The sequence below is a fragment of the Lamprobacter modestohalophilus genome (genome assembly GCF_016583905.1).
In the GTDB taxonomy this organism is placed as follows: Bacteria; Pseudomonadota; Gammaproteobacteria; order Chromatiales; family Chromatiaceae; genus Lamprobacter; species Lamprobacter modestohalophilus.
This window is the reverse complement of sequence record NZ_NRRY01000016.1, coordinates 1-56770: the sequence shown is the minus strand read 5'-3', so window position 1 is coordinate 56770 and position 56770 is coordinate 1. Positions and strand designations below refer to the sequence as shown.

The window sequence follows — 56770 nt, the reverse complement described above, 5'->3', positions numbered from 1 at the left end:
TCGGTCTTGGTGATGCCCTCGATCTCGAGCGCCTTTGCCAAGCCCACTGCACCGGTCGGATTCGGCGCCGCGCTCTGCACGCCACCCCAGGAGGCACAGGAGCCAATCGCGATGGCGGCCACGGCGTGCGGTGCGATCTTATGCAGCATCTGCTGCGGGGTCTGACCGGCAACCTTGCAGAAATTGCCGTTGTCTGCGGTTGGCACCGAGCCCTCGACAACCAGAATGAACCGCCCGTCATTGCGCTCCATCGACTCATGCAAGGCCGCTTCTGCCTGATGACCCGCGCCCGCAAGCAGCGTCTCCGAATAATCCAGTGAGACCATGTCGAGAATCAGGGTCTCAAGCGTCGGATGCGTTGAGCGCAGCAATGACTCTGTGCAACCCGTGCATTCCTGAAAATGCAGCCAGATCACCGCCGGCCGCGCCGATTCTTCTTCAATCGCCGCCATGACCCGGCCGGACATGCCCACCGGCAATCCCATTGCCACCGTCATACTGGCCGCAAACTTGATGAAGCTGCGCCGGTCGATGCCTCCAATGTCTAACTGATCCGAGATCCTCGGACCGATTTCTTTCTCTAGCCACTCACCTGTCGTTTTCATGAGCCGATACCACCTCTCATGGCTCGAGCATTAAGGAAACGCGGAGCCGTTGGCATGGCTCTATCAAAGCCAGTCGCCCTACTCCGTCGTTCTCCGAGCATCCAACACCGGATTGGCTTGCATGCAGCGCGCCCTGGGTCCGCTGCGACCGATCGGCATTGCGAAAAGTCAATTAGTCAATAATATTAGAATTTACTAACTTACAGTTGCAGGTATAGCCCATCCGATTCGGAGCGTCTAGCGACAGGCCGGCAGATTGACGCGATTCCTCGATCAACCCCACATAGATCAAGAAATCAGCGCTTTTAGCTTGCCAGCGGCGCCTGGTAGTGCCCAACAAGACTGCGCCGCTGCTGAGCAAGAAGGGGGTCGATCAGGTAGGGAGGGGAATGAAGAGGAACGGCAGGAGTGGTGGGAGAGACCGTGAGTCAGACAATCTCGTCCTCGAGCGTCACCTCGTAGCGACGCTCTGGACCATCCAGGCGGCGAATGCTGCCTGTCCGCAACGGAAAGTGACCAGCGGCGCGGTCGCGGAAGTACAGCTGCAGCGATTCCTGAATCACCGGGAAGGCGATCTCATCCCAAGGGATCTCCGACTCTGTCATCAGTTGTGTCTCGAGACTCTCGCTACCCGGCCCGAACTCTGGCTCGAGCATGCGCGCGCGAAACAGCATATAGACCTGGTTGATGTGCGGCAGATTAAACAGCGCATAGAGGCGTCCGACCTCCACTCGGGCTTCAGCCTCCTCCCAGGTTTCCCGCGCCGCGCCCTGCTGCACCGTCTCGCCGTTTTCCATGAAGCCAGCCGGTAATGTCCAGAGTCCGTAGCGGGGCTCGATGGCACGTTTGCACAGCAATAGCTGATCTCCCCACTCAGGGATGCAGCCGACGACGATCTTCGGGTTTTGGTAGTGGATGGTGCCGCACTGTGCACAGACATGCCGCGGCATGTTATCGCCTTCAGGCACAGTGAAGGTGACGCCCGACCCACATTGACTGCAATATCGCATTCTTTAAGCTCTCAGATTTGCCTTCCAGCATTCTACGCGCTCGTAGTCTGGTACTCGGAGGCGACTTTACGACTCGGTCATATCTTCGTCCGCGTCGACGCATTACCATTGGGGCTACAGAAGCTCAGCGCCAGGCCATCGGACTCTGGCACCAGGCTCGAGCAGCCCCCGACCCAGAAGGAAAATCTTGTCCATGGCAGCCACGCACTATCGCACCCAAGCCGGAGACTGGGGACTCTCCGGCGCGACCTTCGCCGACAACGGCGTCAATTTCTGCTGTTTCTCACGGCATGCCACCCAGGTAGAGTTGCTGCTGTTCGAGCATGAACGCAGCCGCGAGCCGTTCCAGATCATCCAGCTCGACCCCAACACCCACCGCACCTTCTTCTTCTGGCATGTGCTGGTCGAAGGACTGTCAGACGGCATCTGTTACGGCTGGCGCATCGACGGCCCCAGCGACACCCGCGAGAGCGGCTGTCGCCACGATCCCGACAAGCTCTTACTCGACCCCTGGTGCACCGCGGTCAGTGATCGGCTGTGGGATCGCGCCGCCGCCTGCCGCCCAGGCAGCAATCTCGCCAGCGCGATGCGCTCGCTGCTGATCCGCGACGAGTACGACTGGGAAGGCGATCAACATCTGCATGTGCCGCTCACCGAGGCCGTCATCTACGAGCTGCACGTTGGCGGCTTCAGCCGTCATCCTTCGGCAGACACCCAGCATCCTGGCACCTTCCGCGCCATCATCGAGAAGATCCCTTACCTGACCGAGCTCGGCATCACCCATGTCGAGCTGCTACCGATCATGGCCTTCGATCTCCAGGACGTGCCGCCGAAGACCGCGCAGATGGGGCTAAAGAATTTTTGGGGCTACAGCACCCATAGCTTCTTCGCGCCGCACCCGCACTATGCCTGCGACCCACGCCAGGCGCGCGACGAGTTCCGCGACATGGTCAAGGCACTGCACCGCGCCGGCATCGGCGTGATCCTCGATGTGGTCTACAACCATACCGCCGAGGGCGGCGCCGAGGGGCCGATCATCAACTTCAAGGGCATGGGCAACGAGGTCTTCTACCACCTCGACTTCAATGACCGCAGCCAGTACCGCGACTACACCGGCTGCGGCAACACCGTGAACTGCAACCATCCATTGGTGACCCGCTTCCTCATCGATTCGCTGCACTACTGGGCGCGCGATATGCACGTCGACGGCTTCCGCTTCGACCTTGCCAGCGCCATGGCGCGCGGCGAAGACGGCGAGCCGCAGTATCACGCACCAGTGCTCTGGTCGGTCGAACTCTCGCCTGAGCTGGGCCGCGCACACATCATCGCTGAGGCCTGGGATGCCGCCGGACTCTATCAGGTGGGCGACTTTCCCGGCTTTCGCTGGGCCGAATGGAATGGCAACTATCGCGACGTGATGCGCGCCTTCGTGCGCGGCGATGGCGGCCTGATCGGCGACGTCGCCACCCGCATCGCCGGCTCGAGCGACCTCTATCAGAGCCGCGGCCGCCGCCCGGCCAACTCGATCAACCTGATCACCTGCCATGACGGCTTCACGCTGCATGACCTGGTCAGCTACGACGAAAAGCACAACCAGGCTAATGGCGAGGACAACCGCGACGGGCACAATCACAACCTGAGCTGGAACGGCGGCGTTGAAGGCCCGACCGACGACCAGGCGATCCTCGCCCTACGCCAGCAGCAGGCGCGCAACTTCGTCGCCCTGCTGCTGCTCAGCCAGGGCGTGCCCATGCTGCTCGCCGGCGACGAGCTGCTGCGCACCAAGCAGGGCAACAACAACACCTACTGCCAAGACAACGAGCTGTCTTGGATCGACTGGCGGTTGGCCGATGAGAATCGCACCATGCTCGCGTTTACCCGCGCAATGATCGCCTTTCGGCATCGCCATGCCACGCTGCGCCGCGATCGTTTCCTCACCGGCCAGCCCACCCGCGAGGATGCTATCCCCGACATCCGCTGGCACGGGACCAAGCTCGACACACCACTCTGGGATGATCCGGGGACCCGCGTGCTCGCCTTCACGCTGGCCGGACTTGAGCCGCACGAACCGCATCTGCATGTGATCATGAACATGTGGAAAGAGCCGAAGGAATTCGAGCTGCCACCGATGCCTGGCCGGCGCTGGTACAGCGCCATAGATACCGCCCAAGCACCCTACATCTGGTCAGTTCACGATCAGCAGCGGATCGACCGCGACAGCATCCGCGCGCAGGCCCGCAGCGTCCTGGTGCTGGAGGCTCGCTGAAGCAACCCGCGCCTCGACACCGGTCTCCATCTGTTGAACGCCCGCGCGGTCGAGGTCAGCTGGCCGCGCCAACCCTTGCCAAATCTCGGTAGAAACCAAGACAGAGAGGATATGCCAGCATGCAACTCGGAATGATCGGCCTCGGGCGCATGGGCGCCAACATGGTGCAACGACTGATGCGCGCAGGCCATGACTGCGTCGTCTACGACACCGACCCAGCCACTGTCGCGGAGCTCGAAAAAGAAGGCGCCATCGGCAGCACCGACATCGCCGACTTCTGCGCCAAGCTCAGCAAGCCGCGCGCGGCCTGGGTGATGGTGCCGGCGGCCGTGGTGGATAAGGTCATCGACCAGCTCGAGCCACATCTGGAACCGGGCGACATGATCATCGACGGCGGCAACTCCTACTATAAGGAGGACATCCGCCACGCTAAGCGCCTGCATGCGAAGGGCATCCAGTTCGTCGACTGCGGCACCAGTGGCGGCGTGTTCGGCCTCGAGCGCGGCTACTGCCTGATGATTGGTGGTGACAACGACGCCGTCAAACACCTGGACCCCGTCTTTGCAGCACTCGCACCCGGTGCTGGCGACATCGAGCGCACCATCGGCCGCAGCGGCGAACACGACCAGGCCGAGCTGGGCTACCTGCACTGCGGCCCGAACGGCGCTGGCCACTTCGTCAAGATGGTCCATAACGGCATCGAATACGCGCTCATGGCTGCCTATGCCGAAGGCCTCAACATCCTCAAGCACGCCGGCGTTGGACGCGCCGATCATGCTGTCGATGCTGAGACCGCCCCGCTCTCTGACCCCGAGTTCTACCAATACGAGATGGACCTACCGCGCATCGCCGAGGTCTGGCGGCGCGGCTCGGTGGTCTCCTCCTGGCTGCTCGACCTCACCGCCAATGCGCTGGCCGAAGACCCCGAGCTGAAGGCCTTCGGCGGGCGCGTCTCCGACTCGGGTGAGGGCCGCTGGACCAGCATCGCCGCGATCGAGAGCGGCACCCCGGCCCCCTTGCTCACCACTGCCCTCTACGAGCGCTTCAACTCGCAGGGCGAGGCCGGATTCGCCAATCAATTGCTCTCGGCGATGCGCTATCAGTTCGGCGGCCACCACGAGAAATCGGAGGGCTGATGGAACCGCAAACCATGTCGTTGAACCATACCGGCTTCAACACGGCGCCACCGGCGCCACCCAACGTGATGATCATCTTCGGCGCCGGTGGCGATCTGACCAAGCGCAAGCTGATCCCCTCGCTCTATCACCTCTGGTCCGCCGGGCTGCTGCCCGAGAGTTTTGTGATGCTCGGCCTCGATCGGCTGGATCTCGATGACGAGGGATTCCGCAGCATGATGTCGGAGCACCTACACGAGACCTCGGGCGAGGCCTTCAAGCCGGAGATCTGGGCTCAGCTCGAAGCGCGCATCCACTACATGAAGATCGACATGCTCGCCGGCGCTGAGTACGAGCATCTGTGCGAGAACCTGAGCCGCATCGATGCCGAGCGTAGCACCGAAGGCAACTATCTGTTCTACCTCGCCATCCCGCCGAGCATGTTCGGCACCGTCACCGATCATCTCGGTGAGGTCGGGCTGCTGCATGAGACCGAGGACGACTGGCGGCGGCTGATCATCGAGAAGCCGTTCGGGCGCGACCTGGATTCCGCGATCGCCCTCAACGACGACCTGCACCGCAACATGGACGAGGAGCAGATCTACCGGATCGATCACTATCTGGGCAAGGAGACGGTCCAGAACATCATGGTGTTTCGCTTCGCCAACAGCTTCATCGAGCCGCTCTGGAACCGCAACCACATCGACCACGTACAGATCACGGTGGCCGAATCGGTCGGCGTCGAGCATCGCGGCGCCTACTACGAAGAAGCCGGCGCGCTGCGCGACATGATGCCGAACCATCTCTTGGTGCTGCTCGGCTTCCTGGCGATGGAACCGCCGAACTCGTTCGATGCCAAGGCGATCCGCGACGAGGTCAACAAGGTCTTGGATGCGATCGAGCCGCTGACGCCGGAACAGGTGCTGACCCATGCGGTCCGCGGCCAGTACGACGCCGGCACCATGCCCAATGGCGAGCAGGTCAAGGCCTACCGGACCTCGCCGGGCGTCAAGCCCAATTCCCACACCGAGACCTTCGCCGCGCTCAAGCTGACCATGGACAACTGGCGCTGGGCTGGAGTGCCCTTCTATCTGCGCACCGGCAAGCGGCTCACCGCGCAGTACACCGAGGTGTCGATCCACTTCAAGAAGGCGCCCACCATCATGTTCCAAGACACCGACGTCGATGAGCTCGAGGCCGACATGCTGGTGTTGCGCATCCAGCCCAATGAAGGCATCCAGATGAGCTTCGGCGCTAAGGTGCCCGGCCCGACGATGAAGATCGGCACCGTCAATATGGACTTCTGTTACGAGGACTACTTCGGCAACAAACCCGCTACCGGCTACGAGACCCTGATCTACGACTGCATGAAGGGCGACGCAACCCTGTTCAAGCACGCCGACACGGTCGAGAAGGGTTGGGAGATCGTGCAGTCAGTGATCGACGTCTGGGCCGCGCTGCCACCACGCGAGTTCCCCAACTACGCGGCTGGCACCTGGGGGCCGCCCGCTGCTGGCGACATGATCAAGCGCGACAATCGGCAATGGCGGCGCATCGAGACGCCGAAGGCGCATTCGCGTAGCTGAGTGAGCGCCGGGAGATCACTCTGGCTGGACACCGCCCCCACATCGAGCCTAAGGGCCGATGGGGCGCTTCTTCTCAGGTTTCGCACCGGCTGCTCTCCGTACACACGTTTACACCAAGTCCCGTGATCGCTGACGTACAGAGTGCGTCGCCGCCCTGAGAGATGAGCCAGCCGTTGAGGGTAACAGGGCGTTCATGCCGAACCCACTTGGGGTCTCAACCCTGGCCACTAACCCACATCAATGCCGGCGGCTCATCGGCAACCAGTGTCTCAGGAACCAGCAGCATGCCAGCGTCGAAGCGCCAAGCAAGCACCACGCCAGAGCCGATGCTGTCGCGCCGCGGCGGGCCGTGGCGGGTATTCAATTCCTCGATCAGCACCTGATGCCAGCGCCCGCGGTAGTCGATGCGCACCGCCTTGAGCTGGCCATCGTCCCAGAAAAGCTCGGCGCTCCGAGCCGGCACACCATTGAACGAGCCAATCTCAGCCGCGCAACGGCGGCTGCCGATCGCACGCGGTTGGTCATCGCAAGCAAATTCGATGCGCGAGAATTGCGACAGCAGCGCCGCTTCCTCGATCTCTGGGCGCAGGTTCGCAACCGCCAAATTGAATGGCTGATGGCCAAACAGATGCAGCAGAAAGAGATCACTGCGGCGCTTACCATCCTCGCTCAGCACCAGCCAGATGAAAGGCCCCGCGACCATGCAGAGGGCCAGGATCAGCGTATAGGTCTTTGGCAGCTTCAGGTTCATGTGTGTTGCGCGCGAAATCCGTCCTTCAGTGATGCGTCCAGTGATGCGTCCAGTGATGCGTCCAGTGATGCGTCCAGTGACGAGTCGTTGAGTTCAATGCTGCGCCGTCGAAATCAATGATGCGCCGTTGAACGCTCGTAGGTGCCAATCAAGGTCGCCTGCTCGAGCACATGCCCTCGCATCGCGCGCTCCAGATCGGCCTTGGTTGGACGCAACAGACCCTGTAGCGTCGTATCCAGCGCATAGAGCTTATGGAAGTAGCGATGGCAGCCGATCGGCGGACAAGGACCACCGTAAGCCGTGCGGCGCCAGTCGTTGATGCCCTCCCCGATCACCGTCGCCAGCGTCGCCGGCTCGAACGCCTCCGGCAGGCTAGCGAGGGTCGTCGGCAGATTGTAGAGCACCCAATGCACATAGGTGCGCTGTGGTGCAGCCGGGTCTGGCGCATCCGGATCATCAACAATGAGGGCCAGACTCTGGGTGCCCTCGGGCACGCCATCCCACTCCAGCGGCGGCGAGCGGTCCTCACCGTCGCAGCTGTACTTGACCGGGATGGCCCCGCCCTCCGCGAACGCGCTGGATCGAATCATCAATGGCATGATCACCTCGGTGCGGCTAAAGGAAACGACAAGGATTCAGTATTTGAGGGGCTGATTGTACAGACTCCTGGCAGGCTGACCTGATGGCAACGCGCCTTTGGCCCGATCTGCCGAGCACGTCGTCGGCTCAATTTGCTCAGCGCACATCACCGGGCGAATCTCAGCGCGGTGAGATGCTGCGCTCCCTCCCGCCGCCAATATGCGAGAATCCGAACGCCGCGCGGGCAGATGCCCCGTTGAGCAGGCAGGGCATCGCCGTGACGCGCCATTGTCGACACCGCAAGGCCCTTCGAGACCATTGCTGAGCCCAGTAAGCGCAATGTTTAGCAACGAACGCCTTGTGATCCTCGACGCCGATGGCACCACCATCGACGCCTTTCGCGCCATCGAAAAGACCTTTGCCCACCTCGGGATGGACATCGGCCCACTCGCCCGCTTTCAGAAGCGCCGCAACCTGTTCAAATACATTGGTGGCTTCAAGGAGATGCCGCAAAACCTCAGACGCCAAATCGGCCCCGGACGGCGCACCAAGCTGATCGACACACTGACCGAGGTCTATCGCGAAGAGGCCTGCATGTTCGACGGCATCGAGGCCTTGATTCGTCGCCTTGCTGCTGCAGACGGTGTCCGCGTCGGCATTGTCACGCGCAACATCACCGTCGACCCGCTCGTCACCCTCACCCAACTCTTCACCCGCCACGGTATCGAGCCAGAACTGCTCGATTTCCTCGTCCACCTGCCACTCAGCGAGGATAAGCTCAGCTACTTCCGGCAGACCCGCGAGCGCTTCGGGATCAACCCCGCCTGCGCTTATGCCTGCGGCGACGAGGCCAAGGATTTCCGTGCCGCCATCAACTCCGGCATGCACCCCTTCATGGTCTCCTACGGCTTCGAGGACTTCGACCGACTGCACGGAAAGCATGAGATCCCGGCCGAGGTCATCAGCCGCTCGCCAGATGAGCTGGCTTGGCGCGTTCTCCACGCGCTGCAGCTCGACCCCGAGCCGGCGATGCGTCCTGTTGATGAAACGAAACTGCTGCAAACTGAGGCGACTGAGATGACCTGATTAGCCAATCACCGCGATTCCAGCCAGCTAACCTGTTGTTTGCTTGCGGCGATAGGCCAGGGCAAGGAGTAGAGCACCACCGAGCAGCATAGGAAGGGTCAGCAGCTGGCCCATGGTGAGCCAATCGAAGGCAAGGTAGCCGATGTGTGCATCGGGCAGCCGAACGAACTCGACGCTGAAGCGGAACAGGCCATAGAGCAGCAGGAACAGGCCGGAGACGGCCATCATTGGCCGCGGCCGGCTCGAGAACCACCAGAGCAGGATGAACAACACCAGACCCTCAAGGCCGGCTTCGTACAGCTGCGAGGCGTGCACTGGAAGGCTCCACTGGGCATCCAACGGCAGACCGACGCAGTAGCCCGGAAAGCCTTCACAGGGTAGGCGCATGCCCCAAGGCAAGTTGGTGGTGTGTCCCCAAAGCTCGCCGTTGATGAAGTTGCCGATGCGCCCGGTCAGCAGGCCGATCGGCACCAGCGGCGCGATGAAGTCACCGACCTCGAAAAAATTCAGACCGCGTTTGCGTGCAAACAGCCAGATCGCGACGAGGACGCCAATCAAACCACCGTGGAAGGACATACCGCCCTCCCAGACCTTGAGCAGGTTGAGCGGATTAGACAAAATCTGGTCGAAGCCGTAGAACAGCATGTAACCGAGGCGTCCACCCGCGATAACCCCAATCACGCTGTAGAAGATGACGTCATCGACCATCTCGGCGCTCCAGGCTGAGCCAGGTCGAGACGCCCGCCAGCGCCCGAGCAGCCAGGCCGCAGCGAAGCCGATCAGATACATGAGGCCATACCAATGGACCTTGATCGGTCCAAGGGCGAAGGCGACGGGGTCGATATTGGGATAGGTCAACATGGGCGTGGATATTATCACGAGCTTGCTGCAAGACGGTGACGCCAACGACAACGCAACAGGAGCCTAACGGGAGCCGAACGCTTATGGCGCGGCGGCGCCACGGACAATGAATTGCGTGAGATTCAGGTTGAACGAGACCTGAGCTGGCCGAACAGTCATGGCTTGCTGCTACCCTCAGACGATGCATTGCGCGAGACTTAGACTCATCTTTACCAAGGCTTGACCTGGCCCAAGCGTCGCCACAGCGTCTCGATCATCACCAAGGCGATCCTCAACAGAGCACCTCTCCGATGTTGGAATCCGATCTTAAAGCCATCGCCGCCCGCTTCACCGCCTCAGCGCCGGCAGCCGATTATTGGACGCTGCGCCTGGTCGATGAGACCGGCGAGGGGCTCGCGGTGCGCGATGATGTCGCCGAGCCGAGCCGGCTGTGGCGCTCGCGCGGCGCGATGATCACGGTGGTCGCCGGCGCCGGCCTAGGCTATGCCGCGACCTCGGACCTCAGTCCATCTGGGCTCGCGCAGGCGACTCAGCGTGCACTGGATCTCGCCGCGCTGCATGCGCGCCTTGGGCTGTTCGCGGCGGAACTCTATCCGCGCAGCAGCCTGCAAGCCCAATACACGGCTGACGTGCGCGAGCCCTGGGCGTCGCGCTCGCTGGAGGACAAGCTTGGTCTCTTGTTCGACGCCTGTCAGCAACTCGATCGCGACCCGCGCCTAGTCGAGCGTGCCGCCTGGCTCGGCCATCGCCGCATAGAACAACTGCTGATCAGCGCCGACGGCGCCGAGATCAGCCAGCGTTGGGAGACGGTGCACAGTGGACTCTCCGCCACCGCTCATGTCGATGGCCAGACCCAGACGCGGCATGGCGGTGGGGCTGGAATGCCGCGCCAAGGCGGCCTCGAACGGCTGGCCGAGGCCAAGTTCAGCAGCGCCGCCGAGCAGGTAGCCGAGGAGGCAATCGCGCTGGTCCTCGCGCCCGAGTGCCCAAGCGGCAAGCGCGATCTGCTGTTGATGCCGAGCCAGATGGTGCTGCAGATCCATGAATCGATCGGCCATCCGTTGGAGCTTGACCGCATCCTCGGCGACGAGCGCAACTATGCCGGCCTGAGCTTTGTCACGCCCGAGATGTTCGGCCAGTATCGCTATGGCTCGCCGCTGCTCAATGTGACCTTCGACCCCAGCCTGAGCAACGAGCTGGCCAGTTGCGTGGCCGATGACGAGGGCACGGCGGCCGAACGCCAGTACCTGATCCGCGACGGCATCCTCGAGCGCCCGCTCGGCGGCGCCCTCTCGCAGGCACGCTCGGGGCTGCCGGGCACCGCCAATGCGCGCGCCTGCAGCTGGGAGCGCCCGCCGATCGACCGCATGACCAACATCAACCTTGAGCCCGGCGCTGAAACGGAAAGCCTGGAGGCGCTGATCAGCCGCATCGAGCGCGGCATCCTGATGGAAACGAACCGCTCTTGGTCAATCGACGACAGCCGCAACAAGTTCCAGTTCGGCTGCGAACTGGGCCGGCTGATCGAGAATGGCGAACTCAAAGGGCTGGTGCGAAACCCCGGTTATCGGGGCGTCTCGGCCCACTTCTGGCGCAGTCTCGACGGTGTCGGCGGACCTGAGACCTTCGAGGTCGGCGGCGTGCGCAACTGCGGCAAGGGCGAGCCGAACCAATCGGTCTATGTCGGCCATGCCTCACCGCCCTGCCTGTTCCGTGACGTTGAGGTGTTTGGAGGTGGGCTATGACGCTGGCGATGAGCTTGGCGACAAACGCGGCGACAGATGAGGCGATAGATCCGACGACAGATCCAGCGAAGAAGCCAGGCATGCCTCTACAAGCAGAGCCATTCTTCGCGTTCGCCGAGCAGATCTTCAGCCAGCTCCAAGGCGACGAGCAGCTGTTCCTCAGCCTCGACGGCGAACGGTCGGACTTCGTGCGGCTCAATCGCAATCGGGTGCGGCAAGCCGGCGCGGTGCAGACCCAGCAGCTCGGGCTGACGCTGGTCGATAGCGAGCGCCAGATCGAGGGCAGCTGCGACCTCAGTGGCGATGTCGATGCGGATCGGTCACTCGCCCTCGCGCTGGTGCAACAGCTACGCGAACGCATCCCCCATCTGCCCGCCGATCCTTACCTGAATCTGGATCAGACACCAAGCCACTCCCATCGCGCGCTCGAGGCCGAGTTACCCCCAGCCGCCGAAGCGATCGCCAACCTCAGCGACCAGGCCGACGGCCTGGATCTGGTCGGCATTTATGCCGCCGGTGAGATCGCCAGCGGACTCGCCAGCTCGATCGGGCATCGCCACTGGCATCAAAGCCACAGCTTCAATCTCGATTGGAGCTGCTATCTGGACGGCGACAAGGCAGTCAAAGACAGCTACAGCGGCTTCGACTGGCAAGTAAGTGCGGTGCGCGAGCGGATCGAGCGCCAGCGCGAGCGGCTCGCGGTGATGGCACGACCAACCAAGCAGATCGAGCCGGGTCAGTATCGGGCCTTCTTGGCCCCGGCAGCGATGGAAGAACTGCTCGACATGCTCGCCTGGGGTGGCTTCGGCCTGCGCGATCATCGCACCCAGCAAACGCCACTGTTGCGCCTCGCCAAGGGCGAGCTGAGCCTGAGCCCGATGCTCAGCCTGATCGAAGATCACAGCCGCGGCCTGGCGCCCGGCTTCACCGCCGAGGGCTTTCTCAAGCCAGAGCAGGTGGCGCTGATCGAGCAGGGGCGCTTTGGCCAGTGTCTCGCCGACGCCCGCTCAGCCAAGGAATATGGCGAAGCGGTCAACGCCGCCGACGAATTCCCAGAATCACTCGCGCTCGCGGCCGGCAGGTTGCCCACCGATCAGGCACTCAGCGCGCTCGACACCGGCCTCTACATCGGCAATCTCTGGTACAGCAACTGGTCCGACCGCAACGCCTGCCGCATCACCGGCATGACCCGCTTCGGCACCTTTTGGGTCGAGCGCGGCGAACTGATCGCCCCGCTCGCCGTCATGCGCTTCGACGACAGCCTCTATCGGCTGTTAGGCGATCAGCTCGAGGCGCTCACGCAAGAGCGCGAGCTACGGCTCTCCGCCGAGACCTATGATGGCCGCTCCACCGCCAGTGCGCTGCTGCCTGGCGCCTTGGTCAGCAGCCTGAATCTGACGCTATGAGGGAGCGTTTGATCGCGGGGGCTCAGGCTCGAATCACTTGACGAAACTAAGATCGGATTTTAGTTTCGTCAGCATGTTGCCGACTTGCGCGCGGTTGAGCGCTTTCTCGGACTCAGCGCCGCGCAGCGCCGCCGTTACCACAGGAGCATCGCGCCATGCCCTGGTCGGCCTTTCCCGCCTGGCTCGGGCAGGCCTTTGAGGCCACCTACACATGAAAGCCAAATTTCAGGATCGGCTGCGCCGCCTTGACCGACTGGTCAACGTCCTACCCTCGCCCGCAACCGCCCCTTCGCGCTGCCTTGATGGCAGCGCCCTGCTCAGCATCCTCGCCGATGCCTATGGCAACGGCAGCCTGGATGCCAAGCGTCGGGCGCTGCAGCGCGATCTTGCCGACTTGGTCGAAGACGATCGCGTGGACATCCTCAACCCCGGCGGCAAGCCGCTGCGCTACCGCCGCAGTGACAAGGTACTGCGCGATGACCCTCTGGTGAACGGGTACCTGTTGCGTCAGATCCAAGACCTAGTCGCCGGGGCGCTGCCGACTCAGCGCCTCGATCAACTCTGGCAGCGCCTGCTCACCGAGACCGACGGCCCCCGCCTGGATGAACAGCGCCTGCGGATCGTGCCCGACACCATTCGGCTGCGTCCGGTGGCCCTGTACGAGCAGGTGCTGCATGCCGTCATCGTTGCGCTCTCGGAGCGCTGCGTGCTCAAGGTCCACTACGAGGACGCAGAAGGCCTGCGCACGCAGGCCATGCTGCAGCCGCATGCCTTGGTCCAACGCGGACCGATTCCCTATCTGTTCGCGCTCAAGAACGACGAAACCGAGCCGATGCGCCTGTATGCGCTGAACCGGCTCCCAGGCGCCCTCCAATCCGGTCAAACGCGCGGCGGCCCGCATGCCCTACAGCGCAGCGGTCGCAGAGCACTGCCTGCTCATGGCAAACTGCAAGAATGCACAGGCTCTGCGCACGCAAGCTGAGCCCCAGCCACACTACCTTGTAGCACTATGGCGTAAGTTGAGCCACGCCTTGAATGGTTTGCTGGTTCTGGTAAGAAGGCGGCTAGACAATGCATGGAGAAAAGCCTTGCGATCACCCGAGCGCTGCCCTCAAGCCCGGGCAATGACTGGATTCTTCATGTAACTGAGGTTCACCTCGCCGCGCTTTCTGATGACACATCGGTAGAGAGCATGCACTTGGTGGCTGCGGAACCTCTGCTGCAAGAGGTGCGGGCACTAACAAGTGAGATCGGCACCTTGCGAGCCTATCGAGCGATTAGCCCCTACTGATTTGGTCGGCGCTCAGGGCCGCAGACCAAACCAAAGGCGGGTAGCCCGAGGATCACCATCAAGCCCAACTCCAGTTATCCGGTAGCTCGATCTGGCCGACTTGGGCTATGAACTCAGAACACAATTGCCCCTATATCTGCCCGTGCCTGCTCAAGGCTACCCTTGGCGCAAACGCTCAAGATCCTCGACGCTATTGATGTTAGCGAAGCAGTTCGGCCGGTCGGCAAATGCTGCGATCGCGGTTCGGTGCTGCGCATACCAGCGCTCGACCTTGCGCTCGCCGCTGGCCAGAAAGGCTTCCAGGCTCGGCGCTAGGGCCTGAGGGATCAGCGCATAGACCGGCTGCAGACGTGCTCCGTCCGAGGCAACCGCTAGCTCCGCCTCTTGCTCAACCAGTGCCGCGCAGAGACGCTGGACCAGGTCCGGAGCGAGGTAAGGGCCGTCGCAGGGGACGGTGATGATCCACGGCGTCCGCACCACTGCGAGCGCAGCGGCGACACCGGCCAGCGGTCCTTGGAAGTCAGCCATGGCATCGGTAATCACCTGGTAACCATAGCTGGCGTAGCGTTCATGGCTGCGGTTGGCATTGATCATGAGATCCTGCACTTGCGGACGCAGGCCTTCGATGATCCAGGCCACCAGCGGCTGACCGGCGAGCTCCACCAGCCCCTTGTCTTCGCCGCCCATCCGGCGAGCTTTACCGCCGGCCAGGACGACGCCGGTGATGTTCTGCGGGTTGGGCGCTTCGACTAGCAAGGGAGCTGCTTCTGATGACTGAGGAGGCCGTTGTTTTTCTCATCGATACGCTAACAGATGGACGGCAACCGCACGCTAACAGATGCACGCCAGCCGCTCTACCCAGCGTGCGATCTGTGCTTGCGTTTGGAGTCCGTCCTGACGGATCTCGATCATGACGTGGGGAATCCCACGACCTTCACCATGTGTCGGCAAGGTGAAATCGTAGCTGTCCTCGATGCCATAGGGCTGATTGTCGCCGACAAGCAGATCCGCCTGCTGGGCGAGGAGCGGACGCAATTGCTGCGCGAGCCTGGGATCACGCCCATAGGCCAAACCAACCGACCAGGGGCGCAACTGGCCGGCGAGCCAGGGCGTGAAGCTATGCAGACTGATCAAGCGCAGCTCGGGGTTGGGATGCGCATCGAGCAACTCGGCGATGGCCTGGTGATAGGGCAGGAACAGGGCTGCGAGCCGGGCGTTCCGCTCCGCTGCGCTGAGACCCTGGTTGCCAGGAATCCTGACCCCGGCGCTCTCTGCGGCGATCAGCTCAGGACTCGCAAGGGGCCGGTTGAGATCGATCGCCAGGCGTGAGTAGCCACCCAGGATCAGCGGCACATCCAGCCGCGCCGAAAGCCCGCGAGCGACCGCTGCCGCGCCAGGATCCCAGGCGATGTGCTGTTGTAGCTGATCATCCGTGAGCCCTAGCCTGCCGAGTCGCCGCGGCAGCCGGTTGGAGGCGTGGTCACAGATCAGCAAAGCGTTTGCCTGACCTGTCGGGTTGACGATCTCGAACGGCGGAGGCTCATCAGGCTCGAGCAGAGGTGGCGCGCCAGACTCCTCCGGCGCCGGCACCAGCGCCGACGGCCACCAATCTCCCCAGCCGGTCTTGCCGTTCATCAACCGCAGACCTCCACCTTATGGCCCCAGCCGGTCTTGCCGCTCATTAACCGCATGCCCCCACCTCATCGCCCCAGCCGGCCTTTAGGCTCATTACCCGCTGACCCCCACCTCATCGGCCCAGACCCTGAAGCCGGTCAGCGTCGCAGGCCCAAAGGTATTGCTGAGCGGGACGTCGGCTGCGTCGCGGCCCTGGGCGATCAGCACCCGACCAATGCGAGGAACCCGATTGCGGGGGTCCAAGGTGTGCCAGTGGCCGCCCAGGTAGACCTCTAACCAGGCTGAGAAGTCCATCGGCTCCGGCGCCGGCGGGATGCCGATGTCACCCAGATACCCGGTGCAATAGCGTGCCGGGATATTCATACAGCGACAGAAGGCGATGGCAAGATGGGTGAAGTCTCGGCACACCCCAGTGCGCTCGTTGAAGGCCTCGAGAGCGGTCTTGGTCGCGCGGGAGTATTGATACCCAAAGGTGATGTGATGATGCACAAAATCACTGATCGCTTGAACTCGCGGCCAGCCGAGGGGGGTCTGCCCAAACAGCGACCAAGCCGTTTCGGAGAGTCGATCGGTCTCACAGTAGCGGCTCCCCTGCAGATAGACCAAGGTCTCGCTGGGTAGATCCTCGACCGCGTGCTGCACCGCCGTCGGATCGACGGCATCCGGCAGCCCGCGGTCATTGATCGTGGTGTCGGTGGTGATGCGGATCTCGCCAGGCGGCGCCACCAGCCGGCTGCACCAGTTACCGAAGCCGTCGCGGTAGGCGATGACCGGCAGTGCCGGCTGGGTCCGGATATGGTCTGGCGCGAGTAGGTCGGAGACCCGACTGTAATGGACATTCAGGGTCAGGATCATCGGCGTGCGCTGAGGGCACGCGTAGACCAGTTCGTAGCCGAGTCGAATCTGCATCGGTCAGTCCTTGCGAAATGCGCTTTGTCGCCATGAAAGGGATTATCTGGGCACGACTGCTGAAGCCGACAAGCCCTAAGTCCGCCATCTTCTCCATGTTGATCGCCGCGCGCGTCAAATAGAGACGAAATAAGCGCTTCGATTCTGAGTGACCACCACCTGAACAAAGGGTACCGGTGATATCGGTTTGCTGGTTTATTGGTCCGGGAGACTACAACGTGTAAGGTGAATGAGCGTTGTTGTTGTCGCTCATGCGATTTTCAGCAGTTTTCAATGGATGAGCTACGCTTGTTAAAAGAGGCTCAATCATCGAACGTAGGGGGAAGGCCTTTCGGGTCATTCCCTGAGCTGCGTGTAGGGGACGAAGCTGCGATGAACGAATCGGGGCGACTGACGCGGGTGCCATTCGGCCAACGCGAGGCGGATGGACAACTGATCGATGTGCATGATGCCGCGCGCGGCGCGCATTGTAGCTGCCGTTGCCCATCGTGCAGGATGCCGCTCATTGCCCGTCAGGGCGACGAAAAGGTTTGGCATTTCGCCCATCGCACACAGGGCGATGAAGCCATTGCGGAGCAGGCGTGTGCCTATTCGTTCTTCGTTTCAGTCCGGCTGATGGCCCGGCAACTGCTCGCAGCCGGTCAAACGCTTGCGCTTCCGGCGGCCGTCGGACAAGTCTCATTCGAGGTCCCCGAGCTGGGTATTCGGCGCGAGCGTCCCTACCCCATCACCGCGGGCGCCGTGGTGGTGCTGAACGACGTCGAGATCGATCCGCGCCGCCAAGGGGTGACGGTGGACCTGAGCGGTCGGGTACGCGATGCCGAGCTGCTGGTCGTGTTCAGCCATCCGGAACGTGCTGTGGCAGACGCCGTGCACGCATTGAACGGCGACCGCGTTGGCGTACTTGCGGTGGACCTGCGTCCGTTGGCGGCCGACTTCGCGACGGCACGTACCCGTCAATTGAGTTATCGCGATCTGCTGAGCCGTTTCCTGGCGCAAGAGACGGCCTCACGCCACTGGCTGTTCCATCCACGTGAGGCTCGGATGCGCGCGCGGGCGATGGCAGAGTTGGAGGCGGAGATTGCCGCGGAACGCTGGGCTCGGGCGCGACCGGTAGATTGCCACTGTCTGTTCTGCGGTACGCGCTGGAGGGAGCCGGCGGGCGTCGTGCATGCCTGCCGGCGCTGTCAGACGCATCTGGGAACCCGGGTCAACGCGGTCGGCGCGGGCGGTACAGGCGGCGCACCACCACCGCTGGCGCTGCGTTGAGTGAATCCTTGACTTGGGGCTAGCGTTCGAGAACGCTCGCACAGGACTCCACTCCGTGACGATTGCTAACGCGAGGAGTGACTGCTTGGGTAGCGCAGGGCTGCAACCTGGCCGCTGAAGGCGGCGCTGATCAAGGCGGAGCGATTCTCTGTAAGTCGCTCAATCGAATCCCTGATTTTTTTGAGTTGCAATCTCTGTTTCCTCTCGATTTCAAGCTTGCGAAGTCATCTAGAAGCCATCCTGCTGATTGACGCCGGAGCATCAGTCCGCACTCCCTGGCAGCACAATCTTAAGGCCGCGCAGATCAGCACCGGCGCGCCCGGCAAACAGCCTCAAGTCTTCGCTAATCATGGCCCAGCAGCGCGGCCCAATACGCTCGGGCATGCCGCTCAGCTCGGCATCAAAGCACAGCTTGCGGCCATCGAAGGCGATGCGAATGCCGAGCATCACCGGGTCCGGGTCAGCGATTCCACCGCACACGGACTCCGCAGTGGCCGCATAGCGCGCCGGGGTCGGGACCAAGCTGTTGCTTGGGTCCTTCGGCGGCGGCTGATCACTGCGATCACCAACCATGCCCAGCCCGCCCCTCGCCCACGGATGAATGGCGACGCTGATCTCAACCAGTTCGGTCGCAAGCCGCGGGAGATTGGTCTCGATTCGGGTCAGGGTGCAATCCGGATTGCGGCAACGCTCGCGCAGCGCAAACGAGAACTCTCGATCGACGAAGATGCCAATCGCATGCTCAACCTCCTCAAGCTGACGCTGGCAACGACGGAGCCGCCGCGGATAGGGTTTGTTGTCGCGCAGCTGTTGGCGAATCACTTTGCGCAATCGATCAAAGCCTTTCGGCAAGGTCCCGCTATGAAAGCCTCGGCACATGAGCCCGCGCATGCTCTCGCCATGGGCGCCCACGCTAGCGGGCTCGATCGGTGCCCCTGGAGCCGGTTCGGCATCGAGTGCACGCAGGCGCTCACGATGATTGGCCTCATAGAGCTTCCAGTTCTCCTTCAGCTCCCAGACCAAGAAGCCGAACAATCCTGGCAGCAGCACGATAGTGAGCGTCACAAACGGATAGGCGACGACCTTGGGCAAGACCGACTGCGTGATCTCGACAAACGCCGCGGTAATCGCCGGCAGGAAGGGCAACAGGAGCTTGTGTCCGATGGTCACGATCGGGAAGTGCTTGACCGGGTTGACCTGCGGCTCCACCAGCACGGTGACATAGAACTGGATCAGGGATTCTGAAAAGCGCCAGATCGGGGCCAAGAGTGCCTTCAACGCCAGGCTGCTCCAACGCTCGCTCAGATGGTGGGTCAGGCCCTCATCGACGCGATGTAACAGCTGCGAAAAGCGGCGCGTCACCTCCTTGAAGAAGAACAATAGCTGCTGGATCAGCCCAATAAACAGGGCCTGATTGAGCCGCTGCAGGTAAACCCCGATGCGCGTACTCAGGTTGTCAAGGAAACGACGGCCAGCTGGCGTATTGCGCGCCAAGGTGCCGAGCGCAAAGGCGAGTCCGAGCAGCCAAAGGCCGGGCTCGATCGGCACCTCGTCTACCAGCACCGCCAGCGCGATGATCGGCGCTAATGGCAACGCACCGATCAACAACGGCTGGATCAGGTTACGGCCGAGCCCGCGCATCATCGCCGTGCTCAAGAGCCCGGCGATGGGCCACCAATGCAACAGACCACGCGGTCCATCCCAGACCAGGAAACGCAGGATGCGCCAGCCACCAAGGCTGACCGATTGAGCAATGTGGCGGCCAATCCCGGTATAGGCGAACAGATTGATCAGGCATCCACTGAGCACGACCGAGGTGATCTCGGTGAAATGAAAGCTCTTGTCCACGAAGGGGATGAGTGCAATCAGCAGGTCCAGACTCTTGAGCACCAAAAAGGAGCCACCAAACGGCAGCAACAGGTAACGCAAGATGTCGCGACCCATCGGCGTGCCGAACAGCGGCGCTCCAAGCTGCTGCAAACCCTTGATATAGAGTTCGCCGGGGCGGTAGACGCCAGGCAGGGCGCGCTCTGCGGTCCGGTCGAGGCGCCGCAGCCGATCACCGCGGAAGAACTCGCTCCAGGTCGGGTCAGGGAGGCGCAGAATATTACGCGCGACGATATCGCGCGCATCGGTGAACTTGAGATGCCGGCGATGCTTGATCACATCGAGCAGTTCCAACTTCATCTTTTGCGCGGCCACGATCTCGCGGTGATTGCGCGGAACGAAATCGGCCTCTTGCATCGCTTGCTCGATGCGCGGCATGAGCTCGGTATCGAGCCGATCCGTGATCAACCGGTTGAGCCTGCGTAACAGACTCGAGAAGCGCTCCAGCTCAGCCATCGGCCAGGGCAGCTCTTCGAGCCGAGCGCGGCTGACCTCGAGCACGCGCAAGGCCTTGAGCAGGGGCTGAAACGGCAACTGCTCCCGAATCGGCGCACGGCCGAGCTGCATCAGCCAACGCCCGAGCCGGAGCCGATAGTAGTCGGTTGGGCCTTGGAGCATGAGCTGCTCGAGGCAGCCGAGCAGGCCCTGCGCGGCCGGTGAGCCGAAGCGCGCCCGATCATCGTCGGCAAGCCGATGCACCAGCGCGCAAAGCTCTGCGCGAACGCTGTTCGCCACCGCCCAGCGCTCGGCCAAGCCATCGGCCAAGAGCGACTCCACCAAGGCCTCGCGCTTGGCGATGGCCTGCCCAAGCGCCGCCGGCAGCTCGCCAACCTCGGGGACTAAGCGCAGCGCCAACCGCCTCGACGCCGCTAACCGGCGCAGTGCCAGGGCAAGATAGCCACCGCGCTGGGCACGAACCGCGGCAGCCACGGCCTGCTCGAACAAGGCAATGCCGCCGCGCAGGACAGCCTGGTCCGAGCGGCGGACATCCGTGACCAGACGCTTGCGCCGGAACAAACGCCACGGCAACACCGGAGGCACCCAGCGCAGTGCACCGAGCAACCGCGTGCGCCAGATCCCTAGCTGATCGCCAAAGCGCTCGACCCAGTCTGGCTGCAGATCCAGCTGTGTACCTCGCGCGAAGGCATCCAGCAGCCGTTGCTCGAGCAACCGGTCAACCTCACCGGCGCACCGCGGGGCCTCTACCGGGCCGCGGCGGAATGCAGGCGGCTCAGCCGCCACATCAGCCTGATCGACAGCATCCAGTGGCGAACCTTGCGTCGGCGCAATCGCGTCTTGGGTCGACTCCGCCGCGACCGCCAGGTCTGGATCGCTCTGCCCATAAGGCAGCGCAAGCGGAAGCAAAGGCGCCTCAGAGCGCAGGCTGCCACCGCTTCCAGGGCGGCTCTTGAGCAGCAGCCTAGGCAGCCGCTCATCGACTAGCGGTCGCGGCAGATCCAGCCCGGCCGCCGACATCCAGTGATCCACCTGTGGCCAGACCCGGATCGCAGGGAAATAGAAGCCGCGGGCGCCCGGGGCGAAGTAGCGCAAGCGAACGACGAAGGCGACAAAGCTGCGGCAGACGAGATCGTCATCCCATACCGGCAAGATGAGCCCATCGTGATTCAGCACCTCACGCACCTCGGCGAAGGCATAGTCACCGATCAGCTCGCGGAGTGCGCCCGCATCGAGTCGCGACCCATGCGTTGCGCACTCGCGCGCCGCCTGCCAGGCCCGGGCGACCTCGGCCTCGAACGAGCGCGCCCAGTAGTCATAGCGAAGCCGAGTGAAGCTGCTCTGCTCCAGACGCTGATCCGGCGGACTCGGCAGCAGGATCACATGCTCTGGCAGCTGCAGGCCTTCGATGACCGACAGTGCCTCGGCGTTCTCGGTCTCGAGCCCCAACAGAAAATCGGCTCGCGGCATCAAGTAATACGGCAGATCCGGCACCGAGATGCCCGCCAGGCGCTCGCCGAGCTGACCTTCGATCAGGCGTTCGATCGCGCGCGCGTGGAATAGAAACAGGCCCTCGGCCGGTTTCATGATCTGTTGACGGAAGGCCTTGGCAGTAACGATGGACATGCTGAAAGGGGATGACGGCAGCACTAAGCATTCATCTCGCGCTGACTTCAGAACACGACCTGTTCACACGACCTGTTCAAAGCATCCACGCGCAGCCGCAGCTCTTAAAGAGCTCGGCACTTGGCAGCGACCGGTCCTCAACGGATCGAGCAACAGCCAATTCCAGGCAACTCTAACCGATCATCCGGTCCCATGACGGCTTTTTAGCCTCTAAAGCTCACGAACCGAGACCTGAAGCGGCAAGCATGTTAGTTTTTCACAACAGATCGACCACCCTTCAGAGACCAATCGCTCCTATGCTTGACGCCAACGCGGCCGTTATTGCCACCTTCACCGCCTATCTCGTACTCATGTTAACGATCGGCTTCTGGGCCTATCGTCGCACCGCAGACTCATCCGGCTATTTTCTCGGCGGCCGCAGCTTGGGCCCCTGGCCGGCGGCGCTCTCAGCCGGCGCTTCAGACATGAGCGGATGGCTCTTGCTCGGCCTGCCCGGCTTTGCCTTTGCCTCGGGCATCGAATCACTCTGGCTTGCGGGTGGCCTCCTGCTCGGAACCTGGATGAACTGGCTGTTACTCGCGCGCCGACTGCGCGTCTACAGCTTTGAGGCCAACAATTCGCTGACCATCCCGGAGTTCTTCGCCAATCGCTTTGGCGATCGGCGACACCTCCTGCAGGCCGTTGCGGCCTTCTTCGTGCTGTTATTTTTCCTGTTCTATACCAGCTCGGGCCTGGTCGCGGCCGGCAAGCTGTTTGAGACCGTCTTCGGGCTTGACTATCAGATCGCGGTCATCGTCGGCACGCTATTCGTCGTCTCGTATACCCTGTTTGGCGGCTTTCTCGCTGTGTCTTGGACCGACTTCGTGCAGGGTCTGTTGATGGCCGCCGCGCTCTTGATCGTGCCGGTGATCGCGATTCAGAGCGACGGTGGCGTTAGCGCTATGATGATAACGCTGCAAGAGAAGAACCCGGAGCTGCTGACACTCTGGGCCGATAACACAGGCCAACCGCTGACCTTGTTGGCCATCGTCTCACTGGCTGCGTGGGGGCTGGGCTATTTTGGCCAGCCACACATTCTGGCGCGCTTCCAAGGCATTCGAAGCGCCAGCGACGTGCCCTCCGCGCGGCGTATCGCGGTCGGCTGGACGACCCTGAGCCTGATCGGTGCGATGCTGGTAGGGCTCGCTGGCGCGGCCTATGTCGACAGCAATCTCGGTGGCCAACTGGCCGATGCCGAGACCATCTTCATGGTCCTGGTGGACGCCTTGTTCCATCCGGTGATCGCTGGCATCCTGCTCGCCGCCATCCTCGCCGCGATCATGAGCACCGCTGACTCGCAACTGCTGGTCTCCTCATCAGCGCTGGCTGAGGACCTCTATCGGCAGTTACTGCGCAAGCAGGCGACTCAGGGTGAGGTCGTCTTGGTCGGACGTGCCGCCGTGGTCTTGCTGGCACTGGTGGCCTTGCTACTAGCGACCAACCCTGAAAGCACCGTGCTTGGACTGGTTGCCTATGCCTGGGCTGGCTTCGGAGCCGCCTTCGGCCCGGTGCTGCTGATCAGTCTGTATTGGAAGCGCATGAATTGGCACGGTGCCATCGCTGGCGTGCTGACCGGCGGCTTGGTGGTCGTCCTCTGGAAGCAGCTCGACGGTGGGATCTTCGAACTCTATGAGATCGTGCCCGGGGTGGTCTTGGCCAGTCTGGCCATCGTCGTCATCAGTCTTGCGACCGCGCCGCCAAGTGCGACGATTCGCGACGGCTTTGAGCGCTATCGTCAGGCGCTCCGCCAGCCCTGAGACGGCGTCGAATGGCGATGGTGAAGGGGGGAAGCCGCTAGAGGGGAGCCGAACCCTGCGAGCAGTGCAACAGAGGGGTGCCGCCCAGAGCAGCGGCGATGCCCCCCGGGGAGACCGAGTCGGCATCGCGCTGCGATCAGCGGGCTCTAGAAGCTATAGGTCGCAATCAGGCGCCAATGGCTCATGGTCGCATCGGCCTTGTTGCCAGTCACCGGATTGACGAAGCCATCGTATTCGCTGGTCCGGGCGACATAGAAGGTCCGGATCGTCAGCCCCTTGACCTGCTTCGGCTTGTAGGTCAGCACGAGATCCAGCTCGTCGGCATTCGAGGTTGGCACGGCCGCCGGGGTGACATTGGGCACGGCGCCGATGGTCTCGGATTTACCATAGTCGAAGTAGGCGGCCATGAAGCGCAGACCGGGGATGATCTCGTAGCTGGCACGCAGGCCCCAGGCATTGACGTCTTGGCGATAGGCATTGCGCGAGAAGATCGAGCTGGTGTAAGCGGGATCGCCACCGAAGGCGTTGAAGAATGCGGTATCTCCATCGGACTGGTTCCACATCACATGCGCAGTCCACTTCTTCTTCGGGCCGATCAGACCCGCCTTGAGGCCGAATAGGTTGTAGTCGAGGTTGCCATCGCCGAAGTTGGCCTGGATCGAGGGACCGCCTTGGATACCCTTGGTGCCGTCACCGACATCGTCCTGACGCAGATACTGGGCACCCAGATCGAGCTTCATCTTGCTCAACGGGATCTTGGCGTCGACATCGAAGTAGACGCTGTTGGAGATATCTTGGGTGTAGTAATTCCACAGCGACAGCTTGGTATGCGGTAGCCCCGCATAGCTGATACTGGCCACCGTGAGTCCACTGATATTCTCGGCCCGCGGACCCAATGCAATCTGCCCGAGATTGAAGAACTCGGCCTGGCCGAGACCAGACTGATTCGGCGCCTGCGCAACGCCCGCAGTCCCCGTGGCCTCGCCGATGAAGCCCCAGTCGGTCATTGCCCGAGTCCCGAAGGACATCTGCGTGATCTGCCCGAGCGAGATGTCGAGCCCCTCAATCGGCTTGGCGCCGGCGCGCAACGCGGTGTACGAGTTCGGCACCAGGTTGTAGGTGTTGGTGGTCAGGGGCGTATCGATCTGACCCCGGCCGCCAAAGGCATAGAGATGCTTGTTGCCAAAGGTGAGATTGACATTCGTGAGCTGGCCTTTCTGAGCACCCGTGTCATTCAGGAACATGCCGCGTGCGGTTCGCTCCTCGCCGACCTTTGGGTCAAAATCGGTGCTGCCGAAGATGTCGCCGTTTAGATACGCCGCCGTGTTGAAATTAAAGCCGTTCCAGCTTGGGCTTTTGTAGCTCAGCATCGCTGAATAGGCATTGCCACTGCTGGGGTCCCAGCCGTTGTCCTTGGCGGTGAGGATACTCATTGCGCGGATGCGCCCCTTGAGCTCGCCGTAGTCATTACCTTGGAACTTGAGCTCATAGGCTCCAGCCCCCGCACTGCCTAGGCCAACGGATAGCCCCATGGCCGCGATTCCAATCTGTCTTAGCATCGTCATCCTCCCATCTTCGTTATTAGTGGTCGTCGTTGTGTGTGCAGTCAGCAACAAACTTACTACAAAACTGCAACATTTGTATCAAAAAACGTCTGCTAACCCCCTGTTTTAACCAAAAACGAGTAACATTTTGACACGGGTCACAAACACAACAACGTTTCGCTACACACCCTAGGAGATCTCGCTTCAGGGGATCACGCTTCAGGGCATCACCCTTCAAGGGGTCGCTCTCCCAGACACAGATCGGTTGCGAAGGACAGATTCCGCACAACTGTTATAATGTTTCGAAAAATGCACGCTCATATCATTTGATGCCGAGGAGCCCGCCGTGCGCAGCCTAGCTTTGTGGTTCAGCCTTTTGATTGCCGCCGCCGGGCCAGCCTGGTCCATCGAAGAGCCAGCGCGGCTCAGGGTGTTCGCCAGCGTCCTTCCGATTCAGACCTTCGTCAAAGCGGTCGGCGGCGAGCGAGTCACGACTGAAGTCATGGTGCTACCAGGACACAGCCCAGCGACCTACGACCCGAGCCCGAAGCAGGTTGCCGCGCTTGCTGAGGCAGACCTCTATATCCGCGTCGGCGTGCCGTTCGAGACGGCCTGGATGAAACGCATCCAAACTGCAAATCCTGACATGCCCATCTTGGATCTGCGCGACGGCCTCCGGCTGCGCAGCCAAGAAGCACACGATCATGCGCATGAGCATGAGCAGAATGCTGTTAGCACTCAGCAGCACGCGCAGGAGCGAATGGCCGATGCGTCCAGCGAATCGGCGGCGGCGAAGGAGATGGAGATGGACCCACACATCTGGACCAGCCCGCTGCTGGCGCGCAAGATGGCGATTGCGATCCGCGACCGTCTGACCGCGCTCGACCCAGCGGGAGCCGAGCTGTACGCCGAAAACCAACAACGCTTCGACGCTGAGCTGCTAAACCTGCACCAGAGCATCCAAAGCCGCCTCGCCGGACTCGGCAACCGCACATTCCTGGTCTATCACCCGGCCTGGGGCTACTTCGCCGATACCTATAAGCTGCAACAAATCCCGATCGAACGCGCCGGCAAGGAGCCCGGACCACGGCGGCTCTCGGCCCTGATTGCACAGGCCCAGGACACCGGCACTCGCGCCATCTTCGTGCAACCGGAGTTCGACCAACGCACGGCCCAGCAGATCGCCCGCAGCATCAACGGACGCGTTGAGGCGGTGACGCCACTGGCAGCCGATTACATGGATAACTTACAGCGCTTTGCGGCAATCCTTGCCGACGCGAACAGCGTCTCTGAAGCCAAGGTTCCCGAGACCGGGAATCTCGATCCGTCGGCAGATGCCCAATGAGCACAGTCGCGACAGCCGTCATCGAGATTGAGCAGGCCAGCTTCGCCTATGGCGGTATCCCGGTTCTGGAGGATGTCAGTTTGCGCGTCGAAGCCGGCGAGTTCCTCGGCTTGGTCGGCCCAAACGCAGGCGGCAAGAGTACCCTGCTAAAGCTGGTGCTCGGGCTGCTGCGCCCGCAGCAGGGCCGCATCAGCGTGCTCGGTCGCTCGCCCAAGCAGGCCCGGCGCCACCTGGGCTATGTGCCGCAATATCCGGCTTTCCCGCGCGACTTCCCGATCCAGGTGCTCGATGTCGTCCTCATGGGACGGCTTGGGCTAGGCCGAGGGCTCAGCAGCCGCTTCGGCGCCTGGCGCCAACGCGACCGGGAGATCGCACGACAGACGCTGATCGAGGTTGAGGCCGGTGAGCTCGCGGCGCAGCCCATCGGCGCTTTGTCCGGTGGCCAACTGCAGCGGGTGCTGCTCGCCCGGGCGCTGGTGGGCGAGCCCGAGATCCTGATCCTCGATGAGCCAACCGCCAACATCGACCATCGCCTTGAGGGTGAGATCTTCGAGCTGCTCGCCCAACTGAACAAACAGCTCACGATCGTTGTCGTCTCACACGACATCGGTTTTATCTCGAGCTACGTCAGCCGCGTGGCCTGCCTGAATCGAACCCTCATCTGCCATCGCACCGAGGCCATCGATGGCAACCTGATCAATGAGCTCTATGGCGAGCGGGTGCGATTGATCAATCATCATCACGGAGATGCCCAGACTGACCTGAGTGCTGCTGCCGCCGCAGACAGTAAAGAGCCCCAGACCTCCCTGCATCCTCCTCAGGAGCACCCTGTGCATGGCTGAGTTTTTCACCGCACTGCTCGAACATAGCTTCCTGCAACAGGCCCTGATCGCTGGCTTGCTCGCAAGCATCGGTTGCGGGCTGATCGGTCCTTTTGTCGTCGTCAAGCGCATCACCTTTCTTGCTGGGGGCATCGCCCATTCGGTGCTCGCTGGCATGGGCGCGGCAGTCTTCTACGGCTTCGACCCGCTGAGCGGCGCGCTCGCGGCAGCGGTCGTCGCTGCGCTGCTGATCGGCTGGGTTCGTCTACGATGGCGCACTGGTGAAGACACCGCAATCGGCGCGCTCTGGGCGATCGGCATGGCGGTTGGCATCCTCTTCGTCTCGCAGACGCCCGGCTATGCCACGGATCTGATGAGCTTCCTCTTCGGCAACATCCTCTTGGTGCCGACACGAGAGCTCTGGTTCATGGCCGTGCTGGACTTCGTCTTGTTCGTCAGCGTTGCGCTGTTCTATCGGCAGTTCGTTGCCGTCGCCTTCGATGAAGAGTTCGCCCGTTTGCGCGCCGTGCCCGTCGACCTGTTCTATCTGCTGCTGCTGGTGCTGGTGGCGGTGACGGTGGTCTTGATGATCCAGGTGGTTGGGCTGATCCTGGTCATCGCACTGCTCACGCTTCCAGCAGCCACCGCCGGGCAGTGGACAGGCACACTGGCTGGCATGATGATGGGCGCGACCCTGCTCGGCGCCTTGCTGACGACCGGCGGCTTGGCGCTGTCTTATGCGCCAGATATCCCAACTGGCCCAACCATCATCTTGCTCGCTGGCGCGCTCTATCTGTTGTCAGCAATCAGCGCCGGTCTTCGCGCCAAACGCCGTGCCGAGAAGGCCGTGCGGTCAATCACCAGAGGCTGAGATGGACGAAGAGACCCTGCAAGCCGCCCTCAATACCGCCGACGTTCTCTGTGCGCAGCGAGGTGTTCGCTTTACCGCTCAGCGGCGCCGCGTGTTGGAGTTGGTCTGTCGCGCAGAACGCCCAGTCGGCGCCTACGAGATCCTCGGCCAGCTGCACACAGGCGCGACCGCAGCGCCGCCGACGGTCTACCGGGCGCTCGATTTCTTGCTCGAACAGGGCTTTGTGCACAAGCTCGAGACCCTGCACGCGTTCATTGGATGCACGCATCCGGAGCATCCGCATGCCAGCCAATTCTTGATCTGTGCCGACTGCGGGCGCGTCAAAGAGCTCGAGAGCGAAGCGGTTGCTGGGTGCCTGCGCTCGGCGGCGCAGGAGACCGGATTCCACCCCAAGCGCCCGGTGATCGAGGTCCTCGGCACCTGTGCGCAGTGCACCCACAAGGCTAAGAAGGTCTGAGGAGTATCCAATGCCGAGATCGATCAAGAGACCCTTAACATCCTTGCCCTTAACAGTCTTGCCCTTTGCAGCCTTGCTCTGCGCGCTCGCACTTGGCCCTCTGGGCTTGAGCAGCAGTCTCGCCCATAACGAAGACGAGCACTACCGGCAACAAGGTGCACATGTCCACGGCGTCGGTCAGCTCAATGTCGCGGTCGATGGCAGTGCCCTGCTGGTCGAGCTGATCAGCCCAGCGATGGACTTGGTTGGCTTCGAGCATGCACCGAGAAACGAGGCTCAGCGCACCGCAGTCGCCGAAGCAAGGTCCCGGCTCGAGCAGGGGGATCAGCTCTTCGCGCCGAGCGCGGTGGCGGACTGTAGCCTGCAGTCCGCCGAGATCGATTTCGACCTGGGGACCGGTGTAAGCGAAGATCATGCACCAGCCCAGCACCGGGATCAGCACCGGTGGCAAGGGCAAGGGCAAGGGCAGGATCATACATCGGCCCAGCATGATCTCGAGCAGGAGCAGGAGCAGGAGCAGGAACATGAGCATGAGCACGAGCACGAGCACGAGCACGAGCACGAGCACGAGCACGAGCACGCCGATGATCATGGCCACGAGTCGCATGCCGATGTCTACGCTAGCTATGTCTTCGACTGCCGTCAGCCACTCAAGCTCAAAGCGCTCTCAATCGGCTACTTTCCTGCCTTTCCGCGCGCAGAGAAGCTTCAAGTCCAGCTGATCTCAGAGACTCAGCAAACAGCCATCGAGCTGACTCGAACCGATCAGCGCCTGGACTTCTGAGACGATGGAACCGAAACCCTCAGCAAGCCGCCATGCGTTCGCTCGCTGGACGCGCAAGAGCAGCCCATTCAGGCCAGCCAGCCCAGGCAGGTCAGTCTCCAACAAGACCCACCCGTCATGACTCCGGTAATCAGGTTGCATGAGCTGCGCTTTCGTTGGCGTGCGCAGGGACCGGACATCCTGGCGATCGACGCACTCGAGGTCACCGCTGGCGAGCGCCTGTTCGTCGAGGGCCCAAGCGGCAGCGGCAAGAGCACGCTGCTCGGCCTCCTTGCCGGCGTCAACCCGCCGCAGCAGGGGCGCATCGAGGTGCTGGGCCAACCATTGGATCAGCTCAGCCCAGCAGCGCGTGACCGCTTCCGCGCCGACCATATCGGTTACATCTTCCAGCTGTTTAATCTGATCCCCTATCTCGGCATCATTGATAACGTGACCTTGCCGGCGCGTTTCTCGCACCGCCGCCGCCAGCGAGCCTTGGCTCGCTCGCCAAGCCTGGCCGCCGAGGCTAAGCGCCTGCTCGCCCATCTAGACCTCGACCAACCAGGCCTGCTGCGACAGCCGGTCAGCGAGCTCAGTATCGGCCAGCAGCAACGGGTCGCTGCGGCGCGGGCGCTGCTCGGCTCGCCGGAGCTGTTGATCGCCGACGAGCCAACCTCCTCGCTCGACACCGATCGCCGCCGCGCCTTCATCGAGCTGCTGTTCGCTGAATGCGCCGAGATGGGCTCAACGCTGGTCTTCGTCAGCCACGACGCCAGTCTCGAGGGGCTGTTTGATCGAACCCTGCGGCTGCCAGAACTGAATCGGGCGGTCGATCACCCATTAGCGCCGATGCCGCGCTCGGCGCCAGAGCCTGTCGTTGCGGCTGAGGTGACAGCGCCATCGGCAACCACAACAGCGGCGAGAGCAGCAGCGGCAACAACGGCGGCGACAGCAGCAGCGCCAGGGATGCAAGCGGGCCAGCCCGAACAGCAACCGCCAAGACCCTGATCAGGGCAACGCACCACACCAGCCTATGGCCATCCTCCGACTCGCCCTGCAAAGCCTGCTCAATCGCCGCTTCACGGCCCTGCTGACGCTGCTCTCGATCGCACTCAGCGTCTCGCTGCTTCTCGGTGTCGAGCGCATCCGCACCGAGGCCCGAGCCAGCTTTGCCAACACCCTCTCTGGCACTGACCTCATCGTTGGCGCGCGCAGCGGACCGGTGCAGCTGATGCTGTACTCGGTGTTTCGGATCGGTAACGCCACCAACAATCTTTCTTGGCAGAGCTATCAAGCGATCGCCGCAATGCCGCGCGTGGCCTGGACAGTGCCGATCTCGCTCGGCGATTCGCATCGCGGCTTTCCGGTGTTGGGAACCAGCAGCGCCTATTTCGACCACTATCGCTACGGCCGCGACAAGCCACTGGTGCTGGCCAAAGGCGAGCGCTTCGCTGATCTCTACGACGCCGTGCTCGGCGCCGAGGTCGCGACCCAACTCGGCTACCGGCTCGGCGACGAGATCGTCATCGCCCACGGCGCCGGCGATGTGAGCTTTGCTCGCCACGAGGACAAGCCGTTTCGGGTCGTCGGCATCCTCGAGCGCACCGGCACACCGGTCGATCGTAGCGTCCATGTCAGCCTGGAGGCGATCGAGGCCATCCATCTCGGCTGGGAGGGTGGCGCGCCGATGCGGGGCATTGAGATCGACGCTGAGCGGGCGCGCCGCATGGATCTCACGCCGAAGGCGATCACCGCGGTGCTGGTCGGACTCGATTCACGCATCGCCACCTTTGCGCTGCAGCGCCGCATCAACGACTATCCACAGGAGCCCTTACTCGCGGTGCTGCCCGGAGTCGCGCTCTCTGAACTCTGGTCGGTGATCGGGCTGGCCGAGAATGCACTGCTGGTGGTTTCCGCCTTCGTCGTTCTGGTCGGCCTGATTGGCATGCTGACGGCGCTGCTGATTGGGCTCGAGGGCCGCCGACGCGAGCTGGCGATCCTCCGTTCGCTCGGGGCGCGACCGGCACAGATCCTCGGGCTCATCATCGGCGAGGCCTTGCTGCTGACGCTGCTCGGCATCCTGACTGGCGTCGTCCTACTGTTGACCCTGTTCGCGCTCGGTCAGCCGCTGATCGAGGCTCGGCTCGGCTTGCAGCTCGGTCTCGGCCTGCCCAAGCTGCGCGAGTGGCTGCTACTGGCTGCAGTCGTTGCAACCGGCCTGCTGGTTGGGCTGATCCCTGGCTGGCGTGCTTACCGAATCTCACTGAGCAGCGGACTCGCATTGCGACTCTGAGCTTTTTTGCCCGACTTCCATTCGCTTTACCCGAGGAAGGCCCTGCTATGATTCGCTCACTGTTTCCAAGCCAACACCTAGCCTGGCATCCTGTCATGCAACCTGCCCAGCGCCCGGACCAACACCTAGCCCAGCATCGCCCAGCTCGCATCCAAGCCCAAGCTCAAGCTCAAGCTCAAGCTCAAGCTCAAGTTCAAGCCCAAGCTCAGAGCCAGCATCCAACGGCTCACACCTCGGCGAACACCGCCGCTGCCAACAGGGCAAGGGGCAAGATCGCCCAACAGATGCCAACGTCACGCGCCTGGCTCAGTTTGCCGCGCTCAGCGCGACTGATCGGTTGCTTGTCGATCATCCTGCCTCTTCTGCTCCTGAGCGGCTGCGGTGACGATGACCGCGACGAGGGCCTCAGCAAAGAGGAGCTAGCGCTTGAAGCTCCGGATGGCAGCGCCGTCGAGATCTCCTGGGACGACCTCATCCCCGCCGATTGGCAGCCAGAGGCACTGATGGAAGAGTACGACGCCGAGAACCTGAGCGACGAAGATCCGCGTGCGCAGGAACTGATGGACAAGCTCAAGGCGCTCTGGGCTGAGGCGCCAGTGGTCGAGGCGCTGAATGATCGTCTGGTGCGCCTGCCCGGCTTCGTCGTCCCTTTGGAGAACGATGAAGACAGCATCAGCGAATTTCTACTGGTGCCCTATTTCGGCGCCTGTATCCATGTTCCACCGCCGCCCGCAAACCAGACCATCCTGGTGACCACACCGGCGGACCAGCCTTATGTCGGCGCGCTCTTCGACACCGTCTGGGTCGAAGGCCGCATGCACGTCGAGCCCTTCAGGGACGAGCTTGGCGATGCCGGCTATCGGATCGAAGCGGCCGGGGTCAGCCTGTACGAGGAGCTTTGATCGGATGAAGCAGAGCAGGCGCATCGCCCAGGCCCAAGCTTGGGCCTGGGCCGAGGCACCCACCATCTGGCTGCTTGGCAAGACCCAAGCCGGTAAGACCAGCATCGTCGCCGAACTCGTCGGCCGGGCGCATGACCAGATCGGCAACGGCTTCGTGCCGATGACCAAGGAGCTGCGCCTGTACGCCTTCCCCGAGGAGCGCCCGGTGCTGCGCTTTCTCGACACCCGCGGCCTGAGTGATGTCGCCGATGATGATCCGGCAGCCGATCTCCACCACGCCAGTACCCAAGCGCAAGTGATCATGGTCGTGGCGCGGGTCGACGACTTGGCGCTGGAAGACGTGCTCGCGGTCCTCAAGCCGCTGCGCGCCGAGCATCCCGACTGGCCGGTGCTGGTCGCGCAAACCTGCCTGCATCATGGCTATCGCCGTCAAGACCGCCACCTGCTGCCCTATCCCTTCACTGGCGACGACAACGATTGGGCGCTGCCCGGTCTGCCCGATGAACTCCGGCAGTCCATGCTGGCGCAGCGGCAACTGTTCGCCGATCTGCCCGGTCATCATCCGCCGCTGTTCGTGCCGCTGGATTTCACGCGACCGGAACAGGCGCTGCCACCCAGCGACTATGGTGCCCAACGCCTGTGGGAGGTGCTGGAGCAGGTCTTGCCGGAAACGGTGATGCGCCTGCGCGCGTCGGTCAACCTGTCGCAGGCGGAGCAGGTGCGCACCAAGGTGATGCTGCCTTGGACGATGGCGGCGGTGGCGGCCAACTCGGTCCCGGTGCCGATCATCGGCGGCTTGGGCTCGGCCAGTCTGCAAGCCACAATGGTCAATCAGATCGCCCGCCGCTATGGGCAGCCGGCAACGCGCGATCAATGGAGCGAGCTGGTCGCCGCGCTGGGCACCGGCTTCGTGCTCGGTTTCGGCGGCCGTTGGCTTGTCCAGCAGGGGCTGAAGCTCGGGCTGGGCTGGGGTACTGCAGTGGTGGCCGCCTGGACCTTCGCCATCACCTGGGCAATTGGCGAGGCGGCGCTGTATTACTTCAGCGAGCGCGCGGCCGGGCGCGAACCGGATCATGAGGTGCTGCGCGAGCGTTACCAGCAGGCCTTGCGAGATGCGCGTCGGCGTTATGAAGAGCGCAAGGACAAGGAACAAGGACGTTGAAACGCTTGCAACAGCTAAAACAGATTACCCACAGTCTTCGAGCCTATTGGCGCGAGCTACTGGTGATCGTTCTGGTGCCGGCGCCCTTCCTGCTGATGCTCCCGCTGGGGCTGGCGTTTCTCTGGCAGCAGGGCTGGTTCTGGTATTGGCCGATCAGCCTCGTGGCGCTTACCCTGATCCCGCTGGTCTTGGTGCGGCATGGCTGGGGAACACGCGCGACTAAAGTTCGCGCGCATGAGAGACAGGCGCATGAGATCCGGGTCGCGCCCGGCAATCCGCATGCCGCGCCGGGCGAGCAACAAGCGCGCGTCGAACTCGAGCGGATTGTCGCCGAGGCCAGGGCGGAGGATCTGCAAACAGCGGAGACGATTCGCGATCTGCTGTTGCGCACCGTCAACGCCGTTGCCTTCGCCTATACGCCGGAAGGCGCACAAGCGCTGCAACAAGCCAGAGAGCAAGCCGAAAAGCAGGCCGAAAAGCGGGCCGAAAAGCGGGCCGAAAAGCAGGCCCGTAAACAAGCGAGCGAGCCGACGGACGAATCCGACTCGGCGGGCGAGCCAACGAGCAACAATGCAAGCGACAAAGCAAGCGACAAAGCAAGCGACACGGCAAGCGACACGGCGAGCGACACGACGGACGAGCCAACGAGCGACAAGGCGAGCGACCCGGGGGACGAACAACTCGCCCTAGGGTTCTCAAAAGCCGCGCTGCGCTTCACACTCGCGGAAGTGTTGCTGATGAATGAGGAGCTTGCGCGTGCGTTGCGCGAGGCCTTGACCCGAAATTTCCCGGTGATGCGCCACATCAAGGTCGGTTTGATGCTGGATGTCTATCAAACCGGCAACAGTACCCTGCCGCCGTTGTTGGGACTGGCACGGGCGTTACGCTGGGTCAACCCGCTCTCGGCCATCCTCTACGAGGTGCGGGGGTTGGCTGTCTCCAAGGCCGTGAACGTGCTCGGCACGGCGGCCAAGGCGCGGATTGCGGCGATTCTCGCGCGCGAGGTCGGCGAGGTGTTCATCCGTCTCTATGCCGGCCATTACCGACGCCGCGCCGATGAGCTGCTCGCGACCACGCCGCGCGCCAAGTCGCCACAAGCGCCCGCGCCCTTGACCATTGTGCTGGCCGGCCAACGCAATGTGGGCAAATCCAGCCTGCTGAACGCGCTGCTGGGTATCGCCCAGGTGCCGATTGGTTTGACGCGGCCTTCGGAGACCTTTGTCCACTATCATCTCGAACAGCCCAGCGTCGGCGATCTGGTGTTGGTGGACAGCCCGGGATTGGAGCAGATGCCGCGCGAGTCCTGGCTGAAACAGATACGCGAGAGCGATCTGATCCTCTGGGTAACAGCGGCCAACCGGGCCGATCGTGCCGCCGATCAGCGCGGCCTCGCGGCCCTGCGCGCCCTGACCACCAGTGATCCGCGTCTGAGTGCCATCCCGCTGGTGCTGGTCGCGACCCAGGCCGATCGACTCGACCCACCACTAGAGTGGTCACCACCCTACGATCCAATCACCGGGGTACGACCGAAGGAGGCCAACATGCGTGCGGCGCTGGAGGCTGCCGCGCAAGCCCTGACGATCCCCGCTGCACGAAGCGTGATTGTTGCCGTCCCACCAGACGAGCCGCCGTGGAATCTGGATGGCTTATGGGCAACTGTCGCCGCGGCCTTGCCCGCCGCTCGACAAAAACAGCTCGAGCGCGGCCTGAGCGAGGAAGGCTGGTTCAAATGGGTCGTTGATGGTGTTCGCACCGTGCCGGGCGCCCTGCGCCAGATAGGCGCATTGATCAAGCGTTGATATGGATTGCCTTGCCTTGCCTTTCCTTGGATTTCCTTGGATTGGATTGACTTGGCTTTCCTTGCATCGTCGATACAAGCAACAAATGCTGCGCAGTCATGCTACGCGGCTAACACATCGAATCAAGACAGCTGCCGCCAGACCAGGCGCTCAAAGCCCAGCGCGACCAACGCAAAGGCGCGCAGATCGCTGAGTCCATGACGTTGGATGAGGGTGCCGCCATAGTCACGCGCCTGCGCGGCGGCCTCATCCAGCTTGGCGGCAACCGCTGGCCGCTCGGCAAGTGCCTCGCGCGATTCGGCACGCACCTGCTCGCCGCTCAACCCAAGGTCTTTCAGGCTCAGATACTTGAACTCGAGTAGCAGGTCCAAGGCCGCAAACCGTCGCATATCAGGCCTCACGATCAACGCTAGATCGGCGTAACCGCGCTCGGTCTCGAGTTCGGAGACGACCATGTAGAGCCGATCCTCGAACAGCAGGGTCAGGAAGGCGAACTTGACCAGTCGCTCGTTGCTCCAGCGGTAGTCGCGGTTGGAGAGCACACCGAAGTAGCGTTGCTCGATGAAGTCGCACAGCGGCGCCAGGTCGGCGCCCTGCCCAAGCGCACGGACCAGCGCGGGCAGCTCGGAGCGCAGCTGAGGATCAGGCAGCCAGCGCTCGCGCAAACGCTCGACGTAGAGCGCGCGGGCCACCAGGTTGGGGATGCGCAGCTGGTTTTCGTTGAACCCTGTGAGACCGCCCAGCGTGAGGATGCCGAAAAAATACAACAGCGAGGCCATGAACGACTGGTCCTTAACCGCAGCCAGCACATCGGCGATGCCAAAGCGTTGTGTCAGCCCGGGGATCACGACCTGATCATCGCCACTGAGGGCGGCGACCAACAAGGCTTCACCACCGGGCAGTGCGGCAATGTAGCTGAGCTTGTTGCGGTCCATTGCCAGGTTGTCATCGAGCAGCTGGCGCGGCGGTTGCCGTCGGCGCTGCAGGGCTTTGAGAAAGTAGAGGCTCAGGGTCGGGTTGTAGAGGCGCTCATCGGCCTCTTCGCTGAAGCGGTAGCCGTTGTAGAAGGTGCGCATGGTCGTCAGTGCTTGCGCAGTTGACCAGGTCGCAGCGTTGCTGTTGGCGGTCGCTGCGGTTGTGGCCTCGGTCTGCGCGCTCGTGACGGCACTGGATGCAGGCGCCACCTCGTTTGCAAGCCGCTCGAGCAAGGCAGCGATCTCGGCCTCGGTAAAGCCGCAGAGGTCATTGAAGTCGGGTTGAAGATCGATATGCTCGGCGACGTTGTAGCCGCTGGTCATATCGCCTAAGACGACTGGCGAGACGCCGGTGATAAACACACGATCCAGTCCCATGCCACCGGCAGCGGCCTTGACCGCCTTGAAGACGGTCTTGAGCAGACCCTCGCCGTAGAGGAGTGACTCATAGCGCGACTGGCTGCCGTCGCGCTCGGCCATCAGCACCTCGTTGGCGAAGTTGTCGTATTCGTCGATGAGCAGATAGAGCCGGTGCGGGGTCTGCTGCACCACGCTGAGCACTGAGCGCCAGGAGGACAGGGCATTGTCGGGATCGATCTCGATCGGGCTCGGCAAGAAGTGCCCGCGGTAGTGCGCGATGAAGGCCTTGACGCAGTCGTTGAGGTGGTCGTGCAGAGCCTGTTCGATATCACCGACCTCGCCGTGCGCAGACACCAGCGAGAAGTCCCACTTCATGATGTAGAACTGGTTGTGCAGCGGTGTCGGCGCCTGACCGATTTTGAGATCGCCGAACAGCGACTCGAACTCGTCTGCACGTCTCAGATCATAGTAGTGCTCGAGCATCGACAGCAGCAGGCTTTTGCCGAAGCGCCTCGGGCGCAGGAAGATCAGCTGATCGCCGGCATCTTCCAATTGCGCGATGCGGTGGCTGCGATCCTGGTACCAATAGCCTTCCCGCCTCAGCTTGCCGAAGTTGCTTAAGCCGTAGGGAAATTTCATGCGTTCCGAGCCGATCGCTATGCTCGATCACGGTGCTTGATCGGGGCTCTGCATCTTTGTGTCATCTTTTAGGCCGCGTTGAAGGCAATGGCGTCGCGCTGGCAAAGCATCGCTAACAGCCGCATCGCCTCACGATTGGTCCAGGAGCCAGCCAGCTCCAAGGCCTTTTCGAGCGGCAGCCAAAGCACATCGCTGTGCTCCGCGGGGTTGATGCGGATGTGCCGTCGGTACGGCAGCCGCAGCGCGTACCAGTGCTCGCGGTTGAAGCAGATGCCCCGTGCATAGCGTTGGCGCCACGGCTGGATGATCGGGAACAGGCGCGATTGGCGCAGATTGATCAGACCGGAGGCGCCGAGCAGCCCGGTCTCCTCCTTCAGCTCGCGCAGCGCGGCATTGCGCGGCGACTCACCCGGCATCAGGCTGCCGGTCACCGACTGCCAGAAGCCGCTCGGCTTGACGCGATTGAGCAGCATGAACTCACCGGCGGTATTGAACACCACCACCAAGACTGAGATCGGACGTTTCAAGGTCTCTTTCGCGCTCATGGCCGGTTGCTCTCACACCGTTGAAGGCGGTCAATTTAGGCGATTGCCACACAGATCCTTCCGTCTTCTCTCCCTGTGCACCGGGGTCGATCCGTGGTGCAGATCCATGCATCGATTGGAGATCCTAGAGATCTCCCCTTGGCCGAGGCTCATCGGCCTTCAACAAGACCGATCGAGCGCTTTCACCGGCAGCGCGATCTGGTTGACTGCGCAAGCAGCGTACCGAGACCGAGCCTCAAGCCCGCAGCTTGATCCGCAGCGCCAGTTCCTTGAGCTGGGCCTCGTCCACCGCCGATGGCGCATCGGTGAGCAGACAGGAGGCGGTCTGCGTCTTCGGGAACGCCATCACATCGCGGATCGAGTGGCTGCCGGTCATCAGCATCACCAGCCGGTCGAGCCCGAAGGCGATGCCGCCGTGCGGCGGGCAGCCGTACTTGAGCGCATTGAGCAGGAAGCCAAAGCGGTCGTTGGCATCCTCATCGCTGATCTTCAGTAGCCGGAAGATGCTGCGCTGTATGTCTTCGCGATGGATACGGATCGAGCCGCCACCCAGCTCGGTGCCGTTGAGCACCAGGTCATAGGCGCGTGACAGGCAGGCGCCCGGATCGGTCTCGAGGCTGTCGAGCTGGTCTTCCTTCGGCGCCGTGAACGGATGGTGCAGCGCGGTCCAGCGGCCGGTGTGTGGCTCCTTCTCGAACATCGGAAAGTCGACTACCCAGAGCGGCTGCCAATCGCCCTCGAGCAGGCCGCGATCATGGCCGAGCTTGACCCGCAGTGCGCCGAGCGCCTCATTGACCACCGTCGCCTTATCGGCACCGAAGAACACCAGATCGCCGTCTTCAGCGCCGGTGCGCGCCATGATGCCCTCAACCGCGCTGTCGGGCAGGAACTTGAGGATCGGCGATTGCAGCCCTTCCCTACCCTGCGCGTTCCAGTCGTTGACCTTGATGTAGGCCAGCCCCTTGGCGCCATAGATACCGACGAACTTGGTGTATTCATCGATCTCCTTGCGCGTCAGCTCGCTGCCCTTGGGCAGACGCAGCGCTGCAACGCGGCCCTCTGGATCAGCCGCCGGACCAGCGAAGACCTTGAACTCGACCTCGCCCATCAGATCGGCGACATCGATCAGTTCGAGTGGCACGCGCAGGTCGGGCCGATCGGAGCCATAGCGGCGCATCGCCTCGGCATAGGTCATGCGCGGGAACGGATCGGGCAGATCGACCTCGAGCACGCTCTTGAACAACTCGCGCACCATCTGCTCCATCAGCACCGTGAGCTGATCCTCATCCATAAATGACATCTCGATGTCGAGCTGGGTGAACTCGGGCTGACGATCAGCGCGAAGGTCCTCATCACGGAAGCAGCGCGCGATCTGATAGTAGCGATCCATCCCCGACATCATCAGCAGCTGCTTGAACAGCTGCGGCGACTGCGGCAGCGCATAGAACTCGCCTGGATGCACCCGGCTCGGTACTAGATAGTCGCGCGCGCCCTCGGGGGTCGACTTGGTCAGGATCGGCGTCTCGATGTCGAGAAAACCCTCGGCATCGAGGAAGTTGCGCAGGGTCTGGGTGATGCGGCTGCGTAGGCGCAGGCGATCTTGCATCTCCGGGCGGCGCAGGTCGATGTAGCGATAACGCAGCCGAACCTCCTCTGAGGTGTCGGCGCCATGCTCATCGAGCTGGAATGGGGGCGTCTCGGCCGCGTTCAGCACCTGTAGCGACAGGCCGAGCACCTCGACCTCGCCGGTCGGCAGATCCGGGTTCTCGGTGCCCTCGGGCCGACTGCGCACGCGGCCAGTGACGGCAAGCACGTACTCGCTACGGACCTGCTCGGCGAGCGCAAAGATCTCGGCGCGGTCCGGGTCGAAAACGACCTGGACCAGACCGCTACGATCGCGCAGGTCGATAAAGATCACACCGCCGTGATCGCGCCGGCGATGAACCCAACCGCAGAGGCTGACCTCACGGTCGATGAGCCCACTCTCAAGCTCACCGCAATAATGACTGCGCATAGCGTCCGATCCCCGTTAACTGCCTGCCAACCGGTGAGCCCAGCCAGCGGAATGCGGGCGGTGAACACCGCCCGAAAAAACCGAACAAGATAACGGCACCCGAACCCCTACGCAAGCAAGGGTTCAGGCGTGCAACTAGGCGGCCGTCGTGATTCGGTTTTCAGACGGCTAATCAGGAGCCAGCCGCCGCCGCTTTCGGCTTCGGCGATTCCTTTGCTACGGGCTTAGCCGCCGGTGCATCAGACTGAGTCTTGGGTTTCGCATCCGCGGCTGGCTTCTCTTTGGGCTTATCAGCCGCAGACTTATCCTTGCTCGGCTCCGCATCCTGATGCAGATTCTTGCGTTTATCTTTGTCCTTCTTGAAGTCGGTCTCGTACCAACCACTGCCCTTGAGCCGAAAAGCGGCGGCCGTGATCTGTTTGGTCAAGGCCGAGGCACCACAAGCCGGGCAATCGGTCAACGGCGGATCACTGATCTTCTGCAGTGCATCCAGCTCGTGGCCGCATTCTTCGCAGCGATACGCGTAGATAGGCATGATCTCACTCACCAAGCAACGGAGGTATAACCGCGCGAGTATGGGGTTTTGGAGCCGATTTTCAAAGCCTGACGATAGCTCGGGCCACGCTCAGCCGGAAAACAAGCCGAAACGGCTCCCAGCGCTACTGCTGATGGGCATCGAGCAGCGTCCGGAGCTGCCGAAACAGGCGCCGCGGCGCCTCTGGACGCCCACGCTCGGCATCGCGCTGAGCAGCGCGCACCAGGCTGCGCAACTGCTGGCGGTCCACCTCCGGATAGGCTGAGATCAGCTCCGCGAGGGCCTCGTCGCCCTCTTCAATCAGGCGCTCCCGCCAGCGCTCGACCTCATGTTGGCGTGCCGTGGCAGCGCGCGCCTGCGCCTCACGCTGTGCCAAGAGGGCCTGCAAAGGCTCGGTGTTCTCGCGCGCCAGACAGTTGGCGATGCGCTTGTAGTGGCGACGCAATGCGCGTTGATCCTTGATGCGCGCAGTCTCGTTAATGGCCACCCGGGTCAGCTCACTGAACGAGAGCTCCTCGAGCAGCCTGCGCGGTAGCGCCAAGAGCTGCTCGGCGAGGCTCTGCAAGGCCAGATGCTCGCGCTTAATCTGGCTGCGGCTCGGCTTCGCATCATCCGCGTCGAGCTCTAGAGCATCGGTCGCGGGACTGTTTAGAGACGAGATCATGACTTCATGGGCTCCGAGGCGGCGAGTGGTGCCCACTCGACCGAGCGGTCAACGGCCGTTCTGGGGCTGGGGTCATCAGCTTAGATGGACATCGGCGCAAAGTAGGAATCGCGACTAGAGCCTATCAGCTTAAGCGAGCATCGGCGCGGATGGGAATAGCGACCACCGGTTTTCGGCTCATCGCTCTGTGGTCCGCTCGAGCTGTTCTTGCAGCGCGGAGACATCCGCGCGCGCGGATCGGAAATCGAAGCGCCGCACCGCTTGCAAAACGGCGTCGAGCTGGTTGCTAGAGCGAGGGTCGATGACCCGCCGCGCCAGTGCCTCAACCTCCGCCCGAGCACGCAAATTGTGCGCTGCCAACAGCGCATCGAGCCGCTTCAGCGCTAAACGAAAGTTATCCCTATCAAGCGGCTCGGAACGACCACCCTCTGGCGTCCCAGCCTCAAGGCTCAACTCGGGTCGAGCAGCCAAGTTCCTGATCGAGCCCAACACCTCGACCAAGGCGGCCTCTAGCGCCCCGAGTCGCTCCGCCAGCAGTCCCGGAAAACGCGCAAGCCCCGACCCATCAGCCTGGGCGATGCGGCGCTCGATCTCTTTCGCTAGGGTGCCAACCTGTGGCATGCCGAGCGTCAGCGCAACACCGCCCAAGGCGTGCGCCGCCGCCCTAGACTGCTCCCAGTCGCCCGCATCAAGTCGCGCGCGGATCTCAGCAGGATGACCCGAAAATCGCTCGGCAAAACGGCGCAGGCGATCAAGATGACCAGCAACGTCATCGTCAATCGGATCCAGGCCCGGGCCAAGCTCATCCATCGGCCGAGCGCCCGCCTGCACAACACTCGCCTTAGCAGCATCCAGCGCACCAGCGCCCGACCCACCGTCTTGTATTGCTAGCACACCGTTGGCTTGATCGGCATCAAGGCCCGCATTCCTCCCCGCTCGATCAGCTGCTCCTTCCGGCCGCAATCCTTGCAAGGCCGCGATCAGCTTTGAGCGCTCGATCGGCTTACTCAGGTGCCCATCCAGGCCCGCCGCACGACAACGCTCGCGCTCTGCATCGGTGGCATGAGCGGTCATCGCAAAAATCTGCTGAGCTGCGCAGCCAGGCAGCGCACGCACCGCTCGGGCGGTCTCGTAGCCATCCATCTCCGGCATCTGCAGATCCATCAGGATGGCATCGATGGCAGTACATCCGCGCTCGCCGAGCAGCGTGAGCGCCGCCGCGCCGGACTCGGCAACCAAAACCTCAGCACCCGCTCGCCGGAGGATCGCCGAAGCGACTTCGTAATTCAGCGGCTGATCCTCAACCAACAACACCTGCAAGCCCGATAAGGCGTCATCCGCGGGTGGCTCGATCACAGCCGGGCGGGAACGCTCGCTCGGCGATGCCGCATCCAGCGTCAGCTCGAACGCAAAGCGACTGCCGACGTCGAGCTGGCTACTCAGTTCGATCTCCCCACCCATCTGATTGACCAAGCGTCGGCAGATGGCCAGGCCGAGTCCGGTGCCACCAAAACGCCGGGTGATCGAGGCATCGGCCTGGGTAAACGGCTGGAACAACCGCTCGCGCTGATCGTCGCGAATACCGATGCCGGTATCGGTCACGGCAATGGCCAATCGCACCAAGTCATTGGCGAGAGGCTCGCAGCGCAGCTCGAGCTTGACCTTTCCAACCTCGGTAAATTTGATCGCATTGTTGAGCAGATTCACCAACACTTGCCGCAGGCGCGCTTCGTCGCCAAACACCCAGCAGTCGTCTCCTCCCTGTTGCTCGATCTCCAGCTCTAGGCCTTTGTTGACAGCGCTCAGCTCCACCAGGTCACGCGCCTCATCGACCAAGGCACTGACGCTGAAGGCGGTGCGTTCCAACTCGAGCCGTCCGGACTCGATCTTCGAGAAATCGAGCAGATCCCGAATCAGGTGCATCAGCACCCGCGCGGCGCGCTCGGCCTTGGCCACATAGTCGCGCTGGGCCGAATTCAGCCTGCTGCTCTCGAGCAGGTGAATGAAGCCAACGATGGCATTCATCGGTGTTCGGATCTCATGGCTCATGTTGGCCAAGAACTCCGATTTAGCGCGGTTAGCCGCCTCGGCCTTCTCTTCTGCGCGCCGTCGTACCTCGGCCTCGGCGCGCAGCCGCTCGTTGGACTGACGAAGATCTTTCAGTGTTGCCCGCACCTGGGACTCGAGGCCGGCGTTCTCCTCCTTGATCGCGTCTGCAGCGCTGGCTTGCCTCTTGCGACGCTGCTCCTCCAGCAGATAGAAGCGATCGGTAATCGCAAAGGCCAGGATCACCGCATCCAGGCCTGAGCCGATCTGCGTCGCCCAGGTGGTGATAAAGGTGGTCGGCAACAGGCCAAAGGCATTCAGTGCATAGATCACCATGAAGCCGAGCAAGACGGTCCAGCCAAACGAATAATACATCGCTGGCCGAAAACCCTGAAAGCTGACTTTAAAGCCAACAACGATGAACAAAGTGACACTAAAGACCAGCGCAACGGCAAACCGAACCGCGATGTCATAGGGCCCAATCAAGGCCAGCAGCATGCCGATCACAGCGAGCCAACGGAGACCACCAAGGATGCGGTGGATGACTGGCGCATTGGTGGCAGTATCCAAGATCGAACGGGTGAACAAGACCCCTGCCAGGTAGGCCGCTGAAAGGAAGAACGGCAGGCTGACATTACCCCACCAAGGATGATTGGGCCAAAAGAACTGAAATGAGATTCCACTCAGCCCGAGCTGAAAGGCAACGTAGAGACTGACAAAGACCGCATAATAGAGGGCATTGACATCACGGAGGCGCCTGGAGTGGTAAATGTTGTAGACCACCAACATCAGCAGCGCTCCATAGTAGAGCGCTAAAACAAAGTACTCGGTCGCCATGCGCTCGAACGCGCCGTTGCGCGAGAGCAGCTCAATCGGCAGGTTCAGCGAGCCGGTCGTCTCAACCCGGAGATAGACGGTGACCGGCTCACCCGGCTGCAGGTCCAGTGGGAACAGAAAGGTCCGCGTCATCACCGGGCGCGTCGCAAAAGGCTCACGATCACCGGTTTGATAGCGCGTTAATCCATCTGGGCCATCAACATAAGCGATGACCGAATCAAGCAGTGGATAGGCCAGCTCAAGGAAGTAGGTCTGTGAACGATCGAGCCGGTTGTCGATCTGTAGGCGCGCCCAATGCACGCGGCGATCGAAACCAAGACTGTCCATTTCAGCACGCACCGGAGCGAAGGCCTTGGCCGCATCCAAAGCGCGCACATCATCGATGCCAAGCTCACCGTCAGGATCGGTCAACAGTTGCAGATGCCCAACGGTGCTGTACTGGGCCTGTTCGCCCGAGACGAGCAATGGCGAGACCCGAGGGTCTGAGGACACTTCAGTAGGCGGCACCTCGACCGCCCAACTGGGCGCGGATACTAGCAGGACTATCAGCAGGAGGATGCCCAGCAAGTTCAGATAGATCCGGATCATGTTGAAGTCCCTCTCTCAGGTCCATGAAACTTACACCGCTGACTCCCAACGCTGCAGCCAAAGCTGGCCGCAACCACTGTTCGCAGCCTGCTCAAGCGCCTGCGTGGCCGCTAAGGCGAGGTCATGAGGACCAATGCGCTGATCAGACTCAATCAGCGCAAACTCGACCGTAATCCCGCCCACACTCGCTGTCACTGGCTGCCCAGGGTCACACCCCTTGAGCCCAAGCTGCGCCACTGCGTCGACTACAGCGGCAGCACGGTTTAACGCCGTCTCGGCACCCTGCTGAGGCAGAATGATCGCAAATTGGGGGCCGCCAAAGTGCGCACAGAAATCGAGTGCCCCCCGCGCCTGCTCAGCCAGCCCCTGTCCAACACGCTCGAGCAAGGACTCGATCGCGAGGTGTCCTCTGGTATCCACCAAGGCGCCAAAATCGTCGATCCCAATCAGCAGTAACGATAACGGCATCTGCTCGAGTTCAGCGCGCTTGATCTCGCGCTCTAATAGACTATCGAAGGTCGCGCGGTTCGCCACCCCGGCAATACTATCGACCTGGGCCAGCGCTCGCAAACGATCGCGACTCGCCTTCAGTTGAAGATGGGTGCTGACCCGCGCCCGAACCCGCAGTCGTTTGATCGGTTTGGTGATGTAATCCACACCGCCGACCTCGAAGCCCTTCGCTTCATCCTCGATATCGGTTTTCGCGGTGACGAAGATCACCGGGATCTCGGCGAGCCGCGGATCGAGCTTGAGAAGACGGCAGACCTCATAGCCGTCGACATCTGGCATCATGATGTCGAGCAGGATCAAATCGATACGCAGGCTCGAGGCGATCTCGATGGCCTCGTCGCCCGACATCGCAAAGAACACCTCACACTCGGAGCCAAGGGCAGCGGCGAGCACCTCGATGTTCTCTGACACATCGTCGACGATCAGCACATGTGGCCGCTCTTCCGAACCGGGATCGATCCCAGGATCAATGGTCGCCATCTATCGCCTCACTCAACTGGGGCTCGGAAACCGGCTGCGCAAATCAGGTAGCGCTGAGAAAACTAGCGCTAAGGAAACGCCTCGAGCTCAGCGATCGCCTTTTCATAGCGCTCGCGCAGCTCATCACGCAGCTTGGCCTCCTTAGCGCCCGAGCAGCCGCCCATCTCGCGCATGCGGGCAAGAAAATCCTCCCTCATGCGCGCCTGCGCGTCACGATAGTAGCCTTCGGGGAAGAGGTCGTCCTGCGCATCGAGCACCGTCATCCGAAAACCGCTTGCCAGAATCTTATTCAGATTCTCAGTCCGGCGCCCAGAGCGATCTTGCCGACAGCGATTGTTGTAGAGGTCGAGCTCGAAGGCGGCCTCGACCGCGTTGACGATGAGCTGCTGCGTCTGCTCATCGAGCGAGGCTTGGGCTCGTGCCTGCTGTGGTGCAAGCAGCGCCGAGGCCAAGGACAGGACGAGCAAGCTCGACAGCGCGGTTGAGCTAAGCAAACGCCAAGGCATCATGGATAGGTATAACAGGTGCATCGCCCCCTAGCTCCGGCCATAGACCGGCACAGCAGCTCCAGTGACGCATCGCGCTGCGTCAGAGGCAAGAAAGACCATGACATCGGCAAGCGCGGCCGGCGGTACCCAGCGCGAATGATCTTGGTCTGGCATCGCGGCGCGGTTCTCGGGGGTATCCACCGTACCCGGGAGGATCGCATTCACCCTGATTCCACCCTGCTTGTGCTCCTGAGCCAGCGCTTCGGTGAGTGCCACAACACCTGCCTTGGCCGCACAGTAAGGCCCCATATGGCCTTTAGCCGCAAGCGCGGCCCGCGCCGAGACGTTGACGATGCTGCCCTGGCCTTGCTCGAGCATGACTGGCACCACCGCCCGGCAGCAATGAAAGACGCTGCGCAGGTTGAGATCGAGCATGCGATCCCAGGTAGCATCATCGGTTTCGTGCAGCGGCGGCCCCATCGCGAAACCGCCAGCCACATTCGCGAGGATGTCGATGCGGCCGAAACGTCCCTTGACAGCGGAAATGGTGCGCTCGACGTCTTTGCTTGCGAGCAGGTCGGTGGGGAAGAGCTCGATCTCAGCACCATCTGGCAGCGCAGACCTCGCCTTGACGAGTCCCTCCGAGCTGATATCCAGCATGGCGATCCGCGCCCCTTCGCTCACCAGCGCCGCGCACAGGGCTTGACCAAGATTACCAGCGGCGCCGGTCACCAGCGCGACTTTGTCGTTAAACTGTCCCATACAAACACTCCGTTCAGACACACTAAGGGTCAGACACATTAAGGGTCAGACACTCTAAGGGTCGGACACCCCAAGGGCATCGACTGCGAGGTGGATGGCGGCCAAACGCTCTCGCGTTGAAGACCAGCCGAAGACTCGGCGCTGGCCAGCGGTGGCCTCTTCCGCCGGACAGGGGACCACCGTAAGGCCATCGAGCCCAGCTGTAAACGTCGGCGCAGAGCCACAGGCACGCCAGCGCTGGACGGCCTGCACGAGTCTGCATGCGACCCTTCGAGGTTCTCTGTATCATTAGAGGTTGTTTAAGTCACCGTAAAGAGGCCTGGCTTTGCCGAGAACGCCGACAGCAGCTGGCATCTGATGCAATGGCTTTTCCTATTGTTACCGATCGCGGCCGCCTCTGGCTGGCTCCTCGCGTGGCGCGGCGGTTCGCGACGCCGCACCGAGGGCAGCTGTTGTAGTGGAGATCCGGTCTTTTTCCGCGGCCTCAACTATCTACTCAACGAGCAGCCGGATAAGGCGATCGACGTCTTTCTGAAGCTCGCGGAGGTCGATGGTGAGACCGCGGAGACGCATCTTGCGCTCGGTGCCCTGTTCCAGCGCCGTGGAGAGGTGGATCGCGCCATCCGCATCCACCAAAATCTGGTCGCCCGTGAAAACCTGAGCAACGCCCAGCGCGGTTACGCGCTCTACGAGCTCGGACGCGACTATATGCTCGCCGGTTTGTTCGACCGGGCCGAGAGCCTGTTTCTGGAACTGGTCGAGCAAGGCCTGCAAGATCGGCGCGCGCTACGCAGCCTGATCGAGATCTATCAGGCGGAGAAGGATTGGCGGCGCTGTCTCGAGACGGCGGATCAACTGCGGCGGCGCTCCGACCGACCGATGCAGACCGAGATCGCCCACTATCACTGCGAGTTAGCCGACGAATACCTGCGACACGCCCGCCGTGACGAGGCGCGCGCGCATTTGCTCGACGCGCAGGCAGTGGACCCCAATTGCATCCGCGCGACCATGATCCAGGCGCAGATGGAGATGGATGGTGGCGACCCGAACTCCGCGTTGATGCTGTATCGACATCTCGCGCGGCGCGGCCCCGATTACCTGCCGGCCATGCTGCCAGCGCTGCTGCACTGCTGCGAGCGACTCAACCGCCAAGGCGTTGCCAAGGAGCTCGGCGACCTGTTCGCGGCCCATCCGTCGCCACCGTTAATGCTTGAGCTTTCGCGCGCAATCGAGCGCGAACATGGCCCGAAGGCCGCCCTAGACTTTCTCAACGACTACCTCGGCACCCATGCTGACCTGGTCGGCACCGAGCGGCTGCTCGAGCTGCGGCTGTCTCGGTTTCCGGAGCAAGCGGCGGAAGGCGACGCACAACTGCTCGAGGTGATCAGCCACCTGGTCGCCGCACGGCCAAGCTATCGCTGCGACCAATGCGGGTTCGAGGCCCGCGCCCTGCACTGGCAGTGCCCGAGCTGCAAACATTGGGGCAGCATCAAGGCGGTCGCCGCACAGTTGCTAACGCCGCCGGGCGGCCTAGCGCAAAGCCTAACCGCCGGCGTCGGCGGTTAACCTAACGCTCTTGGCGCCGCGCAACCCCGGTAAATGAATTGCGCGCGATTCACGTTAACCCGTCAGCCGCAACAGACACCGATCACGCCAACGCACGCGACCCAACGGATCACCGATGCCAGCCCTTGCAGACACCCGCATCATCGTCGCCCTCGACTACGCCTCCGCCGCCGCAGCCATCGCGCTCGCCGACCAGCTCGACCCGCAACACTGCCGAGTCAAGGTCGGCAAGGAGCTGTTCACCAGCGCCGGCCCGGCCGTGGTGGAACAGCTGGTCGGGCGCGGCTTCGATGTCTTTCTCGATCTCAAGTTCCACGACATCCCGAACACCGTCGCCGGCGCTTGCGCCGCCGCCGCCGCACTCGGGGTCTGGATGCTGAACGTCCACGCCTCCGGCGGTCTCGCCATGATGCAGGCCGCGCGTGAACGTCTCGAGCGTGCGCAGAAGCCACCCTTACTCATCGCCGTCACCCTGCTGACCAGCCTTGATCACAACGACCTCGCCGATATCGGCTGCCCCGGCACCACCCTCGAACGGGTCGAACGCCTCGCTGCACTCAGCGCCCAAGCGGGCCTCGATGGCGTCGTCTGCTCACCACTCGAAGCCGCGGCACTGCGCCAGACGCTCGGCCCGCAGTCTCTGCTCGTCACACCCGGCGTGCGCCCGGTCCAGGCGATCAGCGGCGACCAGAAGCGCATCATGAGCCCCAGCCAGGCCATTGCTGCCGGCGCCGATCATCTGGTCATCGGGCGCCCCATCACCGCCGCGGATGATCCCATGGCCGCCCTGCTCGCGATACAAGACGAGCTTGCGGCACCCCTTCTTGCCCCAGGCTGACATCAGCGCTGGAGCTGCGAGCGCAGGCTACGGCACGTCGCATCCCGCCACCGCAAAGGATGCAGCGCTTGTTTCACAGTCACTAACCCTACGACAGGAGCCCTCATGGCCAAGATCAATAAAGCTGTCTTCCCCGTCGCCGGCCTCGGTACGCGCTTCCTCCCGGTGACCAAGGCCAGCCCGAAAGAGATGCTGCCCATCGTCGACAAACCACTCATTCAGTATGCCGCCGAGGAGGCCGAACAGGCCGGAGCGACGCAGCTGGTGTTCGTCACCGGCCGTCACAAACGCTCGATCGAGGATCATTTCGACAAGTCACCCGAGCTCGAGTCCGAGCTCGAGTCGGCCGGCAAGGACAAGCTACTCAATATCGTCCGTACCATCCTGCCAGAGCACGTCAGCTGCATCTATCTGCGTCAGGCGGAAGCCCTCGGGCTCGGACACGCGGTGCTCTGCGCCAAGCCGGTGGTCGGCAATGAGCCGTTCGCGATCCTGCTTGCCGACGACCTCATCGACAATGCCGCTAAGGGCGTTTGCGAACAGATGGCCGAACTGCACGAACGCACTGGTGCAAGCATCCTCAGTGTCGAAGAAGTGCCGCCCAATGAGACCCACAAATACGGTATCGTCGAAACGGAAGAACAGGCCGACGGCACCCTACGGGTGACCTCGATCGTGGAGAAGCCGAGGCCCGAAGATGCCCCTTCGAACCTCGCCGTCGTCGGCCGCTATCTCCTCACACCAGCGATCTTCGACAAGCTCGAACAGACCCAGGCTGGCGCCGGCGGCGAGATCCAGCTGACCGATGCGATTGCGGCACTGCTTGAAGAAGAGACCGTGATTGCCCATCCGTTCGAAGGCAAGCGCTACGACTGCGGCAGCAAAGAAGGCTACCTTGAGGCGACCGTCGAACTCGCCCTAAAACACCCAGAGCTTGGCGATACGTTCCGCACTTATCTGAAATCGCTGGCGCTATGAAGCACCCATAACCAGCCAGAGGGCGCCAAACGGGGGCTTCGGCGCCTTCGAGCCTGAAACATCGAGCGTCATGACTGGAACATCAATCGCCTGGAACCGAAGTAAAATTTCATGGGCGATAAAATATTTTTGATTGCCAATACCTAGGCGATTAGTAGGATACTTGTCGAGGTCAAGTCGACCGGTACCCGTACGGCAATCGCCAGCGATGACGAGGAGATGATGTACCAGTGAAGAACTGCAAACTTTGCCGACTGAGTCGCCACTGCAACGACCTTCCCGGCGTCTGTATTCTGATGCCTTACTTTGCCGTCGTTGTGCTCACGGTCTCCATCGGCTACCTGTTCGTGACCCAAGAGGTCCTAGCCTAAGGCGCCGGGCACAGATGCTCAATAAGTCGCAGCCGACGTCTCTCAGCGAGCCAGGGGTCGGCCTCGACATGAGGTTGCGTGATGTTGTGACCTGGCAAGAAGAGGCTCGCGCAGAGACGCAGAGGCGCAAAGGAAGAAAGAGCCAGATCAGCCGAGTCCGTGATCGAGCCGGTAGATCAGCATCGTCATCACGAGTGCGCCGGCCAAGAACCAGATTGGCCCGAGTAGCCATAGCGCTAGCGGGATCGCGACGTAGTAGCAGCGCATCCCAAGGTTGTAGGCACTCGCCCCGCGACTGAGCGCACGAATCGCGGCATCGGAGTCGAGTGGCAATTCTTGGTCGTCGCGTGGCAGGTTGAGCAAGAAAGCAGCGTGATTATAGAAGCGCACGCAAAGCGAGAAGCTGACGAAGGCGATCAGGAAGACGAGCACGACCAGCAAGGCCTTAATCACCGCCAGTTTATGGCTGCGAATACCGGCAATGTGGAAGATGTTATTGAGCTGATCAAGGCCCTCATAGGTCAGGGCAAAGCTGAGAATTCCGAGTCCGATCACAATCGCAGTCGAGGCCAAGAAGGTGGCCGCCATGGTCCAGTTGCGCAGCGTCTGCACCGCCAGGATGTCAGCCCCACGCGCCATGACGTTCGAGGCCCAGCGAGCCCGAGCACGATTATTCCGGCCGAGTGACGTCCTTGCCGGCCAATAGCGAACCTCCAGCAAGTGGATCAGGTGATAGCCGATCAGCAAGCCCCCCGCAGAGCCCGACAACGCCAGCTCGAGGGTCAAGTCCGAGTAAGTGATCAGCATCAATGAGCGCCGGTCGATGGAGGGTCAACCTGCGGGATGCAGGCCGGGGCCATGCCACCACAGGTGTCGTCGTCACGCTCACAGAAATCGAAACAGGTGATGAGCCGCCCTTCAAAGGTGGCATCCACCTGAAGCCTGTTCGGGGTACGATCGACGCTGAAACCCGCCTGATTCTCCGGGGTCTGCCCGACCAGGCGCAGACGCTGGCCGGGATAGTCGATACTCAGCGCAACGCGCATTGGATAGTAGCCATCCAAGAATCGGCGCATGTAAGGGCCATTTCGGAGTCTGAACAGCCCATCCCCAAGCGACTGTAGGGCACGACTCTGAGCCCGGATACAGAGCTCCGCGTCGGTGCCAACATCCTCGAGCTGCACGCTATGACCTTCGACCCAGGCGCGGCCGATATTGCGACTGCGCTCGATGGCGAGATCGCGAATGCCGTCAACCCTAAACAGAATCTGCGCAGCATGCACTGGGTCGATGTTCTCGTGACATTGGGTCAGCTCGACCCAACCGAGATCTAGGCTAGCCTCGGTGATCGCAATCCGGTTGCGATGATAGTGGGCGCCGTCGGCCGCCGCCGACGGGATGAACTCCAGCTCACCCTCGTTAACCAAAGCGACTCGCGAAGCGAGGTCAAACTCGTCGGGCCAGTCCTCCGGCCAATCATCTGTCGCATCGCCCGTTGCCGCTGCGACTGGCACTGCTGTGAAGACCGAGGCAAGCAAGACCAACAAGACGGAACTGAGATTACCGACCTTTTTGGGGCAGTTCTTGCAGCGCTTACCCTCTTTATACTTCTTGCAGCACTTACCGTTTTTCTTGGGCATGATCGGCGCCTGAGTGTTGAGGGATCAGGCCGCCGGCGCGGTCGCACTAATCTTCTTGGCCGCGGCCGCAAGCTCATTGTCGATCATCAGCAGCCCCTGCCCTTGGTCGCCAAACAACCGCAGGCGGCCCAAGATATCGTTAACGGTCGCCTCCTCTTCAATCTGCTCGGTCACGAACCATTGCAAGAAGATATGCGTCGCATGATCCTTCTCGTGCGCAGCATGATCGACGAGGTCGTTGATCGCGCCGGTGACGCTGCGCTCATGACTCAGCGTGCGCTCGAACATATCCATGATCCCAGCGGTCTGTGCCGGCGGCGCTGAGACCGCCTCGAGCTTCACGGTGGCATCCTGATCGAGCAGGTAGCGGTACATCTTCAACGCATGGGTCATCTCCTCGCCATGCTTCGCCATGAACCAGGCTGCCGTACCGTTCAGATTACTGCTTTCGGCCTGGGCCGACAGACCAAGATAGAAATAGGCTGAGAACAGCTCTCGGTTGATCTGCGCGTTGATGCGCGAGGCCATCTCGTTAGAAATCATCGACGGGTCTCCGTTACTAGCTGACCTAGGTTCTTGCAGATGCGAGCCATCCGAGCACGGCGTCGCCAGCCCATGAGTTTGCGAGTCGAACGCCGTTTTCAAGCTCCACTCAGCTCCTCAGCCGACAGACGGGGCTCTGATCGAACGCGACGCCGCTTCTGTCGCCGAGCCAATGCCCCTTCGTTGGGCCGATGCTCGGCCTTGATCGCGCTAAAATGGCACTCATCCGCGCACACCTGAGCGCCAACGACGCTAATGCACCTGCCTCCTTCATGACCGATCACCCCGCGCGACCCCGCATCGCCATCGCCGGCGCCAGCGGCTTTATCGGCACCGCCCTCTGTCCACTGCTCGCCGAGCGTTTCGAGGTCATCGCCCTGACGCGCTCGCCGGCGCGAGCGCAAACGCCCGATCCAGCAGGGCTCATCCAGTGGCGGCAGTGCGACCTGTTCTGCTCGAGCGCACTGGTCGACGGGCTTGCCGACATCGACTATGCGGTCTATCTGGTGCACTCCCTCGCCCCCTCCTCCCGCCTGACTCAGGCAAGCCCGCGAGACATGGATCTGGTTCTGGCCGACAACTTCGCCCGCGCAGCCGCCGCCAACGGCGTCAAGCAGATCGTCTTCGTTAGCGGCGTGATGCCGGAGAGCTTCCGCTTCTCGCCGCTGCTCTGGAGTCGGCGCGAGGTCGAGATGGTGCTGGGCTCCAGGGGTACGCCGGTCACGGCACTTCGCGCCAGTCTGGTGATGGGTCCCGGCGGTACCGGCCCCCGGCTGCTGCTCGACCTGGTGCGGCGCTTGCCCCTGTTGCTGTTGCCACCTGCGGCTGGCTCCGTAACCCGCCCAATCGCACTCTCCGACCTGCTGCGAGCCATCCTCCACTGCCTCGGACAGCCCGAGCGATTTCGTGGCGCCTTCGACATCGGCGGCGCTGAGTCGCTCAGTTACGAGGCGATGCTGCGCGAGACCGCCGCTGCACTCGGCCTGCGACGGCGCTTCGTCAAGGTGCCGGTGCTGCCGGTCGGGCTCGCGTCGCTGACGGCGCGCGCGATCAGCGGCGCACCGGCAGCCATGGTCGGCGCCATCGTCGAGAGCTTGCCGCAGGATACGCGGATGCGCGACAACCCGGTGCAACAGGCCATCGAGCCGCAAGCGTTGGGCTTTCGCGCCGCGCTCGAGGCCAGTATTGACCCAGCCACTAGGCGCCTGCTGCCGAGCCCTCGGCAACGCCTCAAGGAGCAGGATCGCGAGGTCATGCGCGAGCAATCCCTGGTGCGCTCGATCCAGCGCGCCATCCAACCGCCTGGCCAGGACGCCGCCTGGCTCGCCGGCAACTATTTCCGCTGGCTCGGCGACTGCTGCTGGCCATTGGTGCGAAGCCAGGTCGACGACGACGGCCATGTCGAGGTCTGGTCGCGGCTGCCGCGCCTGCGGATGCTCAGGCTGCGGCACATGACCAGAGAGAGCACGCCAGAGCGTCAAATCTACGAGATCGCCGGCGGCCTGCTCGCCCGCCCCGGCGAGGGTCGCGCCCGGTTCGAGTTCCAGACCCTGCTCGATGGGCGCTACACCATGACCGCGATCCATGATTACGCCCCAGCCATCCCCTGGTACCTCTACATCCTCACCCAGGCTGTCGCCCATCGGCTGGTGATGCGGCGCTACCAGTCGCGCCTTGCGCGCTTAGCGCGTTAGCCGCGGCTCGGCATCTCAAGCCTTCAGTCCGGCGGGGACATCGGCAATCATCAGTATGCAGCATGCTGGCGGACATCAAATCGACCCAGGCCCCCTCTCGTCACACTCCTTGAGTCCTTATTCTCGCCCTTCCCGGGGTCGGACAGTCCATGTCGTATGGTTGGGGTTTAATAGACCCTTCACCGACTGACCGAGGTACCGCCCATGTCACGACCCGATCGCCCGCTCTCCTCCCGCGAACTGCTCAATCGCATCGGCCTCAACGAAGACGCCTCACACAGTCTGCTGCAAGATGAGTCACTGGATGCCCTCCTGCATGAGCTCGACGGCGATCTCGGGACCGTGCTCCTAGAGCGCTATGCCGCCCTCAACATGACCCATGCGTTCCAGCCTAGCGAACTGGTGTGCTGGAAGCCCGGGCTGCGCAATCGGCGCGCGCCGGCTTATGGCACCCCAGCCGTGGTGCTGGAGGTGCTCGACCCGCCGATCTATGACGGCGAGGAGGAGAGCGGCAGCACTTATTTCCGCGAGCCGCTGAGCCTGGTGATCGGGCTGTTCTGGAACCGCGATCCCCACCGCGGGGACTTCGTCGCTTTTCATGTCGATGGGCGTCGCTTCGAGCCCTGGGATTCTGATACGGCCTGATCATCTGCCGTCCTGCTCAGCCCACTCCTCACGCAACCGGAGATCACCATGGCCAACATCCTTTATCTGCATGGCTTTGCCAGCGGCCCGAAGCCGAATAGCCCAAAGGTCGCGCTGCTGCGCGGGCTTGGACATCAGGTGCAGTGCCTCAGCACCGAGGGCCGTTATCGGCCAGCGGATTACCTGCACGCCTTTCACCAACTGACGCAACAGGCGCCACTGCCGGATCTGTTCGTCGGCACCAGTCTAGGCGGCTTCTGGGCGCGACATCTCGGCTGTCGCCTAGAACGCCCCTGGATCGCGCTGAATCCGGCGCTGCATCCCTCGCAAACCTTGTCGCAGAACACCGGCACACTGCAACGCTTCGATGTTGAGGCCAGCTTCGAGTGGACGCTTGATCAGGCCAACCAATACCTGCCCTTTGAAGACCAATGGCTCAACAGCGAGGTCCCCGGCCTGATCCTCTGTGCCAAAGACGATGAGGTGGTCGATCCACAAGACACTTGGCGCTTCTCGGGCAAGAGCCAGTTCGTCAAGTTGCCACGTGGTGGGCATGAACTCGCCAATACCGACGACTATGCCGACATCTTGGCGCGGTTCATCAACAAGGCCCTTGCTGAGCCTGTCTAACTCACTCCCAAGCAGAAACCGAAACGACTGATCGCCGCCCAGATGAGAGGTTCAAGATGACCACAATGACGCTGGATCTAGACGACACCAAAGCACAGGCGTTCCGAGAGCGGGCGCGCAGTGTTGGGCGCGAGCCAGAGCAACTGCTGGTCGAGTTCATCGATCAACTCCTGAAGCAGCCTGGCACCAACATCGACGAGGCCACGGATTACGTGTTGGCGAAGAATCGCGAACTCTATCGCCGACTCGCTTGATGCGCTTTCTCGCGCTTGCCGAGGTGCTCGTCCTACAGCAGCGCCTGATCGCGACATCGGGCGGCGCCGACGGACTCCGCGACGCCGGCGCCCTCGAGTCCGCCGTCAGCCAGCCCGGTGGTTCAGCACATCATCAAGGCTACCTACGTCCGCCCAGCAGGATCGGATTCCAGTAACATCGGCTCCGTGTTCGCAGCCTACAGTAATGGAATGGTCCGCCCCGCTCCTCCAACACACCCCGAGCGGGCACAATAAGCGATGATGAGAACCCATCGTCAACCAAGGTAGCGGAGCAGACCAATGACAGAGACTCACAAAGACCGGGCCATCACG

General features: G+C 62.5%; 51 protein-coding genes (1 of these 51 cut by a window edge). 28 read left to right on the top strand and 23 right to left on the bottom strand.

Annotated features, from left to right (window positions below):
- Positions 1 to 605: the 5' portion of a hydrogenase small subunit gene (locus tag CKO42_RS11320; protein WP_200243824.1), read on the bottom strand. Its footprint begins 589 nt before the window's first position; the window shows 605 of its 1194 coding nt (coding positions 1–605); the start codon lies at positions 603 to 605; its stop codon lies beyond the left edge, outside the window.
- A 428-nt stretch (positions 606 to 1033) separates the two neighbouring features.
- Complete coding sequence (locus CKO42_RS11315; RefSeq protein ID WP_200243821.1) at positions 1034 to 1615, bottom strand: NUDIX hydrolase; 582 nt, start codon at positions 1613 to 1615, stop codon at positions 1034 to 1036.
- A 193-nt stretch (positions 1616 to 1808) separates the two neighbouring features.
- Between CKO42_RS11315 and glgX the strand changes: the two genes are divergently transcribed.
- The 3 genes from glgX to zwf all read left to right on the top strand — a co-directional run bounded on the left by glgX (position 1809) and on the right by zwf (position 6582).
- Entirely contained in the window at positions 1809 to 3881 is a 2073-nt protein-coding gene (glgX, locus tag CKO42_RS11310) for a glycogen debranching protein GlgX (protein WP_200243817.1), read from the top strand.
- A 119-nt stretch (positions 3882 to 4000) separates the two neighbouring features.
- Positions 4001 to 5017, top strand: a complete 1017-nt coding sequence (gnd, locus tag CKO42_RS11305; protein WP_200243811.1) for a phosphogluconate dehydrogenase (NAD(+)-dependent, decarboxylating) — start codon at positions 4001 to 4003, stop codon at positions 5015 to 5017.
- Positions 5017 to 6582, top strand: coding sequence for a glucose-6-phosphate dehydrogenase (zwf, locus tag CKO42_RS11300; protein ID WP_242479313.1), 1566 nt, complete (start codon positions 5017 to 5019; stop codon positions 6580 to 6582). Before gnd ends, zwf begins: the two co-directional genes overlap by 1 nt.
- 214 nt (positions 6583 to 6796) lie before the next feature.
- Here zwf and CKO42_RS11295 read toward each other — a convergent pair whose 3' ends face one another.
- Together CKO42_RS11295 and CKO42_RS11290 are read right to left on the bottom strand one after the other, a co-directional pair.
- Positions 6797 to 7333, bottom strand: a complete 537-nt coding sequence (locus CKO42_RS11295; protein WP_200243806.1) for a hypothetical protein — start codon at positions 7331 to 7333, stop codon at positions 6797 to 6799.
- 113 nt (positions 7334 to 7446) lie between these two features.
- Positions 7447 to 7932, bottom strand: coding sequence for a YbhB/YbcL family Raf kinase inhibitor-like protein (locus tag CKO42_RS11290; RefSeq protein ID WP_200243803.1), 486 nt, complete (start codon positions 7930 to 7932; stop codon positions 7447 to 7449).
- A 319-nt stretch (positions 7933 to 8251) separates the two neighbouring features.
- On the opposite strand from CKO42_RS11290, the gene CKO42_RS11285 reads away from it, so the two are divergent.
- Positions 8252 to 8998 carry an HAD family hydrolase gene (locus CKO42_RS11285; protein WP_200243800.1) on the top strand — a complete coding sequence of 249 codons (747 nt, stop codon included), beginning with the start codon at positions 8252 to 8254 and terminating at the stop codon, positions 8996 to 8998.
- A gap of 27 nt (positions 8999 to 9025) precedes the next feature.
- On the opposite strand, the gene lgt is transcribed toward CKO42_RS11285, so the two are convergent.
- A complete protein-coding gene (lgt, locus tag CKO42_RS11280; protein WP_200243797.1) occupies positions 9026 to 9859 on the bottom strand; it encodes a prolipoprotein diacylglyceryl transferase in 834 nt (277 codons plus the stop codon).
- Positions 9860 to 10149: 290 nt separating this feature from the next.
- Here lgt and CKO42_RS11275 point away from each other — a divergent pair, with 290 nt between their 5' ends.
- The 3 genes from CKO42_RS11275 (at position 10150) to CKO42_RS11265 (ending at position 13992) form a co-directional block, all read left to right on the top strand.
- Positions 10150 to 11604: a TldD/PmbA family protein gene (locus tag CKO42_RS11275; protein WP_200243794.1), complete on the top strand. Its 1455-nt coding sequence runs from the start codon at positions 10150 to 10152 to the stop codon at positions 11602 to 11604.
- Between the two features lie 80 nt (positions 11605 to 11684).
- Complete coding sequence (locus tag CKO42_RS11270) at positions 11685 to 13010, top strand: TldD/PmbA family protein (RefSeq protein ID WP_200243792.1); 1326 nt, start codon at positions 11685 to 11687, stop codon at positions 13008 to 13010.
- Positions 13011 to 13221: 211 nt separating this feature from the next.
- Positions 13222 to 13992, top strand: coding sequence for a WYL domain-containing protein (locus CKO42_RS11265; protein ID WP_200243789.1), 771 nt, complete (start codon positions 13222 to 13224; stop codon positions 13990 to 13992).
- Positions 13993 to 14457: 465 nt separating this feature from the next.
- On the opposite strand, the gene mobA is transcribed toward CKO42_RS11265, so the two are convergent.
- The 3 genes from mobA to CKO42_RS11250 all read right to left on the bottom strand — a co-directional run bounded on the left by mobA (position 14458) and on the right by CKO42_RS11250 (position 16845).
- Entirely contained in the window at positions 14458 to 15057 is a 600-nt protein-coding gene (gene mobA, locus CKO42_RS11260) for a molybdenum cofactor guanylyltransferase MobA (protein WP_200243785.1), read from the bottom strand.
- Between the two features lie 75 nt (positions 15058 to 15132).
- Positions 15133 to 15936 carry an N-formylglutamate amidohydrolase gene (locus tag CKO42_RS11255; protein WP_200243782.1) on the bottom strand — a complete coding sequence of 268 codons (804 nt, stop codon included), beginning with the start codon at positions 15934 to 15936 and terminating at the stop codon, positions 15133 to 15135.
- 93 nt (positions 15937 to 16029) lie between these two features.
- The gene (locus CKO42_RS11250; RefSeq protein WP_200243778.1) at positions 16030 to 16845 is read right to left on the bottom strand and encodes a transglutaminase-like domain-containing protein; all 816 of its coding nucleotides are present in this window, start codon (positions 16843 to 16845) and stop codon (positions 16030 to 16032) included.
- Between the two features lie 372 nt (positions 16846 to 17217).
- On the opposite strand from CKO42_RS11250, the gene CKO42_RS11245 reads away from it, so the two are divergent.
- The gene (locus tag CKO42_RS11245; RefSeq protein WP_200243777.1) at positions 17218 to 18114 is read left to right on the top strand and encodes a competence protein CoiA family protein; all 897 of its coding nucleotides are present in this window, start codon (positions 17218 to 17220) and stop codon (positions 18112 to 18114) included.
- Between the two features lie 261 nt (positions 18115 to 18375).
- Here CKO42_RS11245 and CKO42_RS11240 read toward each other — a convergent pair whose 3' ends face one another.
- Positions 18376 to 22083: a sulfite exporter TauE/SafE family protein gene (locus CKO42_RS11240; RefSeq protein WP_207148716.1), complete on the bottom strand. Its 3708-nt coding sequence runs from the start codon at positions 22081 to 22083 to the stop codon at positions 18376 to 18378.
- A 296-nt stretch (positions 22084 to 22379) separates the two neighbouring features.
- On the opposite strand from CKO42_RS11240, the gene putP reads away from it, so the two are divergent.
- Positions 22380 to 23879, top strand: a complete 1500-nt coding sequence (gene putP, locus CKO42_RS11235) for a sodium/proline symporter PutP (protein ID WP_200243774.1) — start codon at positions 22380 to 22382, stop codon at positions 23877 to 23879.
- A gap of 146 nt (positions 23880 to 24025) precedes the next feature.
- Here the strand turns inward: putP and CKO42_RS11230 are convergent, their stop codons facing one another.
- Positions 24026 to 25438, bottom strand: coding sequence for an OprD family outer membrane porin (locus tag CKO42_RS11230; RefSeq protein ID WP_200243767.1), 1413 nt, complete (start codon positions 25436 to 25438; stop codon positions 24026 to 24028).
- Between the two features lie 331 nt (positions 25439 to 25769).
- Here CKO42_RS11230 and CKO42_RS11225 point away from each other — a divergent pair, with 331 nt between their 5' ends.
- From CKO42_RS11225 to CKO42_RS11195, 7 genes are all read left to right on the top strand, one after another.
- Positions 25770 to 26768, top strand: coding sequence for a metal ABC transporter solute-binding protein, Zn/Mn family (locus CKO42_RS11225; protein ID WP_338034903.1), 999 nt, complete (start codon positions 25770 to 25772; stop codon positions 26766 to 26768).
- A complete protein-coding gene (locus CKO42_RS11220) occupies positions 26765 to 27610 on the top strand; it encodes a metal ABC transporter ATP-binding protein (protein WP_200243754.1) in 846 nt (281 codons plus the stop codon). The genes CKO42_RS11225 and CKO42_RS11220 overlap by 4 nt, the downstream gene beginning before the upstream one ends.
- Entirely contained in the window at positions 27603 to 28460 is an 858-nt protein-coding gene (locus CKO42_RS11215; protein WP_200243752.1) for a metal ABC transporter permease, read from the top strand. The genes CKO42_RS11220 and CKO42_RS11215 overlap by 8 nt, the downstream gene beginning before the upstream one ends.
- A gap of 1 nt (position 28461) precedes the next feature.
- The gene (locus CKO42_RS11210; protein WP_200243751.1) at positions 28462 to 28917 is read left to right on the top strand and encodes a transcriptional repressor; all 456 of its coding nucleotides are present in this window, start codon (positions 28462 to 28464) and stop codon (positions 28915 to 28917) included.
- A gap of 43 nt (positions 28918 to 28960) precedes the next feature.
- A complete protein-coding gene (locus tag CKO42_RS11205) occupies positions 28961 to 29701 on the top strand; it encodes a DUF2796 domain-containing protein (RefSeq protein WP_200243750.1) in 741 nt (246 codons plus the stop codon).
- A gap of 117 nt (positions 29702 to 29818) precedes the next feature.
- A complete protein-coding gene (locus CKO42_RS11200; RefSeq protein ID WP_200243749.1) occupies positions 29819 to 30688 on the top strand; it encodes an ATP-binding cassette domain-containing protein in 870 nt (289 codons plus the stop codon).
- Between the two features lie 25 nt (positions 30689 to 30713).
- Positions 30714 to 31973, top strand: a complete 1260-nt coding sequence (locus tag CKO42_RS11195) for an ABC transporter permease (RefSeq protein WP_200243747.1) — start codon at positions 30714 to 30716, stop codon at positions 31971 to 31973.
- A gap of 226 nt (positions 31974 to 32199) precedes the next feature.
- Here CKO42_RS11195 and CKO42_RS27945 read toward each other — a convergent pair whose 3' ends face one another.
- Positions 32200 to 32325 carry a hypothetical protein gene (locus tag CKO42_RS27945; RefSeq protein ID WP_274608906.1) on the bottom strand — a complete coding sequence of 42 codons (126 nt, stop codon included), beginning with the start codon at positions 32323 to 32325 and terminating at the stop codon, positions 32200 to 32202.
- On the opposite strand from CKO42_RS27945, the gene CKO42_RS11190 reads away from it, so the two are divergent.
- From CKO42_RS11190 to CKO42_RS11180, 3 genes are read left to right on the top strand one after another with little or no spacing between them, the layout of a single operon-like run.
- The gene (locus CKO42_RS11190) at positions 32315 to 32875 is read left to right on the top strand and encodes a DUF3299 domain-containing protein (RefSeq protein WP_242479312.1); all 561 of its coding nucleotides are present in this window, start codon (positions 32315 to 32317) and stop codon (positions 32873 to 32875) included. The genes CKO42_RS27945 and CKO42_RS11190 overlap by 11 nt on opposite strands.
- Before the next feature lie 4 nt (positions 32876 to 32879).
- A complete protein-coding gene (locus CKO42_RS11185; protein WP_200243737.1) occupies positions 32880 to 34037 on the top strand; it encodes a YcjF family protein in 1158 nt (385 codons plus the stop codon).
- Positions 34034 to 35836, top strand: coding sequence for a GTPase (locus CKO42_RS11180; protein ID WP_200243734.1), 1803 nt, complete (start codon positions 34034 to 34036; stop codon positions 35834 to 35836). Before CKO42_RS11185 ends, CKO42_RS11180 begins: the two co-directional genes overlap by 4 nt.
- Before the next feature lie 122 nt (positions 35837 to 35958).
- Here the strand turns inward: CKO42_RS11180 and CKO42_RS11175 are convergent, their stop codons facing one another.
- The 9 genes from CKO42_RS11175 to CKO42_RS11135 all read right to left on the bottom strand — a co-directional run bounded on the left by CKO42_RS11175 (position 35959) and on the right by CKO42_RS11135 (position 47278).
- On the bottom strand, positions 35959 to 37809 hold the full coding sequence (locus CKO42_RS11175) for an AAA family ATPase (protein ID WP_200243731.1): 1851 nt from the start codon (positions 37807 to 37809) through the stop codon (positions 35959 to 35961).
- Between the two features lie 68 nt (positions 37810 to 37877).
- Entirely contained in the window at positions 37878 to 38354 is a 477-nt protein-coding gene (nudB, locus tag CKO42_RS11170; RefSeq protein ID WP_200243725.1) for a dihydroneopterin triphosphate diphosphatase, read from the bottom strand.
- Positions 38355 to 38589: 235 nt separating this feature from the next.
- On the bottom strand, positions 38590 to 40368 hold the full coding sequence (gene aspS / locus CKO42_RS11165; protein WP_200243722.1) for an aspartate--tRNA ligase: 1779 nt from the start codon (positions 40366 to 40368) through the stop codon (positions 38590 to 38592).
- Positions 40369 to 40540: 172 nt separating this feature from the next.
- A complete protein-coding gene (locus tag CKO42_RS11160; protein WP_200243720.1) occupies positions 40541 to 40903 on the bottom strand; it encodes an FmdB family zinc ribbon protein in 363 nt (120 codons plus the stop codon).
- Positions 40904 to 41027: 124 nt separating this feature from the next.
- On the bottom strand, positions 41028 to 41567 hold the full coding sequence (gene yjgA, locus CKO42_RS11155) for a ribosome biogenesis factor YjgA (RefSeq protein WP_200243718.1): 540 nt from the start codon (positions 41565 to 41567) through the stop codon (positions 41028 to 41030).
- A 177-nt stretch (positions 41568 to 41744) separates the two neighbouring features.
- Positions 41745 to 45038 (bottom strand): hybrid sensor histidine kinase/response regulator, encoded by a 3294-nt coding sequence (locus tag CKO42_RS11150; RefSeq protein WP_200243715.1) that lies wholly within the window; start codon positions 45036 to 45038, stop codon positions 41745 to 41747.
- Between the two features lie 30 nt (positions 45039 to 45068).
- Positions 45069 to 46028, bottom strand: coding sequence for a response regulator (locus tag CKO42_RS11145; RefSeq protein WP_200243711.1), 960 nt, complete (start codon positions 46026 to 46028; stop codon positions 45069 to 45071).
- 68 nt (positions 46029 to 46096) lie between these two features.
- Positions 46097 to 46558, bottom strand: a complete 462-nt coding sequence (locus CKO42_RS11140) for a hypothetical protein (RefSeq protein WP_242479311.1) — start codon at positions 46556 to 46558, stop codon at positions 46097 to 46099.
- A 6-nt stretch (positions 46559 to 46564) separates the two neighbouring features.
- Positions 46565 to 47278 (bottom strand): SDR family NAD(P)-dependent oxidoreductase, encoded by a 714-nt coding sequence (locus tag CKO42_RS11135; RefSeq protein WP_200243706.1) that lies wholly within the window; start codon positions 47276 to 47278, stop codon positions 46565 to 46567.
- Between the two features lie 357 nt (positions 47279 to 47635).
- Here CKO42_RS11135 and lapB point away from each other — a divergent pair, with 357 nt between their 5' ends.
- From lapB to CKO42_RS11115, 4 genes are all read left to right on the top strand, one after another.
- The gene (lapB, locus tag CKO42_RS11130; protein WP_200243705.1) at positions 47636 to 48844 is read left to right on the top strand and encodes a lipopolysaccharide assembly protein LapB; all 1209 of its coding nucleotides are present in this window, start codon (positions 47636 to 47638) and stop codon (positions 48842 to 48844) included.
- A 115-nt stretch (positions 48845 to 48959) separates the two neighbouring features.
- Positions 48960 to 49682, top strand: coding sequence for an orotidine-5'-phosphate decarboxylase (gene pyrF, locus CKO42_RS11125; protein ID WP_200243703.1), 723 nt, complete (start codon positions 48960 to 48962; stop codon positions 49680 to 49682).
- Between the two features lie 105 nt (positions 49683 to 49787).
- The gene (galU, locus tag CKO42_RS11120) at positions 49788 to 50660 is read left to right on the top strand and encodes a UTP--glucose-1-phosphate uridylyltransferase GalU (protein ID WP_200243702.1); all 873 of its coding nucleotides are present in this window, start codon (positions 49788 to 49790) and stop codon (positions 50658 to 50660) included.
- 230 nt (positions 50661 to 50890) lie between these two features.
- Positions 50891 to 51031, top strand: coding sequence for a hypothetical protein (locus CKO42_RS11115; RefSeq protein ID WP_200243701.1), 141 nt, complete (start codon positions 50891 to 50893; stop codon positions 51029 to 51031).
- Positions 51032 to 51178: 147 nt separating this feature from the next.
- Here the strand turns inward: CKO42_RS11115 and CKO42_RS11110 are convergent, their stop codons facing one another.
- From CKO42_RS11110 to CKO42_RS11100, 3 genes are read right to left on the bottom strand one after another with little or no spacing between them, the layout of a single operon-like run.
- Positions 51179 to 51838: a DUF599 domain-containing protein gene (locus tag CKO42_RS11110; protein ID WP_200243700.1), complete on the bottom strand. Its 660-nt coding sequence runs from the start codon at positions 51836 to 51838 to the stop codon at positions 51179 to 51181.
- Positions 51838 to 52671, bottom strand: a complete 834-nt coding sequence (locus tag CKO42_RS11105; RefSeq protein ID WP_200243697.1) for an alpha/beta hydrolase — start codon at positions 52669 to 52671, stop codon at positions 51838 to 51840. The genes CKO42_RS11110 and CKO42_RS11105 overlap by 1 nt, the downstream gene beginning before the upstream one ends.
- A 24-nt stretch (positions 52672 to 52695) precedes the next feature.
- Positions 52696 to 53214 carry a ferritin gene (locus CKO42_RS11100; RefSeq protein ID WP_200243694.1) on the bottom strand — a complete coding sequence of 173 codons (519 nt, stop codon included), beginning with the start codon at positions 53212 to 53214 and terminating at the stop codon, positions 52696 to 52698.
- 215 nt (positions 53215 to 53429) lie between these two features.
- Between CKO42_RS11100 and CKO42_RS11095 the strand changes: the two genes are divergently transcribed.
- The 5 genes from CKO42_RS11095 (at position 53430) to CKO42_RS11075 (ending at position 56613) form a co-directional block, all read left to right on the top strand.
- Positions 53430 to 54908, top strand: coding sequence for an NAD(P)H-binding protein (locus CKO42_RS11095; protein WP_338034902.1), 1479 nt, complete (start codon positions 53430 to 53432; stop codon positions 54906 to 54908).
- A 204-nt stretch (positions 54909 to 55112) separates the two neighbouring features.
- Positions 55113 to 55553, top strand: a complete 441-nt coding sequence (locus CKO42_RS11090) for a hypothetical protein (RefSeq protein ID WP_200243691.1) — start codon at positions 55113 to 55115, stop codon at positions 55551 to 55553.
- Positions 55554 to 55601: 48 nt separating this feature from the next.
- Positions 55602 to 56183 (top strand): YqiA/YcfP family alpha/beta fold hydrolase, encoded by a 582-nt coding sequence (locus tag CKO42_RS11085; protein ID WP_200243688.1) that lies wholly within the window; start codon positions 55602 to 55604, stop codon positions 56181 to 56183.
- 56 nt (positions 56184 to 56239) lie between these two features.
- Entirely contained in the window at positions 56240 to 56437 is a 198-nt protein-coding gene (locus tag CKO42_RS11080) for a hypothetical protein (RefSeq protein ID WP_200243685.1), read from the top strand.
- Positions 56437 to 56613 carry a hypothetical protein gene (locus CKO42_RS11075; protein ID WP_200243682.1) on the top strand — a complete coding sequence of 59 codons (177 nt, stop codon included), beginning with the start codon at positions 56437 to 56439 and terminating at the stop codon, positions 56611 to 56613. The genes CKO42_RS11080 and CKO42_RS11075 overlap by 1 nt, the downstream gene beginning before the upstream one ends.
- The last annotated feature ends 157 nt before the right edge of the window (positions 56614 to 56770 follow it).

What these genes read in the sequence shown, in the direction of transcription:
- CKO42_RS11075 (WP_200243682.1), top strand. Translation starts at nt 56,437, where the DNA reads ATGCGCTTTCTCGCGCTTGCCGAGGTGCTCGTCCTACAGCAGCGCCTG.
- galU (WP_200243702.1), top strand. Translation starts at nt 49,788, where the DNA reads ATGGCCAAGATCAATAAAGCTGTCTTCCCCGTCGCCGGCCTCGGTACG.
- CKO42_RS11160 (WP_200243720.1), bottom strand. Translation starts at nt 40,903, where the DNA reads ATGCCTATCTACGCGTATCGCTGCGAAGAATGCGGCCACGAGCTGGAT.
- lgt (WP_200243797.1), bottom strand. Translation starts at nt 9,859, where the DNA reads ATGTTGACCTATCCCAATATCGACCCCGTCGCCTTCGCCCTTGGACCG.
- CKO42_RS11270 (WP_200243792.1), top strand. Translation starts at nt 11,685, where the DNA reads ATGCCTCTACAAGCAGAGCCATTCTTCGCGTTCGCCGAGCAGATCTTC.
- CKO42_RS11200 (WP_200243749.1), top strand. Translation starts at nt 29,819, where the DNA reads ATGACTCCGGTAATCAGGTTGCATGAGCTGCGCTTTCGTTGGCGTGCG.
- CKO42_RS11230 (WP_200243767.1), bottom strand. Translation starts at nt 25,438, where the DNA reads ATGCTAAGACAGATTGGAATCGCGGCCATGGGGCTATCCGTTGGCCTA.
- zwf (WP_242479313.1), top strand. Translation starts at nt 5,017, where the DNA reads ATGGAACCGCAAACCATGTCGTTGAACCATACCGGCTTCAACACGGCG.
- CKO42_RS11150 (WP_200243715.1), bottom strand. Translation starts at nt 45,038, where the DNA reads ATGATCCGGATCTATCTGAACTTGCTGGGCATCCTCCTGCTGATAGTC.
- CKO42_RS11135 (WP_200243706.1), bottom strand. Translation starts at nt 47,278, where the DNA reads ATGGGACAGTTTAACGACAAAGTCGCGCTGGTGACCGGCGCCGCTGGT.
- pyrF (WP_200243703.1), top strand. Translation starts at nt 48,960, where the DNA reads ATGCCAGCCCTTGCAGACACCCGCATCATCGTCGCCCTCGACTACGCC.
- CKO42_RS11275 (WP_200243794.1), top strand. Translation starts at nt 10,150, where the DNA reads ATGTTGGAATCCGATCTTAAAGCCATCGCCGCCCGCTTCACCGCCTCA.
- CKO42_RS11295 (WP_200243806.1), bottom strand. Translation starts at nt 7,333, where the DNA reads ATGAACCTGAAGCTGCCAAAGACCTATACGCTGATCCTGGCCCTCTGC.
- CKO42_RS11290 (WP_200243803.1), bottom strand. Translation starts at nt 7,932, where the DNA reads ATGCCATTGATGATTCGATCCAGCGCGTTCGCGGAGGGCGGGGCCATC.
- CKO42_RS11240 (WP_207148716.1), bottom strand. Translation starts at nt 22,083, where the DNA reads ATGTCCATCGTTACTGCCAAGGCCTTCCGTCAACAGATCATGAAACCG.
- yjgA (WP_200243718.1), bottom strand. Translation starts at nt 41,567, where the DNA reads ATGATCTCGTCTCTAAACAGTCCCGCGACCGATGCTCTAGAGCTCGAC.
- CKO42_RS27945 (WP_274608906.1), bottom strand. Translation starts at nt 32,325, where the DNA reads ATGATCGACAAGCAACCGATCAGTCGCGCTGAGCGCGGCAAACTGAGC.
- CKO42_RS11315 (WP_200243821.1), bottom strand. Translation starts at nt 1,615, where the DNA reads ATGCGATATTGCAGTCAATGTGGGTCGGGCGTCACCTTCACTGTGCCT.
- CKO42_RS11085 (WP_200243688.1), top strand. Translation starts at nt 55,602, where the DNA reads ATGGCCAACATCCTTTATCTGCATGGCTTTGCCAGCGGCCCGAAGCCG.
- CKO42_RS11195 (WP_200243747.1), top strand. Translation starts at nt 30,714, where the DNA reads ATGGCCATCCTCCGACTCGCCCTGCAAAGCCTGCTCAATCGCCGCTTC.
- nudB (WP_200243725.1), bottom strand. Translation starts at nt 38,354, where the DNA reads ATGAGCGCGAAAGAGACCTTGAAACGTCCGATCTCAGTCTTGGTGGTG.
- CKO42_RS11080 (WP_200243685.1), top strand. Translation starts at nt 56,240, where the DNA reads ATGACCACAATGACGCTGGATCTAGACGACACCAAAGCACAGGCGTTC.
- CKO42_RS11285 (WP_200243800.1), top strand. Translation starts at nt 8,252, where the DNA reads ATGTTTAGCAACGAACGCCTTGTGATCCTCGACGCCGATGGCACCACC.
- CKO42_RS11095 (WP_338034902.1), top strand. Translation starts at nt 53,430, where the DNA reads ATGGCACTCATCCGCGCACACCTGAGCGCCAACGACGCTAATGCACCT.
- CKO42_RS11100 (WP_200243694.1), bottom strand. Translation starts at nt 53,214, where the DNA reads ATGATTTCTAACGAGATGGCCTCGCGCATCAACGCGCAGATCAACCGA.
- CKO42_RS11250 (WP_200243778.1), bottom strand. Translation starts at nt 16,845, where the DNA reads ATGCAGATTCGACTCGGCTACGAACTGGTCTACGCGTGCCCTCAGCGC.
- CKO42_RS11265 (WP_200243789.1), top strand. Translation starts at nt 13,222, where the DNA reads ATGAAAGCCAAATTTCAGGATCGGCTGCGCCGCCTTGACCGACTGGTC.
- gnd (WP_200243811.1), top strand. Translation starts at nt 4,001, where the DNA reads ATGCAACTCGGAATGATCGGCCTCGGGCGCATGGGCGCCAACATGGTG.
- CKO42_RS11090 (WP_200243691.1), top strand. Translation starts at nt 55,113, where the DNA reads ATGTCACGACCCGATCGCCCGCTCTCCTCCCGCGAACTGCTCAATCGC.
- CKO42_RS11105 (WP_200243697.1), bottom strand. Translation starts at nt 52,671, where the DNA reads ATGCCCAAGAAAAACGGTAAGTGCTGCAAGAAGTATAAAGAGGGTAAG.
- CKO42_RS11210 (WP_200243751.1), top strand. Translation starts at nt 28,462, where the DNA reads ATGGACGAAGAGACCCTGCAAGCCGCCCTCAATACCGCCGACGTTCTC.
- lapB (WP_200243705.1), top strand. Translation starts at nt 47,636, where the DNA reads ATGCAATGGCTTTTCCTATTGTTACCGATCGCGGCCGCCTCTGGCTGG.
- CKO42_RS11185 (WP_200243737.1), top strand. Translation starts at nt 32,880, where the DNA reads ATGAAGCAGAGCAGGCGCATCGCCCAGGCCCAAGCTTGGGCCTGGGCC.
- CKO42_RS11110 (WP_200243700.1), bottom strand. Translation starts at nt 51,838, where the DNA reads ATGCTGATCACTTACTCGGACTTGACCCTCGAGCTGGCGTTGTCGGGC.
- glgX (WP_200243817.1), top strand. Translation starts at nt 1,809, where the DNA reads ATGGCAGCCACGCACTATCGCACCCAAGCCGGAGACTGGGGACTCTCC.
- putP (WP_200243774.1), top strand. Translation starts at nt 22,380, where the DNA reads ATGCTTGACGCCAACGCGGCCGTTATTGCCACCTTCACCGCCTATCTC.
- CKO42_RS11220 (WP_200243754.1), top strand. Translation starts at nt 26,765, where the DNA reads ATGAGCACAGTCGCGACAGCCGTCATCGAGATTGAGCAGGCCAGCTTC.
- CKO42_RS11215 (WP_200243752.1), top strand. Translation starts at nt 27,603, where the DNA reads ATGGCTGAGTTTTTCACCGCACTGCTCGAACATAGCTTCCTGCAACAG.
- CKO42_RS11145 (WP_200243711.1), bottom strand. Translation starts at nt 46,028, where the DNA reads ATGGCGACCATTGATCCTGGGATCGATCCCGGTTCGGAAGAGCGGCCA.
- CKO42_RS11140 (WP_242479311.1), bottom strand. Translation starts at nt 46,558, where the DNA reads ATGCACCTGTTATACCTATCCATGATGCCTTGGCGTTTGCTTAGCTCA.
- CKO42_RS11245 (WP_200243777.1), top strand. Translation starts at nt 17,218, where the DNA reads ATGAACGAATCGGGGCGACTGACGCGGGTGCCATTCGGCCAACGCGAG.
- aspS (WP_200243722.1), bottom strand. Translation starts at nt 40,368, where the DNA reads ATGCGCAGTCATTATTGCGGTGAGCTTGAGAGTGGGCTCATCGACCGT.
- CKO42_RS11255 (WP_200243782.1), bottom strand. Translation starts at nt 15,936, where the DNA reads ATGAACGGCAAGACCGGCTGGGGAGATTGGTGGCCGTCGGCGCTGGTG.
- CKO42_RS11175 (WP_200243731.1), bottom strand. Translation starts at nt 37,809, where the DNA reads ATGAAATTTCCCTACGGCTTAAGCAACTTCGGCAAGCTGAGGCGGGAA.